Origin of the sequence: Hymenobacter piscis, assembly GCF_018760735.1 — a bacterium.
GTDB classification, from domain to species: Bacteria; Bacteroidota; Bacteroidia; order Cytophagales; family Hymenobacteraceae; genus Hymenobacter; species Hymenobacter piscis.
This window is the reverse complement of the sequence record NZ_JAHHZN010000001.1, coordinates 287,579-344,579: the sequence shown is the minus strand read 5'-3', so window position 1 is coordinate 344,579 and position 57,001 is coordinate 287,579. Positions and strand designations below refer to the sequence as shown.

At 60.7% G+C, this 57,001-nt stretch carries 46 protein-coding genes and 1 tRNA gene; 30 read left to right on the top strand and 17 right to left on the bottom strand.

Translation table 11 applies throughout. The features are described 5' to 3' along the window. Positions 1-143: 143 nt before the first annotated feature. Entirely contained in the window at positions 144-1,193 is a 1,050-nt protein-coding gene (locus tag KLP40_RS01465; protein WP_215591750.1) for a methyltransferase domain-containing protein, read from the top strand. Positions 1,194-1,383: 190 nt separating this feature from the next. Here KLP40_RS01465 and KLP40_RS01460 read toward each other — a convergent pair whose 3' ends face one another. The 3 genes from KLP40_RS01460 to KLP40_RS01450 all read right to left on the bottom strand — a co-directional run bounded on the left by KLP40_RS01460 (position 1,384) and on the right by KLP40_RS01450 (position 6,070). Then, positions 1,384-4,374, bottom strand: coding sequence for a glycosyltransferase family 117 protein (locus tag KLP40_RS01460; RefSeq protein ID WP_215591749.1), 2,991 nt, complete (start codon positions 4,372-4,374; stop codon positions 1,384-1,386). Positions 4,375-4,626: 252 nt separating this feature from the next. Continuing rightward, the gene (locus KLP40_RS01455; protein ID WP_215591748.1) at positions 4,627-5,094 is read right to left on the bottom strand and encodes a T9SS type A sorting domain-containing protein; all 468 of its coding nucleotides are present in this window, start codon (positions 5,092-5,094) and stop codon (positions 4,627-4,629) included. A gap of 214 nt (positions 5,095-5,308) precedes the next feature. Continuing rightward, positions 5,309-6,070 (bottom strand): biotin--[acetyl-CoA-carboxylase] ligase, encoded by a 762-nt coding sequence (locus KLP40_RS01450; RefSeq protein ID WP_317196730.1) that lies wholly within the window; start codon positions 6,068-6,070, stop codon positions 5,309-5,311. A gap of 42 nt (positions 6,071-6,112) precedes the next feature. On the opposite strand from KLP40_RS01450, the gene rsfS reads away from it, so the two are divergent. The 6 genes from rsfS to KLP40_RS01420 all read left to right on the top strand — a co-directional run bounded on the left by rsfS (position 6,113) and on the right by KLP40_RS01420 (position 14,155). Then, a complete protein-coding gene (gene rsfS / locus KLP40_RS01445; RefSeq protein WP_215591746.1) occupies positions 6,113-6,508 on the top strand; it encodes a ribosome silencing factor in 396 nt (131 codons plus the stop codon). Positions 6,509-6,607: 99 nt separating this feature from the next. Then, on the top strand, positions 6,608-8,731 hold the full coding sequence (gene ftsH, locus KLP40_RS01440; RefSeq protein WP_215591745.1) for an ATP-dependent zinc metalloprotease FtsH: 2,124 nt from the start codon (positions 6,608-6,610) through the stop codon (positions 8,729-8,731). Positions 8,732-8,915: 184 nt separating this feature from the next. After that, positions 8,916-9,578, top strand: a complete 663-nt coding sequence (locus tag KLP40_RS01435; RefSeq protein WP_215591744.1) for a LutC/YkgG family protein — start codon at positions 8,916-8,918, stop codon at positions 9,576-9,578. Continuing rightward, positions 9,553-10,356, top strand: coding sequence for a UDP-2,3-diacylglucosamine diphosphatase (locus tag KLP40_RS01430; RefSeq protein ID WP_215591742.1), 804 nt, complete (start codon positions 9,553-9,555; stop codon positions 10,354-10,356). The genes KLP40_RS01435 and KLP40_RS01430 overlap by 26 nt, the downstream gene beginning before the upstream one ends. A 28-nt stretch (positions 10,357-10,384) precedes the next feature. After that, positions 10,385-11,263 carry a hypothetical protein gene (locus KLP40_RS01425; RefSeq protein ID WP_215591740.1) on the top strand — a complete coding sequence of 293 codons (879 nt, stop codon included), beginning with the start codon at positions 10,385-10,387 and terminating at the stop codon, positions 11,261-11,263. Between the two features lie 249 nt (positions 11,264-11,512). Beyond that, entirely contained in the window at positions 11,513-14,155 is a 2,643-nt protein-coding gene (locus tag KLP40_RS01420; protein ID WP_215591739.1) for a S8 family serine peptidase, read from the top strand. 171 nt (positions 14,156-14,326) lie between these two features. On the opposite strand, the gene KLP40_RS01415 is transcribed toward KLP40_RS01420, so the two are convergent. Continuing rightward, positions 14,327-15,130 (bottom strand): M57 family metalloprotease, encoded by an 804-nt coding sequence (locus tag KLP40_RS01415; protein ID WP_215591738.1) that lies wholly within the window; start codon positions 15,128-15,130, stop codon positions 14,327-14,329. 368 nt (positions 15,131-15,498) lie between these two features. Between KLP40_RS01415 and KLP40_RS01410 the strand changes: the two genes are divergently transcribed. Both KLP40_RS01410 and KLP40_RS01405 read left to right on the top strand, forming a co-directional pair. Next, positions 15,499-17,097: a PSP1 domain-containing protein gene (locus KLP40_RS01410; protein WP_317196729.1), complete on the top strand. Its 1,599-nt coding sequence runs from the start codon at positions 15,499-15,501 to the stop codon at positions 17,095-17,097. Positions 17,098-17,130: 33 nt separating this feature from the next. Continuing rightward, complete coding sequence (locus KLP40_RS01405; RefSeq protein ID WP_215591737.1) at positions 17,131-17,628, top strand: gliding motility lipoprotein GldH; 498 nt, start codon at positions 17,131-17,133, stop codon at positions 17,626-17,628. A 73-nt stretch (positions 17,629-17,701) separates the two neighbouring features. On the opposite strand, the gene KLP40_RS01400 is transcribed toward KLP40_RS01405, so the two are convergent. Beyond that, positions 17,702-17,893 carry a cold-shock protein gene (locus KLP40_RS01400; protein ID WP_215591736.1) on the bottom strand — a complete coding sequence of 64 codons (192 nt, stop codon included), beginning with the start codon at positions 17,891-17,893 and terminating at the stop codon, positions 17,702-17,704. Between the two features lie 138 nt (positions 17,894-18,031). On the opposite strand from KLP40_RS01400, the gene KLP40_RS01395 reads away from it, so the two are divergent. Further along, positions 18,032-18,910: a hypothetical protein gene (locus KLP40_RS01395; protein WP_215591735.1), complete on the top strand. Its 879-nt coding sequence runs from the start codon at positions 18,032-18,034 to the stop codon at positions 18,908-18,910. Between the two features lie 160 nt (positions 18,911-19,070). On the opposite strand, the gene KLP40_RS01390 is transcribed toward KLP40_RS01395, so the two are convergent. Continuing rightward, positions 19,071-19,943 carry a hypothetical protein gene (locus tag KLP40_RS01390; protein ID WP_215591734.1) on the bottom strand — a complete coding sequence of 291 codons (873 nt, stop codon included), beginning with the start codon at positions 19,941-19,943 and terminating at the stop codon, positions 19,071-19,073. A 158-nt stretch (positions 19,944-20,101) separates the two neighbouring features. Between KLP40_RS01390 and KLP40_RS01385 the strand changes: the two genes are divergently transcribed. Continuing rightward, positions 20,102-20,899 carry a phosphatase PAP2 family protein gene (locus KLP40_RS01385; RefSeq protein ID WP_215591733.1) on the top strand — a complete coding sequence of 266 codons (798 nt, stop codon included), beginning with the start codon at positions 20,102-20,104 and terminating at the stop codon, positions 20,897-20,899. Positions 20,900-21,066: 167 nt separating this feature from the next. Here KLP40_RS01385 and KLP40_RS01380 read toward each other — a convergent pair whose 3' ends face one another. Both KLP40_RS01380 and KLP40_RS01375 read right to left on the bottom strand, forming a co-directional pair. Further along, complete coding sequence (locus tag KLP40_RS01380) at positions 21,067-22,104, bottom strand: ComEA family DNA-binding protein (RefSeq protein ID WP_215591732.1); 1,038 nt, start codon at positions 22,102-22,104, stop codon at positions 21,067-21,069. Positions 22,105-22,378: 274 nt separating this feature from the next. Beyond that, positions 22,379-23,356, bottom strand: a complete 978-nt coding sequence (locus KLP40_RS01375; protein ID WP_215591731.1) for a hypothetical protein — start codon at positions 23,354-23,356, stop codon at positions 22,379-22,381. A 127-nt stretch (positions 23,357-23,483) separates the two neighbouring features. Here KLP40_RS01375 and KLP40_RS01370 point away from each other — a divergent pair, with 127 nt between their 5' ends. The 3 genes from KLP40_RS01370 to KLP40_RS01360 all read left to right on the top strand — a co-directional run bounded on the left by KLP40_RS01370 (position 23,484) and on the right by KLP40_RS01360 (position 31,100). Beyond that, complete coding sequence (locus tag KLP40_RS01370; RefSeq protein ID WP_215591729.1) at positions 23,484-24,071, top strand: DinB family protein; 588 nt, start codon at positions 23,484-23,486, stop codon at positions 24,069-24,071. Between the two features lie 220 nt (positions 24,072-24,291). Further along, a complete protein-coding gene (locus tag KLP40_RS01365; protein WP_215591728.1) occupies positions 24,292-30,600 on the top strand; it encodes an alpha-2-macroglobulin family protein in 6,309 nt (2,102 codons plus the stop codon). Positions 30,601-30,749: 149 nt separating this feature from the next. Beyond that, positions 30,750-31,100, top strand: coding sequence for a hypothetical protein (locus tag KLP40_RS01360; protein ID WP_215591727.1), 351 nt, complete (start codon positions 30,750-30,752; stop codon positions 31,098-31,100). Between the two features lie 82 nt (positions 31,101-31,182). Here the strand turns inward: KLP40_RS01360 and KLP40_RS01355 are convergent, their stop codons facing one another. From KLP40_RS01355 to KLP40_RS01345, 3 genes are all read right to left on the bottom strand, one after another. Continuing rightward, complete coding sequence (locus KLP40_RS01355) at positions 31,183-31,920, bottom strand: hypothetical protein (RefSeq protein WP_215591726.1); 738 nt, start codon at positions 31,918-31,920, stop codon at positions 31,183-31,185. 247 nt (positions 31,921-32,167) lie between these two features. After that, positions 32,168-32,494, bottom strand: a complete 327-nt coding sequence (locus KLP40_RS01350; protein ID WP_215591725.1) for a 2Fe-2S iron-sulfur cluster-binding protein — start codon at positions 32,492-32,494, stop codon at positions 32,168-32,170. 102 nt (positions 32,495-32,596) lie between these two features. Continuing rightward, entirely contained in the window at positions 32,597-33,613 is a 1,017-nt protein-coding gene (locus tag KLP40_RS01345) for an NAD(P)/FAD-dependent oxidoreductase (protein WP_215591724.1), read from the bottom strand. Between the two features lie 413 nt (positions 33,614-34,026). On the opposite strand from KLP40_RS01345, the gene KLP40_RS01340 reads away from it, so the two are divergent. From KLP40_RS01340 to KLP40_RS01330, 3 genes are all read left to right on the top strand, one after another. Further along, a complete protein-coding gene (locus KLP40_RS01340; protein ID WP_215591723.1) occupies positions 34,027-35,232 on the top strand; it encodes a site-specific integrase in 1,206 nt (401 codons plus the stop codon). Then, positions 35,232-36,149, top strand: a complete 918-nt coding sequence (locus KLP40_RS01335) for a hypothetical protein (RefSeq protein ID WP_215591721.1) — start codon at positions 35,232-35,234, stop codon at positions 36,147-36,149. Before KLP40_RS01340 ends, KLP40_RS01335 begins: the two co-directional genes overlap by 1 nt. A 222-nt stretch (positions 36,150-36,371) precedes the next feature. Then, complete coding sequence (locus tag KLP40_RS01330; RefSeq protein WP_215591719.1) at positions 36,372-36,659, top strand: helix-turn-helix domain-containing protein; 288 nt, start codon at positions 36,372-36,374, stop codon at positions 36,657-36,659. Between the two features lie 115 nt (positions 36,660-36,774). Here the strand turns inward: KLP40_RS01330 and KLP40_RS01325 are convergent, their stop codons facing one another. Then, entirely contained in the window at positions 36,775-37,020 is a 246-nt protein-coding gene (locus tag KLP40_RS01325) for a helix-turn-helix domain-containing protein (protein ID WP_215591717.1), read from the bottom strand. Between the two features lie 239 nt (positions 37,021-37,259). Between KLP40_RS01325 and KLP40_RS01320 the strand changes: the two genes are divergently transcribed. The 7 genes from KLP40_RS01320 (at position 37,260) to KLP40_RS01290 (ending at position 47,186) form a co-directional block, all read left to right on the top strand. Then, positions 37,260-37,745 (top strand): hypothetical protein, encoded by a 486-nt coding sequence (locus KLP40_RS01320; RefSeq protein WP_215591715.1) that lies wholly within the window; start codon positions 37,260-37,262, stop codon positions 37,743-37,745. 110 nt (positions 37,746-37,855) lie between these two features. After that, the gene (locus KLP40_RS01315) at positions 37,856-38,383 is read left to right on the top strand and encodes a hypothetical protein (protein ID WP_215591713.1); all 528 of its coding nucleotides are present in this window, start codon (positions 37,856-37,858) and stop codon (positions 38,381-38,383) included. A 388-nt stretch (positions 38,384-38,771) separates the two neighbouring features. Beyond that, positions 38,772-39,287 carry a GIY-YIG nuclease family protein gene (locus KLP40_RS01310; protein WP_215591712.1) on the top strand — a complete coding sequence of 172 codons (516 nt, stop codon included), beginning with the start codon at positions 38,772-38,774 and terminating at the stop codon, positions 39,285-39,287. A gap of 3 nt (positions 39,288-39,290) precedes the next feature. Continuing rightward, positions 39,291-40,772 (top strand): type I restriction-modification system subunit M, encoded by a 1,482-nt coding sequence (locus tag KLP40_RS01305; protein ID WP_215591711.1) that lies wholly within the window; start codon positions 39,291-39,293, stop codon positions 40,770-40,772. Positions 40,773-40,777: 5 nt separating this feature from the next. Next, positions 40,778-41,971 (top strand): restriction endonuclease subunit S, encoded by a 1,194-nt coding sequence (locus KLP40_RS01300; protein ID WP_215591710.1) that lies wholly within the window; start codon positions 40,778-40,780, stop codon positions 41,969-41,971. Then, positions 41,971-45,303, top strand: coding sequence for a DEAD/DEAH box helicase family protein (locus tag KLP40_RS01295; RefSeq protein WP_215591709.1), 3,333 nt, complete (start codon positions 41,971-41,973; stop codon positions 45,301-45,303). The genes KLP40_RS01300 and KLP40_RS01295 overlap by 1 nt, the downstream gene beginning before the upstream one ends. 374 nt (positions 45,304-45,677) lie before the next feature. Next, the gene (locus KLP40_RS01290) at positions 45,678-47,186 is read left to right on the top strand and encodes a hypothetical protein (RefSeq protein WP_215591707.1); all 1,509 of its coding nucleotides are present in this window, start codon (positions 45,678-45,680) and stop codon (positions 47,184-47,186) included. 355 nt (positions 47,187-47,541) lie between these two features. Here the strand turns inward: KLP40_RS01290 and KLP40_RS21620 are convergent, their stop codons facing one another. Both KLP40_RS21620 and KLP40_RS01280 read right to left on the bottom strand, forming a co-directional pair. Next, the gene (locus KLP40_RS21620; protein ID WP_394369960.1) at positions 47,542-47,868 is read right to left on the bottom strand and encodes an ImmA/IrrE family metallo-endopeptidase; all 327 of its coding nucleotides are present in this window, start codon (positions 47,866-47,868) and stop codon (positions 47,542-47,544) included. A gap of 238 nt (positions 47,869-48,106) precedes the next feature. Further along, on the bottom strand, positions 48,107-48,520 hold the full coding sequence (locus tag KLP40_RS01280) for a helix-turn-helix domain-containing protein (protein ID WP_215591705.1): 414 nt from the start codon (positions 48,518-48,520) through the stop codon (positions 48,107-48,109). 226 nt (positions 48,521-48,746) lie between these two features. Here KLP40_RS01280 and KLP40_RS01275 point away from each other — a divergent pair, with 226 nt between their 5' ends. The 3 genes from KLP40_RS01275 (at position 48,747) to KLP40_RS21615 (ending at position 51,546) form a co-directional block, all read left to right on the top strand. Next, positions 48,747-49,184: a YegP family protein gene (locus KLP40_RS01275; RefSeq protein WP_215591704.1), complete on the top strand. Its 438-nt coding sequence runs from the start codon at positions 48,747-48,749 to the stop codon at positions 49,182-49,184. Between the two features lie 143 nt (positions 49,185-49,327). Continuing rightward, the gene (locus KLP40_RS01270; RefSeq protein WP_215591703.1) at positions 49,328-51,070 is read left to right on the top strand and encodes a ThiF family adenylyltransferase; all 1,743 of its coding nucleotides are present in this window, start codon (positions 49,328-49,330) and stop codon (positions 51,068-51,070) included. Then, positions 51,067-51,546: a Mov34/MPN/PAD-1 family protein gene (locus KLP40_RS21615; RefSeq protein WP_215591701.1), complete on the top strand. Its 480-nt coding sequence runs from the start codon at positions 51,067-51,069 to the stop codon at positions 51,544-51,546. The genes KLP40_RS01270 and KLP40_RS21615 overlap by 4 nt, the downstream gene beginning before the upstream one ends. 143 nt (positions 51,547-51,689) lie before the next feature. Here KLP40_RS21615 and KLP40_RS01260 read toward each other — a convergent pair. Together KLP40_RS01260 and KLP40_RS01255 are read right to left on the bottom strand one after the other, a co-directional pair. Next, positions 51,690-51,763 (bottom strand) — tRNA-Arg (locus KLP40_RS01260). Between the two features lie 147 nt (positions 51,764-51,910). Further along, the gene (locus KLP40_RS01255) at positions 51,911-52,621 is read right to left on the bottom strand and encodes a TVP38/TMEM64 family protein (protein WP_215591699.1); all 711 of its coding nucleotides are present in this window, start codon (positions 52,619-52,621) and stop codon (positions 51,911-51,913) included. A 165-nt stretch (positions 52,622-52,786) separates the two neighbouring features. Here KLP40_RS01255 and KLP40_RS01250 point away from each other — a divergent pair, with 165 nt between their 5' ends. Together KLP40_RS01250 and KLP40_RS01245 are read left to right on the top strand one after the other, a co-directional pair. Next, positions 52,787-53,926: a cystathionine gamma-synthase gene (locus tag KLP40_RS01250; RefSeq protein ID WP_215591697.1), complete on the top strand. Its 1,140-nt coding sequence runs from the start codon at positions 52,787-52,789 to the stop codon at positions 53,924-53,926. Continuing rightward, positions 53,926-54,441, top strand: a complete 516-nt coding sequence (locus KLP40_RS01245) for a hypothetical protein (RefSeq protein WP_215591696.1) — start codon at positions 53,926-53,928, stop codon at positions 54,439-54,441. The genes KLP40_RS01250 and KLP40_RS01245 overlap by 1 nt, the downstream gene beginning before the upstream one ends. A gap of 240 nt (positions 54,442-54,681) precedes the next feature. On the opposite strand, the gene KLP40_RS01240 is transcribed toward KLP40_RS01245, so the two are convergent. Then, positions 54,682-55,692, bottom strand: a complete 1,011-nt coding sequence (locus tag KLP40_RS01240; RefSeq protein WP_317196728.1) for an OmpA/MotB family protein — start codon at positions 55,690-55,692, stop codon at positions 54,682-54,684. 224 nt (positions 55,693-55,916) lie between these two features. Between KLP40_RS01240 and accD the strand changes: the two genes are divergently transcribed. Beyond that, positions 55,917-56,807, top strand: a complete 891-nt coding sequence (accD, locus tag KLP40_RS01235) for an acetyl-CoA carboxylase, carboxyltransferase subunit beta (RefSeq protein WP_215591695.1) — start codon at positions 55,917-55,919, stop codon at positions 56,805-56,807. The last annotated feature ends 194 nt before the right edge of the window (positions 56,808-57,001 follow it).

The window sequence follows — 57,001 nt, the reverse complement described above, 5'->3', positions numbered from 1 at the left end:
CTTGAAACTCCAACGCAGGTTGTCGGGGTGGTTCGGCGGCCGAATTATGTACGTGGGCGCCACATCCGGGCCCTCCGGTCAAATGCGTACTTTGGCCGGAGGAAGCTACTCAAAAGCTTCCATTACCACCGCATAACCACCCCATGGAACAACTCACCCAACAACAGGTCCGGCAGTACTACGGCCAGCAGCTCCAGACCCAGCAGGACTTACAAACCAACGCCTGCTGCACCGATGATATTCCGGCCGAACACAAGCGCATTCTGGCCCAGCTCGAGCCCGAGGTGCTGGAGAAGTACTACGGCTGCGGCGTGGCCGTGCCCCCGGCCGTGGAAGGCTGCACCGTGCTCGACCTGGGCTCGGGCAGCGGCCGCGACGTGTATCTGCTCTCCAAACTGGTGGGCGAGCACGGCCGCGTGATTGGCGTCGATATGACCGAGGAGCAGCTCGCAGTGGCCCGCCGCCACATTGGGGCTCACACCGAGCGGTTCGGCTACGCCGCGCCCAATGTGGAATTCCGCCACGGCTACATCGAGGATCTGCGCACTGCCGGTCTGGAAGACAACAGCGTGGACATCGTGGTGAGCAACTGCGTCATCAACCTCAGCACCGATAAGGAAGCCACTTACCGCGAGATTTTCCGGGTCCTCAAGCCCGGCGGCGAGCTGCACATTGCCGACGTCTTCGCCGACCGCCGCATCCCCGAAAGCCTGCGCCAGGATCCGGTGCTCTACGGCGAGTGCCTGAGCGGGGCGTTGTACACGGAGGATTTCCGCCGCCTGCTCCACCAGATCGGGGTGCGCGACTACCGCCTCACGGCCAGCCGCCGCCTCACCATCGGCAACCCCGAAATTGAGGAAAAGGTGGGCAACATCCGGTTCTATTCGCTCACGGTCCGGGCCTTCAAGCTTGAGCTGGAAGACCGGTGCGAGGACCACGGCCAGGTGGCCACCTACCTGGGCACCCTGCCCGGCCAGCCCCACGCCTTCGTGCTCGACGACCACCACCGCTTCGAAACCGGCCGGCCCATGCTCGTGTGCGGCAACACCGCTGCCATGGTCTCCGATACCCGCTACGGCGCCCACTTCCGCGTAACCGGCGACCAAACCCAGCACTTCGGCCTCTTCGACTGCGGCCCCGCCCCGGCCGCCACCGGCAGCGCCGATGATGCTGCCCCCGGCTGCGGCTGCTAAACACCTCACCCCCGGCCCCCTCTCCGAGCTGTTAGCTGTTAGCCTCCGTTCAAAAAGCTATCAGCCATCAGCCAACTCTTCAGGCTCCCCCTCTCCCCGAGGAGAGGGGGCCGGGGGGGGAGGTGACCTCAGCAACAAAAAGGCCGACCCCGTTTCCGGAGTCGGCCTGCTTGCTTACCGCTGGCGGCGGTTACCGCTGGTAATATTGGTTGAGCAGCTTGATGGCCCGCTCGGCCCGGGCTTGGTCGCCGATGGCCTCGGCGGCGCGGCCGATGCTGTTCAGGCTCAGCAGGTAGGTCTGGAACTCCTGGTCGAACAGGGGCTGGTTGTGGGTGCTGTAGTAGGCCAGGCCCCGCTCGGCGCGGCCGGTCATGGTGTCCATGATTTCGTTGGCCCGCTTGGTGTCGCCCACCGCTACCAGGGCCGGAATGAACTGGGGCACGTAGTAATCGTAGGGGATGGCCTTGTCGGGCATTACCTCAAAGGCTTTGTCGAGCACCTGCTTGGCCCGGACCTTGTCGCCGTTGGCCAGCAGGGCATCGGCCAGGCGCGAGAATTTGTCGCGGTAGTTGGCCGGGAAGCGCAGGTTGTTCTCGTCGTAGAAGATGCCAGGGTTGTCGAGGCCGCGGTAGGCGAAGGTCTTCATGAGCTTCTCATACATCAGGTCCTCGGCCACGTAGCCTTCGTCGCCGCCGCCCTTGGGGTCGTAGTTGGGGTCCTTGGCGGGCAGGATGCGGTAGGCCATGCCTTCGAGCTGGAAATAGGGCTGCAGGCCCATGAAGTCGCGCGAGTCCACGGTGCTGGAGAAGTACACCGGCCGCTGCCAGTTGTTGGTCGCCAGAATATCGAGAATCACAAGGCTCTTTTTCTCGATGGCACTCTTGCTCACCTGCCACTCCATGCGCGGCACGAGCTGGGCGCGGCGGCTGGCCGGTACGATGCCCATTTTCTCCACGGCCACCGTATCAACGGGCAAATAGAAGCTGCGCGAGGGGAAGGAGAGCATGGTGCGGCCGTCGCCGTAGCCCACCTGCAGCAGGGGGCTGTTCTGCTCCACCAGCTGCATGAACTGGCGCACGTCCACTTCCTTCACGGCCGGATTTTCGGCGTAGGGCAGGTAGTCGTTGGTGCCCTGCTTGTAGTTGCTGTTTTCCATCGAGATGGGCAGCGGCGCCGATTTGTAGGAGTCGCGCTTCATCTGGTCGATGTACCAGTCGGTGTTCAGGTAGCTGAGTACGGCCACGCGCACGTCGGTGCGGATGCCTTCCACTTCCTGGGCGTACCAGAGCGGGAAGGTGTCATTGTCGCCGTTGGTAAACAGGATGGCATTCGGAGCGCAGGAGTTGAGCAGGTTCTTGGCCGAATCCACGGAGAGGTAGCGGCCCGACCGGTCGTGGTCGTTCCAGCCCTGGGCCACCATGATGCCCGGCACCACCAGGCCCAGCAGCGTCACCACGCCGGCCCGCACGGTATCGGCCTTCAGCACGGATTGCAGCATTTCGGCCAGGGCCAGCACGCCCAGCCCGATCCAGATGGCGAAGGCAAACGTGGCCCCCGCGAAGGTGTAGTCCCGCTCCCGGGGCTCGATGGGCGGCTGGTTGAGGTAAATCACGATGGCCAGACCCGTGAACAGGAACAGCAGGGCCACAATGAAGGCGTTGCGCCCGTCGCGGCGGATGTGGAAGAACAGGCCCAGCAGGCCCAGGATCAGGGGCAGGGCGAAGAAGGCGTTGCGGGCCGGGCTGTCGGCCACCCGCTCGGGCAGACCGTTGCCGTCGGCGCTGCCCCACAGAATGCCGGACTGCTGCAAATCACCTTCGCGGCCCACGTAGTTCCACATGAAGTAGCGCCAGAACATGTGGCCCATCTGGTACTTGAACAGGAACTCCAGGTTCTGGCCCATGGTGGGCTTCACGTCCTTGCTGATGCCGGCCACCCACTTCTGGTAGTTGTACACGTGCAGCGGATCGGAGCTGTAAATGCGGGGCAGCAGCATTTTGTCCTCGGGGCGGTACTCGAGCACCGGGCGGTACTCGGCCACCACGTATTTGTCGCCCTGGCGCACGTAACGCGGAGCGCCGTCGGTCTGGGCCACGGGCTGGGCGTTGAGCTGGGGGCCGTAGAGCAGGGGCCGGTCGCCGTACTGCTCCCGCTTGAGGTAGCTCACGAAGGAGAGCACGTCCTCGGGGTTGTTTTCGTTGATGGTGGGATGGTAGGAGCTGCGGATGGGCACAATCAGGTAGGAAGAATACCCGATCAGGATGAACACGAAGCTCAGCATCACGGTATTCAGCAACCGGCTCCGGCGCTTAAACGACTGCTGGAAGCCCAGCCAGATCAGCCCCACGAACAGCACCAGGAAAATCACGATGCCCCAGTTGAAGGGCAGCCCCACGGTATTGACGAAGAACACCTCGAAGGCGCCGGCCAGGGTGGGCAGGCCGGGAATGATGCCGGCCAGAATCAGGCCCACAATCAGGGCACTGACTACCAGCGTGATCAGGCCGCCCATCGTCGTCGGGTTCTGGGTGCGGCGGTAGTAGTAAATGAAGCCCAGGGCCGGAATAGCCAGCAGGTTGAGCAAGTGCACCCCGATGCTCAGACCGATAACGTAGGCCAGCAGCACCAGCCACCGGTCCGAATCGGGCTCGTCGGCGCGGTTTTCCCACTTCAGCATCAGCCACACCACCGCCGCCGTGCACAACGACGACATGGCGTACACCTCGGCTTCCACGGCGTTGAACCAGAACGAATCGGAGAAGGCGTAGGCCAGGGAGCCCACGGCGCCGGCGCCCAGAATCAGCAGCGTCTGCCCGAAGGTGGGCTCCAGCTGCCGATCGTCGTGCATACCGGGGCGGCGCAGCACCAGCTTCTTGGCCAGCATGGTGATAATCCAGAACAGGAACAGCACCGTGAACGAGGAGCTCAGCGCCGACAGCGTGTTCACCAGCACCGATACCTTGGTCACGTCCCCGAAGCTGAGCAGCGAGAACAGGCGGCCCAGCAGCAGGAAGGTGGGGGCGCCGGGGGGGTGGGGCACCAGCAGCTTGTAGGAGCAGGCAATGAATTCGCCGCAGTCCCAGAACGAGGCCGTGGGCTCTATCGTGAGTAAAAACACAACGGTGGCCAGGGCAAATACCAGCCAGCCGACCAGGTTATTCAGGCTTTTGTAACTCCGCATAAAGTAGGGTAGGGGAAAGGACCAGCGGGTGCCGGTCCGCCGCTAAGCAACGGGGAAAAGGTTCAGAGAGAAAGTCAGCGAAAGTCCAAAAGTAGCCAATAAGTAGCGAGGTCCGCACGCGAAATCAACCAACGGCCCGCTGCACCTCAACCAACCCGGAGAATCGGCCCCCGGCCGGCCCCAACGCAAAAGCCTCCGCCGGAAGGGCAGAGGCTTTAGCGTAAGCATTCGGGAGTGCGCGGAGCGGGCGGGTCAGTTCTGGAGCAGCAGCCGTTTGGTCGATACCACCCGGTCGTTCTGGAGCAGGCTGTAGAAGTACATGCCGGAAGGCAGGTCGGAGAGGTTCAGGTTCATACCCCGGTCGGAGGTGTCGGGCCGCAGGGCCACCGTGCGCACTTCCCGCCCGATGATGTTGCTCAGGCGCAGCTTGTAGTCGTAGCCGGCAGTGAGCGAGGCCACCGAAATAGTAACCAGCCCGTGCGAGGGGTTGGGCGAAATCAGGAAAGCGGGCGTTACGGGGCGGGCAGCGGCGGCCGGCGCGGTCTGCGTCAGAGCCACGGGCGTCATGCGCGGGGCCGTGAGCGGCCGTCCGGTGTTGCGGGTAGCGGCCGTCGCGTGGTAGAGGCCGCCTTTGGCCTTGAGCGTGTAAGTAGCCGCCAGCAGCGGCAGCTGCCACAAGAGCAGAAATAAGAGCGAGAGGGAGCGAAGCGTAAGTTTCATGGCATGCTGCAGAGCGTAGTCGGAGAGGAAATAAAGCCCGCGGGGCTATCGGATAAATGACAACTACCATGCCTTGTTGCCAAGCAGCGTCAGGCAGACAGATACCGGGTCAGACGCGGAGGTTGCCCACGGGTTTAGAGATAGAGACGGTAAAGTACACTAAATAGTTGGCAGTGAATATACTAAAATGATAAAATTGTCGATGGGGTGTGCTTTACACGTAGCGGATTTCCTTTAGATCGAAGTACCGTACCTGACCGGCGGTAGCCACAGCCAGCCGGCCGGCTTCATCCACGCCCGTAATCCGGCCGCGCAGGGGCTGCCCGCCGGCCTCGTAGGCGTGTTCTTCCCCGAAGCGGTACAGCACGCTCAGATACGCGGCCCGCAGCTCCTGCACCCGGCCCGCCCGCAGCTGCAGGTAGCGGCGCTCCAGGGCCTCCAGCAGCCGGGCCGCCAGTGGACCCAGCTGGTAGGCCCGGCCCGTCAGGCCGCCCAAGGAAGTGGCCGTAGGTACTCCGAATTCCTGCTGGTTCACGTTCAGCCCGATGCCCACGACGCTGTGCTGAATCTTTGCGCCGCTCAGGGTGTTCTCAATCAGGATGCCGCCCAGCTTCTGCGCGCCGTAGAAAATGTCGTTCGGCCACTTCACCCGCAGGGCCGGCGCGGAACCCAGCAGGGCCGTGAGCCAGTCGTGCACGGCCAGCGCCACGGCCTGGCTGAGCAGAAACTGGTCGGCGGCGGGCAGAAATGCCGGCCGCCAGACCACCGACAGCGTCAGGTTTTCGCCCGGGGCGGCCTCCCACTGGTTGCCGCGCTGGCCCCGGCCGGCGGTCTGTTTGTCGGTTATGACGCAGCAGCCATCCGTGGCCCGGTTTTGGCCAACCAATAGCTGCGCTTCGGTGTTCGTTGAAGCGCATTCGGGCAGCCAGACAAGCTGTTGGCCCGTGAAGAGCGTTTGGGGGGATAATGCCTCCACGTGTTTTTCGTACTTTGTGACGTTCAAACCTAACAATACCCTATGAAAAGTACCTTGATTCGGCAGGATTCGGACAAGTTGGCAGATGTAGTAGTGCGCGGCATGCAGGAGAAGAAGGCCTCCGATATCGTGGTACTCAATCTGAAAGACCTCAAAAATGCCGTAGCCGATTATTTCATCATCTGCTCGGCTTCGTCGGATACGCAAATTGATGCTATTGCGCGCTCCGTAGAGGAGGAAGTGGAAAAACTCACCGGCCAGAATCCCTGGCAGACCGAGGGCCGCATGAACCGCGAGTGGGTGCTGCTCGATTACGTGGACGTCGTCGTACACGTGTTTCTGCGTGACCGGCGCCAGTTCTACGCGCTGGAAGATTTGTGGGGCGATGCCCAGATTACCTACGTGGAAGAAGACGAAACTTCGACGGCCGTAAAGTAAACGGCGGCCGGTGGCGTCTTCCTGAAGACTGGCGGGCACGCTAACAAACGCCTGCCTGGCGTGTTCCGCCTTTGTTTTTTGTTCTAGCAACTTCAATTCATGTCTGATACGACGCCCAAAAAGAAAAAACCCATGCTGCCCAGTCCGGCTCCCCGGCCGGGCATGCAGCTCTGGGTCCTGACGGGACTCATCGTCCTGATTCTGGGAATGGTGTACATCAACCAGAGCAAGCCCATGGTCGAAATCAAGCAACTCGAGTTTGAGCAGATGCTCAAGGCCGGGGATGTGGCCGAGGTGGCCCTGGTGAACGACCGGCAGGTGGAAGTAACGCTCAAGCGCGAAGCTCTTGCCAAGCCCGAGTACAGCAAGCGGCTCGCCCCGCGCGGTCCGCTGGCCACGGCTCCGGCCGGGGGAGCCCCCCAGTTCGGCTTCCGGGTGGTGGATGGCAAAGTCTTCAAGGAAGACCTCGACAAGCTCCAGCTCACGCTGCCCGCCGACCGTCAGGTTGGCCTCAAGGTTACGGAGGAGCACGGCTACGGCGACTTCATCGGCACCTGGGGCTTTATGATTCTGCTCTTTGTGGGCTTCTGGTTCCTGATGCGCCGCATGAGCGGCGCTGGTGGGCCCGGTGGCCAGATTTTCAGCATCGGCAAGAGCCGGGCCGCCCTGTTTGAGGGGGGCGACAAGGTGAAAATCACGTTCAAGGACGTGGCCGGGCTGGAAGAGGCCAAGGAGGAAGTGCAGGAGATTGTGGAGTTTCTCAAGAACCCCAGCAAATTCACCATCCTCGGCGGTAAAATTCCGAAAGGGGCCCTGCTGGTAGGTCCTCCCGGTACGGGCAAAACCCTGCTGGCCAAGGCAGTAGCCGGGGAGGCCGACGTGCCCTTCTTCTCCCTCTCGGGCTCCGATTTCGTGGAAATGTTCGTGGGGGTGGGCGCGGCCCGGGTGCGCGACCTGTTCAAGCAGGCCAAGGCCAAGGCGCCCTGCATCATCTTTATCGATGAAATTGACGCCATCGGCCGCAGCCGCAGCCGGGGCAACACGCCCGGCGGTAACGACGAGCGAGAAAACACGCTCAACTCCCTGCTGGTGGAAATGGACGGTTTCGGTACTGATTCCGGCGTCATTATCCTGGCCGCTACCAACCGCCCCGATACGCTCGACTCGGCCCTGCTGCGCCCCGGCCGCTTCGACCGGCAGGTGAGCATCGACAAGCCCGACATCAACGGCCGCACCGAGATCTTCAACGTGCACCTCAAGCCTCTGACCCTGGGCCCCGACGTGGAAGCCAAAAAACTGGCCGCCATGACGCCTGGCTTTGCCGGCGCCGAAATTGCCAACGTCTGCAACGAAGCCGCCCTCATTGCCGCCCGCCGCGACAAGAAGATGGTGACCATGCAGGACTTCACCGATGCCGTAGACCGCGTGATCGGGGGCCTGGAGAAGAAAAACAAAATCATCAGCCCCGGCGAGAAGAAGATTGTGGCCTACCACGAAGCGGGCCACGCCGTGGCCGGCTGGTTCCTCGAGCACGCCGACCCGTTGGTGAAGGTGAGCATTGTGCCCCGCGGCGTGGCTGCGCTCGGCTACGCGCAGTACCTGCCCCGGGAGCAGTTCCTCTACAACACCGAGCAGCTCATGGACGAAATGTGCATGACCCTAGGGGGCCGCGCCGCCGAGGAGCTGGTGTTCGGTAAGATTTCGACCGGCGCCCTCTCCGACCTGGAGCGCATCACGAAGGTGGCCTACAGCATCGTGACCATGTACGGCATGAACGACAAGCTCGGCAACGTATCGTTCTACGATTCCAAGGGCCAGAACGAGTACGGCTTCACCAAGCCCTATTCGGAGGCTACCTCGCAGATGATTGACGAGGAAGTCCGCACCATCATCTCCCAGGCCTATACCCGCACCAAGGAGTTGCTCACCGAGCGTCGGCACGAGCTGGAAGTTATTGCCAAGGAGCTGCTGGAAAAGGAAGTGCTGCTTCAGGACGACCTGCAGCGCCTCGTGGGGCCGCGCCCCTACGATACCCAGACCAGCTACCAGGCCCACATGGCTGGCACCGACCGCTCGGAAACCCTGAGCGAGCGGAAGCAGGAGCACCCCGGCCTGCCCCTCGGCAACGACCTGCCCGATCTGAACCTGCCCGGGGTGGATCAGGGTACGGACCCGGCGGGTTCTCCGTCGGAACCCAGCGGCTCGGCCGTAACGCCCCTGTAATTACCGCACGTATGCCTCCGAAAGCCTGCTGTACATTGCTACAGCAGGCTTTCTGTTTTTCCGGTTGGGCCCGTGCTGTCTGCGGCAGCATCAGCGCATCAATACCTCCTGCGCGCCGGCAGCCAGGGGGGAGCTTGGGAAATCCGGTTTTCAGGATACGCGAAACCGCTTACCTTTACAGCCTATGTCGGATACCTCCCGCGATATTGTACTGCGCCGGATTCGGGAAGCTCTGCGCCAGCCTGCGCCCCAGCCGGCGCGGCCCGATTTCACGGCCCCGCTCCACCCCCGGCCCGCCGAAGGGGAGGACCTGGCGGTGGCCTTTGCCCAGAGCTTCGTGCGCGTGGGGGGCGTGTTTTACTACTGCGAGTCGGAGGAGCATTTCTACGACCAGTTGTTTGCCTACAAAAAGGAGAAGCAGCTGGAACACCTGTACGTGTGGGAGCCGGAGCTGAAAAAGCTGCTCCACGCCGGCAGTGTAGCCTTCCAGGGAGATGAAGCCGACTTTCAGCAGCACGCTGAGGCCGGCCTGACCACCTGCGAGGCGCTGGTGGCGCGTACCGGCAGCGTGCTGGTATCGGCCGCTACCGGTAGCGGGCGGCGCCTCACCATCTACCCCGACCAGCACCTGGTGCTGGCCCGCACTTCCCAGGTAGTGGCCGACATCGGGGATGCGCTCCGGCTCGTGCAGCACCGCTACGGCCCCGACAAACTGCCTTCCATGATTTCCCTGACCACGGGGCCCAGCCGCACGGCCGATATTGAGAAGACGCTGGTGCTCGGTGCCCACGGCCCGCGCAGCCTCGTGCTGTTTTTACTGGATGACGCGCCCGCCGCAACTGCCTGACCTTTCGCTGCCGGCCGGCCAGAAGGTGTATTTCGCCTCCGACTTTCACCTCGGCGCCCCCGATGCCGCCCGCTCCCGGGAGCGGGAGCGGCGCATTGTGCGCTGGCTCGATGAAGCGGCCCGGGATGCCGCGGCCATTTATCTGCTGGGCGACATCTTCGATTTCTGGTTCGAGTACCGCCACGCCATCCCCCGGGGTTTCGTGCGCCTGCAGGGCAAGCTGGCCGAGCTGACCGACGCGGGCATTCCGGTAACTTTCTTCACCGGCAACCACGACATGTGGATGTTCGATTACTTCACCCAGGAGCTGAACATTCCCATCCTGCGCCACCCGGTGAGCCAGCGCATCGGCGGCCACCAGTTCCACATCGGCCACGGCGACGGGCTGGGGCCCGGCGACCATACCTACAAGGTGCTCAAGCGGGTATTTGCCGCGCCCCTGGCCCAGTGGCTGTTCGCCCGCCTGCATCCCAACTTTGGTATCGGGCTGGCCAACTACTGGAGCCGCCACAGCCGCCTGCAAAACGGCGCGGCCGATGCCGAGTATTTCGGCGACGACGAGTGGCTGCTGACTTACTGCCGCGAGGTGGAGCAGCAGTTTCCGCACGCGTATTACGTGTTCGGGCACCGCCATTTGCCCCTGGATGTGGCCGTAGCGCCCGGTAGCCGCTACGTGAACCTGGGCGAATGGGTCAATTATTGCACCTACGGCGTGTATGATGGTAACACGCTGGCTTTGCTGGAATATGAGACAGGGAGAGAATACGTGGCCCGTTAAACGGGCCGCCGCCGGCTGCCGCGGGCTGTTGCCGGTTGTGTTGGCCCTGGCCTTTTCGCCCCTGACATCGGCCCAGACTACGGCCCCGCCGGCCGGCTCGGTGGCCCCGGCCGGGCAGGCGGCACCGGTGCTGAACCTGCCGCCGGATACAACCGCCCGGGCCGGCTGGCAGCTGGTGCGCACCATCCGGCTCGACCAGCCCGGGGCGGCGTCCCTGGACCGGCGGGGCAACCTCTACCTGACCGACCGCCAGAACAACCTGCGCCAGTTCGGGCCCGATGGGCAGGCGCTCAACACCTACTCGCCCCCGCTGCCGGGCCACGTGATGCAGGTGGAGGCCTGGAATACGGCCAAGGTGCTGGTGTTCTACGATGACCGCCAGCAGGTGCTGGTCCTCGACCGGTTCCTGTCGCCCATCAGCGAGCTGGCCCTGGCTACCTACCTCGACGGCCAGGCCCGGGTGGTTACGCTGGCCCCCGACGACCGGTACTGGCTGCTCAACGAATCGGATCTGACCCTGCGGCAGTTCGACGTGACCCAGAAACGCTTTACCATAACCACTCCGCTGGACCTGCTCATCGGCCGCTCCCGGCCCGACTTCCGGTTCCTGCGCGAATACCAGAACAACCTTTACCTCGTGGACCGCCTCGGGGGCGTGTACGTGTTCGATAACCTGGGCAATTACCGCAAAAAACTGCCCCTGCCGGGCCTGACCTACGTTGGCTTCCGGGGCGACGAGCTCTACTACCTGGCCGCCGATGGCCTGCGCTTCTTCGACCTGTACAAGCTCACCGAGCGGCAGGTTGCCCTGCCGACCGCCGGGGTACAGCAGGTGCTGGTCGGTGACGAGTACATCTACCTGCTCCTGACGACCGGCGTGCAGGTATATAAAATGCCGGGTAAATAAGCGCGGCCCGCGTTCCAACGGTTTTTTTGCAGGCAGCTACCGTCCGGAACCAGCTCCCAGGGCTGACGGTAAAGGGCCGGGCTGTGCCGGAGATGTAGAAGGTTGCCGCCCTGCGCGCCGCGCCCTGGCCCTGGTCCCGTAATAAGCGGGACGCCGGCGCCATGCCGGGTGGTTTGTGGTTATATTTGGAGGCAACCGCTCCGGTTGCAGCTGCTCTCTGCTACCGCCTCCACAACCACTGTTCTGCTTATGTCTGCTACCGTATTCCGCCGTGCCGGGTGCCTGTTCCTGTTGCTGGGATTCGGGGGCGCGGCTACGCCGCGCGCTACCGCCCAAACTGCTGCCCCGAAACCAGCTCCGGTTAAGTCGGTTAGTCGTCTGGCTCCGGGGTTGCGGCCGGCTGCCGCCGGCTGGCTGCGCGTGCGCGTGCGCGATGAAGCAGCCTTCCGACAGTGGCTGGCGCGCACCTGGCCCCGGGCCCTGAGTCAGGCCGAACCCCATCACGCCGCATTATGGCGGGTGCGGGGGGTGGCCCCCGCCGAGCTGGCCGCCTGTCCGTGGGTGAGCTTTGTGGAAGCGGCCGACCGGCTCGCCCGTCCGGAGCGGGAGCTGGGCGGCACCGATTTCGGGGCGAATTCGGTTACGGCCGTGCAGGCGCGCTACCCCGGCCTCACCGGGGCGGGCCTCACGGTGTCCATCAAGGAGGCTCCCCTGGACCTGACTGACATCGACTTCAAGGGCCGGTTGCTGAATCCTGACCCCCAGGCGCCGCTGCTCAACACCCACGCCACCACCATGGCCACTATCGTTGCCGGCGGCGGTAACTCGGCTCCCAAGGGCCGCGGCGTGGCCTGGCAGGCGCGCATTGCCCAGTCCAGCTACGATAACCTGCTGCCCGACGATGGGGTCCAGCTGGCCGGCCAGGGTGTATCGGTGCAGAACCACTCCTACGGCGTAGACGTGGAGAGTTTCTACGGCCTCGAAGCCCAGGCCTACGACCAGCAGGGGCAGCAGTACCCGAGTCTGGTGCACGTCTTCTCTTCCGGCAACTCCGGCGACCAGCCGGCCGCCCCGGGACCCTACGCCGGCCTCGGCCAGGTAGCTAACCTGACCGGGGAATTCAAGAACTCGAAAAACAGCCTGAGCGTGGGCGCTACCGATGCGTTGGGCCAGGTAAGTGCGCGCAGCTCCCGCGGCCCCGCCGCCGACGGCCGGGTGAAGCCGGAACTGGTGGCCTTCGGCGACGGGGGCACGTCGGATGCGGCCGCCCTGGTATCGGGCATCAGCCTGCTGGTGCAGCAGGCCCACCAGCGGCAGTACGGCCGTCTGCCCCCGGCGGCCCTGGTGCGGGCGGCCCTGCTGAACACGGCCGACGACACCGGCGCGCCCCAGGTTGATTTTGTGGCCGGCTACGGCCAGGCTGACGCCCTGGGTGCGGTTCAGACCATGCTCGACAACCGGTTTGTGGAGGCAGCGGCCACTCAGGGGCAGGAACAGGTGTTCCGCCTGACGGTGCCCGCCGGTACTCACCGCCTCAAACTCACCCTGGCCTGGACCGACCCGGCGGGCGCGGCCAACGCGGCCCCCGCCCTCGTCAACGACCTCGACCTGAGCCTGCACCACCTCGCCTCCGGCCAGCACTGGCTGCCCTGGACGCTCAATCCCTACCCGCACCCGGATTCTCTGGCCCAACCCGCGCGCCGTCGCCCCAACCACCTCGATAATGCCGAGCAGATTACGCTGGATGCCCCCGTGGCCGGCACCTACGAGCTGCGGGTGCGCGGCTACCGGGTGCCCCAGGGGCCACAGGCCTTCAGCGTGGCGTACGAGTTCGAAACGGGCCTGTGCTGGATTTCGCCCACCTCCACCCACGCCCTCGGGGCCGGCACCACGGAGCGGCTGCGGTGGCAGTGGGCCGGTCCTGCCACCCCGGCCCGGCTGGAATATCAGCCCCTGGGCCAGACTGCCTGGCTGGAACTCAGTCCTGCCCTCGACCTGAGCACTCAGTCCTTCGCCTGGACCACTCCCGCCGCTACCCAGCCCGGTCGGCTGCGGCTGGTGGCCGGCCCCGCAACGGCCGTGTCGGATACCTTTTTCGTGGCCCGGCCCCCGCGGCTGGTGGTGGCCTTCGCCTGCGAGCAGGAAGCCCTGCTGACCTGGTCGCGCACCCCCGGCGCCACGGCCTATCAGGTGTACGTGCTGGGGGATACCCACCTGGTTCCGTTGCGGCAGGTACCCGATACAACGCTGCTCCTTGCCGGCCCGGAGCTGGCCAACCGCTATGTTGCCGTGGCGCCGGTTGTGCAGGGCCGGATAGGGGAGCGGGGCCCGACGGAGGACCTGCAGCAGGCCGGCAACGGGTGCTACGTGCGCTCCTTCCTGCCCCGCCAGCTGGTAACCGACACGGTGCGCTTCGACCTGGAGCTGGGCTCCACCTTCCGCCTGCAAACCGTAACCCTGCAGCGTCGACGGTCCGACGGCAGCTTCCAGGACATCGAGACCCTGAATCCGGGCCCGGCCACGACGCTGGTGCTGACCGATGCCGCCCCGCTGACCGGCTACGCCCAGTACCGCGCGCGGCTTACCCTTGGGGGAGGCAACGAAGTGTACAGCCAGCCGGAGCGGGTTTTCCGGGTGATGGAAGCTGCGGCCGTGCTGGTGTATCCGGTGCCGGTGGCAGTGGGCGAGCCCCTGCGCATTGTGCTGCCACCCGAGCAGGCCGCCGACGTGTGGGTATATGACCTGGCCGGCCGCCTGCAGCAGGCAGTAGCGGCCGAACAAGGAGTCATTCCCCGCATTCCCACCGATGGGCTGCGGCCCGGCACGTATCTGCTGCGCATCCGGCTGCGGGGCGGGGCTACCATCACCCGGCGCATCACGGTAGTGCAGTAGCCGGCTCAGCGGCGGAAGCCCCGGGCGGGCTGCTTGCTCCCAACTGACTCCCAACTGGTCCGTTCAGAACGTGCTTTCCAGGCGCTTTGAAGCGGCGTAAAATAAAAACAGGGGCCCCGACTCAACTGAGTCGGGGCCCCTGTTTCGGGAAGTGCACTGGGCGCAGAGCGGTTAGTACACGTAGTTGAGGGCCGTGCGGTCGTTCGTGTTGAAGGGGCGGTTAGCACCCGAGCCGATGCAGGCCAGCATCCACGAGTTCGGATCAGGGCTGGAAGGCGTGCCGGGGATAAGGATGGCGCCCACGGTGCTGGCACCTTCGTTTACGGCCGAGCCGCCGCAGCTATACTGCCGGCTCATGTAGTCGGTGTGGCGGAAGCCGATGCAGTGGCCTACTTCGTGGGCCAGAATGGTGGCAATGTAGGTAGAGGCGTTGGCCGTGCCGATAGCGCCTACGTTGATGCGGACAGAGTTAAAGGGGTTGCCACCGGAAGGGAAGCCGGCCGAAGCCAGGTAGCTGGAACCGGCCGGAGCCGCGCTCAGAACAATGTTACCACCCGACGTTACGCGCGTGAAACGTACGCGCAGGTTCTCGGCGTTGAAGCGGCGAATCAGCTCGTTGGTAGCCGTTACATAAGCCGACGGCAGGTTGCTGGCCACCCGGATGGTGATGGTGCGGGGCAGGCCCGTTACCAGGTTGGTGGTGCGGTACTGCTCGTCCTGGCCTACGCGCAGCATCTGGTTATCGGGCTTGCTGGCCAGCATTTCTTCGTTGAGCAGAATGTCACCTTCTACCAGCACGCCGCCGTCTACTTTCTGGGCGCCGGTGGCCGTGAAGCCCAGGGCTTTGATCTGGGAAATGGTGGCTTCCGACAGCTGATCTTTAACTTCGATGGCGGCCTTCTCCTGGCAGGAAGACAGGGCCAGTGTAGCCGAGGCCAGCAAAGCAAGCGGGGCAAAGCGTTGGAGTACTCTCATAGTATTTGGTTGTGGTTTGGTGAAAGAACGAGGTAAACTTAGGTTTTTATTGATGATATTTCAAAACAATGGAGTTAAAATTGATAAAATTATATACGCTGACCTCCTTGCTTCCTGATGCTGACCCAACCTGCCAGCACGTTGCCTCCGGTCAGGCTGCGGGTTTGCGCCTTCCGGAGTTGGCATGGCGTGCTGATTATACGGAATTTACCCGGGCTATAAGTTGAGCGTCAGGAGTTTGACTGGGCTGCTGCCCGATGGCACCGGCCGGGAATCGGCTGCCCCGGCTATTTCTTTATCTTTGTCGATAACCGATTTCATGCCGCCGCTCTTTTCCCGGCCGCTTTACCCTATAGATCTTACAAGCCGTGGCTTGCTCAACCTGCTCCTCCTCCGGCGGGGGATGCTCCACTACTTCTGCTTCGGGCTGTGGCTCGAAGGGCAGTTGTAGCAGTGGCTGTACCCGCCTCAATGTATTCGACTGGCTCCAGGACCTGGATATGCCCAGCGACTTTAAAGAATTCGACCTGGTGGAAGTCCGCTTCAAGGGCGGCCGCAAGGATTTCTTCCGCAACCAGAGCCGCCTGCCCCTCATTACCGGCGACGCCGTGGTGGTGGAAGCCGCCGGCAACGGCTGGCACCTGGGCCACGTCTCGCTCAAGGGCGAGCTGGTGCGCCTGCAGATGAAAAAGAAAAAGGTGCCCCTCGACTCCAAGGACATCCGCCCCATTCTGCGGGTGGCCACCGACCAGGATGCCGAGCGCTGGCAGGCCGTACGCGACCTGGAAACTGGCACCATGTTCCGGGCCCGGGCCGTGGTGGAAGAGTTGCGCCTGAAAATGAAGCTCTCCGACGTAGAGTACCAGGCCGACCGTACCCGCGCCACGTTCTTCTACTCCGCCGACGACCGGGTCGATTTCCGGGACCTGATCAAGCGCCTGGCCGATGAGTTCCGGGTGCGGGTGGAGATGCGCCAGATTTCCCTGCGCCACGAAGCCGGCCGCCTCGGCGGCATCGGCTCGTGCGGGCGGGAGCTGTGCTGCTCCACCTGGCTTTCCGATTTCAAAAGCGTGAGCACCACCGCCGCCCGCTACCAGAACCTGAGCCTGAACCCGGCCAAGCTCTCGGGCCAGTGCGGCCGCCTCAAGTGCTGCCTCAACTACGAGCTCGATACCTACCTCGACGCCCTCAAGGACATTCCGCAGGTGCAGCGCCCCCTGCTCACGGAAAAGGGCGAGTACGTGCTCCAGAAAACCGACATCTTCAAGCGCAAAATGTGGTTTGCCGTGCGCGGCGACAACAACTGGGTGGTAGTGCCCGCCGAGCGGGTGCGCGAGGTGCTGGAGCTGAACAAGCGCGGCGAAAAGCCCGAAACGTTGCTGGTGCCCGTGCGCGAGGAGGAAAAGGAGCCCGAAGTAACGGCCATTGTGGAAGGCTCCCTGGAGCGCCTCGATGACAAAATCAAAGCCTCCAAACGCCCCAAGCGCACCAAGAAGAAGCGCCCCGACGAGCTTCCGGCAGCGGCGCCCGCGCCCGTCCGGCCGAGCCGCTCGGCCCCGGCCCGTAGCAGTGCCTCCGCGCCGGATGCCCCCGGAGCAACCCCGGAGGGCGAAGCCGCAGCCAGCCCCGCCGACGGGGCCGAGGAGCGTGCCCGCCCCCGCGGGGCCGCCGCCCGGCCCCTGAACCGGCGCGGCCGGGGGCGCAACGGAGAAAGCCGCAGCGAAGGTCGCGGCGAAGGCCGGCGGGCGGGCAGCCGGGCGCCTGAGGCGGGCAGTGCCCCGGCGCCGGATGCGGCCCGGCCCCCGCGGGAAGGCGGACGCCCGCCCCGTAACGCGGGCGATACGCCGGGTGGTGCCAGCCGGACGGGCGCAGAGGGCGGCGGGGAAGGCCGTCGGAGCCGCTCGGGGCGCCGTGGTAGCGGCCGCCCCGGCCGGGGCGGTAGTGGAGCAGAAGGTGCCGCTTCTTAATTGCTGTTACTGATGATCATGCTGACGACCACTATGCGTAAGCTCCTGGGCCCGCTGCCGGTGCTGGCCCTGCTGGCCCTGGCTGCCTGCGACCCCGCCGAGGTATATGAAAAAAACGCCGACCTGGCCTCGCCCGCCGGCGACCCCTACGTGTGGGCAGTACAGGAAAAACCGGCCTTCGAGTTTGAAATTCCGGATACTACCCAGCGCTACGACGTGTACCTGAACGTGCGCAACGCCGCCGATTACGGGTACTACAACCTTTACGTGCGCGCCACCCTCACCGGCCCCGACGGCCGCGTGGTGTCGCGGAAGCTGCACGAAATGACGCTCATGGACCCCCAAACCGGAGAGCCCCGCGGCGACGGTAGCGGCGACATTTTCGACCACCGCTTCCTGGCCCTGCCCAACCAGGCATTTGCTCAGACGGGCCCGTACAAGCTGGTGCTGGAGCAGTACATGCGTCAGGATCAGCTGCGCGGTATTATGGCCGTGGGCGTGCGGGTGGCCCGGCACACGGCCACGAAGTAACGACGCGTCGGTTTTCTGCACGCAAAAGGCCCGCCGGATTCCCGGCGGGCCTTTTGCGTGGGTGTCGGCTGAATTAAATGCGCTCCACTTTTACGGCGTTCTGGCCTTTCTTGCCATCGATGACGTCGAAGGAAACCCGGTCGTTTTCGCGGATTTCGTGAATCAGGCCGGTCTGGTGGACGAAAATTTCCTGGCCGTTTTCGTCCTGAACGATAAATCCGTAGCCCTTGGATTCATTGAAAAACTTCACTTTACCGGTTTTCATAGCGGGGGTAAGCGGTTGGGGGGTGAAAGAATGGCGGTAAATCTACATGGTTTTCCAGACTGACAAAACCCCTCGTTGCCGGAACGTGCCTGCGGCCCCTGCGTATGAAAGGCATCTTCCATCCCAATTGCCGCCACCATGACCGACGCCCAGACCCCCGATTCGACCCCCGATAACACCGCCAACCAGGTGCCCGCCGCCCTCCAGACCCCCGACAACACGGCCGCCGGCCAGCCCGTAGCCCACGACCGCAACCACGAGCAGAACGAAGTAGCGGGAGCCAGCCGGGGCGAATTCGGCCGCCAGTCGGACCAGGGCGTAACCCAGGGCGGCTACGGCAACGAGCTGAGCCGGGGCACCAGCACCTACGCCGGCGCCCCCGTGCAGCCCGCCGCTACCAGCGGCTACGAAGGGGAGCGCGCCCAAACGCCCGCCGGACTGCCCTCAACTGAAAACGGCAGCTTCGGCACGGAAGCGGTGGGCGCGGGCCTGCCGGCCGGCTCGGCCGTGGGGGCTGATTTTGCCAACGATAACGCCGCGCCCCAGGGCCCGGGCTCCGGCTACGCCGATAACTACGGTACGTCTTCCCTGGGCGGCCAGTCCAACTCCAACGTCCGCCCCGACGCCGCAGAGCGCAACCAGCGCGAAGACTACACGCCCAACCACCCGGAGGCGGGCCCGGAGGGGCTGCGCACCGGTGCCCAGCCCACCAACGCCGCCTACGGAGCCGGGGAAGCGGAGGCCACGCCCCCCGTCGGGGAGCCCAGCGGCTACGAAGCCGCCGGCTCTCCCGATGCCCAGGGAGATGCCCAGGATGGTTTCGGCTCCCAAGGGGGTTCGTACAACGACGAGTACGACGATGCCGAGCCCAACCAGGCGGCCGGCTCGCCCGCCCGCGGCGACTACAGTAAGCAGGACGCGGCGGCCAACTACGGCCAGGCCTCCGACGAGCGCACCAACAACCCCGATTCGCCCGACTACGGGGCTACGCCCGGCCGGCCCGGTTCACCCGCCTAGGCCCCGGCTTCAGACCACCATAAGCCGCCCCACCCCGATCTGGCTTCGACCGGCTCGGGGTGGGGCGTTTTTGGTTAGCGAAGACCCAAGCCTGGAAGTGCATTTCCACGCTGCGGTCGGCACGACGGAGGTGGCTGATTCCGGGTGCCCGCCACGCGGGTTACGGGGCTGCCTCGGGGCCGGTGGTGCGGCGGCGGGCCTCGAAGAGCTTGCCGTTTTCATTGCTGAAAATGAACTCCTCGTTATTGATGTACACCAGGGCCTCCGCCTGCCCGGCTTTGGGCAGGCGGAGGCGGCTTTTCAAACCGTCGAAGAGGCGGCGGTCGGGCAGGCGCTCAAACTGGTAGGCGCAGTCTTCGCCCAGCAGCGCCACCCGCCGGCCATCGGGACTGATGTCGGCGGCCGTCACCCAGGTGGGCAGCTGGAGGCTGTCGGCGAGGCGGGCCACGTAGCGGCCGGGGCGGGCGGGCAGCACGTACTGCTTCACATACTGGTTGTTGCCCCGGTTTTTGGTGTAGAGGTACAGGCTGTCCTGGAAGTAATAGAAGGCCTCGCAGTCGAAGTTGCGGCGGGATTTACGCGGCGGAAACGCGCGCTGGTCGGGGTAGGAAAACCGGATGGTGTCTACCTGCTGCAGGCTGGGGCCGCTGAGGCGGTAAATGCGCAGGTTGCGGCGTTTGTTCTTGTTGTTGCCGAAGTCGCCCACGTAGAGGCGTTGCTCGTCGTCCTGGGCCAGGTCTTCCCAATCGATGTTCTGGAGCGGTTCCAGGTCCAGGGATTCGAGCAAATCGCCCTGGCGCGTCACGCGGTAGAGGCGGGCCGTATTGCCCCCGTCGGCGTGAGTCCACAGGTCGCCGGCCGGGCCGGTGGTTTCCAGGCCCGAGCTTTCCTGGGCCCGCTTGTTGAGCTGGCCGATGGCTTGCACCTTATAATCGGGGTCGGCGGTAGCAAAGCTGCCCCGGCGGTTGTCCGGGGTACAGGCGGCAAATACAGGCAGCAGCAAGAGCAGGGAACGGGAAAGCAAAGCAGGCATGCGGGCACGGGGGGGGAAAGAAGAAACAGGTGGTCGGGCTTCGGCCGGCATACGCCGAACCAGGAACCATGACCATCGAACGCCCCGAAGATACCGGCCGTTTCGGTAGGGCCGCTGTCCGAAAGGCACTACCTTACTACCAACCAATTGCGCGCGCCATGAAGCTTTCCGTTTTTTTGCTTTCGGGCTGGCTGCTGCCCGCCGCTCTGTTGTCGGGCCGTGGCGGAGCCGCGCAGGTCCTGCCGCCCGCCGATTCGGTGAGCCGGCCGGCGGCGAAGCCCTCCTGGCTACGGCGTCCGGCAGTGTGGCGCACTGCTATTCCCGTTACGCTGGTGGCGCTGGGCTACGTCAGCCGGAACGAAAACGTGATGGACGAGCTCAAGGAGCAGGTGCACGAAGAAACCCGGGAGCATTTCCCGCACTTTGCCACTTCCCTCGACAATTATACCCGCCACGCCCCGGCTCTGCTGGCTTACGGCCTTTACGCCGGGGGGCTGCGGGGCGAGCGGGGCGTGGTGCCGTTCAGCCTCTGCTACGGCCTCGCGCACGTCCTGAACACAGGGGCAGTAAGCCAGCTCAAGCGCATCAGCGCCACCCGCCGCCCCGACGTGGCGGCCGATTTCAGCTCCTTCCCCTCGGCCCACACCGCCGAAGCCTTCATGACGGCCACCCTGCTGCACGAGCAGTTCGGAAAGGGGCACCCCTGGCTATCGGTGGCCGGTTACAGCGTGGCGACGGCCACCGGAGCCATGCGCATGCTCAACAACCGGCACTGGATTACTGATGTGGTGGCCGGGGCCAGCGTAGGCTTTCTCTCCGCCGAAGTGGTCTGGCGCCTCTATCCCGCCGCTGCCCGCTTACTCCCGACCCGTTTCAGCCAGAAACTGCTGCTGCTGCCCACCTACACGCCCGGTCCTGGCGGGGCCGCCGTGGGGGCCGTGCTGATGGTGCGGTGAGGTGGTGAAATGGTGAGGTGGTGAAATGGTGAAATGGTGAAATGGTGAGGTGGTGAGTTTGATGTTCGGTTAGCCCTTATTGCGCCACTTGCGCGGACAGGTCCGTCCAAACATCAAACTCACCATTTCACCATTTCACCATTTCACCACCTCACCATTTCACCACCTCACCGCACTACCACGTAGGGGAGCATTTTAGTGAAGGCGGCCTCGTCGAGGATGCGGATTTTGCGCAGGTCGGCGGGTTGCTGGAAAGGGCCGTGCTGCTGGCGGTAGGCTACCAGCACCCGGGCCAGGCGCTTACCCACGTACGGATGGGCCTGCAGCACCTCGAAGGAAGCCGCATTCACATCGAGCAGGGCGGGAGTGAAGCCGGGGGCCACGAAGGTGTACTTGCGCAGGCTGTCCAGCAGGTCGGGCGCATCGCGGAGGGCGTAGATTTCGGCCAGCTGGTCTGCCTGCCGGAAGCCGCCCAGGCGCTGCCGGTACTCCACCACCCGCCGCGCGTAGCCCCGCCCAATCCCCCGGATCTGCATCAGCTGGGTGGTATCGGCCGCGTTCAGGTCGAAAGCCGCCAGGTGGGTGGGTTTGCGCGCGAAACCGGGCTTGCTTTCGAAAGGCGGGCGCTCCGGATACCGGCCGTTGCCGTTTTTGGCGAAGTGGCGCGGCTCCCGGGGCGGGAGCCGGTCGGGGAGCTGAAGGTAGGGCGCGAGGCGGGCGTAGGTGGTATCGGAGAGGCCGTAGGCTTTGCGCAGCTGCTCCTTAGCCCGAAAACCGCCCACGGCAGTGCGGTACTTCACCAGGCGCTCGGCCAGCCAGGCCGGCAAGCCGCGGGCCTGCCAGTCGCGGGCCGTGAGGGTATTGGGGTCGAAGGGGGCGAGCGGGACCTGGGGGACCCGCTCGCGGGCGGCGTAGGCGCGGCGGGGGTAGCGGCTGGCAAAGGCGGGCCGGGCGGTGCGGCGGGCGGCCAGCTCGGCGGCCCAGGCATCGAGGCGGCGCTGGTCGGGGGCGGGGTCGTAGGCGGGCAGGGCGGGGCGCAGCAGCACGGGCAGCACCAGCCAGAGCCCCAGCAGCAGCAGCAACACCACGAAGCCGGAGGTTTCACGGCGCGAGAACCCGAAGTAGCGCCGCACCGCCCGCCGGACCCGGGCCGAAAAGCGGCGGGCGGGCGCCGGTAAAGCCGGTTTCGGGCGGGAAGCGGGCATAGCGGATAAGATAAGGGGCTGAATAGACCTGCTTAGTTTAGTGGGAAATCAGCACAAAATCAACCGGCTACCAGAAAATTCGTGTGGGTAGTAAAAGGGCGTGAATTTGGATCGTCAGCTTAAAAAGGAGAACGTCATTCCGAGCTTGCCGAGGAATCTCGCGGGCTGACGTTGGATTAGCACTGCAACATCAGCCCGCGAGATTCCTCGGCAAGCTCGGAATGACGTACCAAACTGACAACTGACAACTGACAACTGACAACCGGCAACTGTGTTACTTGCGGATCTTCACGTCCACCTCGTAGCGGTAGCGGGGCGGGCCGCCCAGGGGAATGGCGAAGAAGGGCAGGGCCACGTCGTACTGGTCCGTGACGTAGAACACCAGGTCGTTGGGGGCTTTGGAAAGGGTAGTAAGCTGCAGGTCCAGGGAGAGGCCGTGCTCTTTGTCGGTGATGGGGTGGGTACTGCTGGCCCACACGTTGTTGCCGCTCACGACGGCCGGATGGCCGTTTTTCGAGACGCTGAAAATCTTCAGGCCCACGTCACCGTCCACGTCGAAGTTACTCTGCTTGATGCTCACCACCCGGTCGTTGACGAAGGGGTAGAGGTGGGTTTTGCGGCCGGGCGTGGCCGAGAGCCGGAAGGCGTACTCGTAGGTGAAGGCGTTGCCGCCCTCCACGGGTATGTTTTCGGTGGGGGAGGTGCTCAGGAAGTAGCGGTAGAGGTTGCCGTCGTCGCCGCTCTTGCCCTGCACCACCATTTTAAACACGCGGCCCGCAAAATCGGGCACCAGCTCGCCTTCCAGCGGGTTCAGCGGCCCGAAGGTGTACCACTGGTTGTCGTAGGTTTTTTCGCTGCCGAATTTCACCTGTTTGAGCAGGGTGCCGGCCCGGTACTGGCCCCGGGGGGTGGTAGCGCGGGCATCGGGGGCGGAGTGGGTGCCCGCGCCGCCGTAGAGGCTGAACTCGGTGGTGGTATTCCAGCCGCCTTTCGGTTCGTCGTGGCGGCCGCCGCAGTCGGGGTCGAAGACGCGGATGTACACCGGCTGGCGGTTTTCCTGCGGGATGAGGAAGAAAAACGTCTGGGTGAAGTCGTCGTCGCCCCAGCTCTTATCGGCCTGGGCCCCGAACGTGACCAGAAAGGCAATGTTTTCGCCGGGGTTGGGTGCGGCCTGAGCCCGGGCCCGGTGGTAGGGCACGAGCAACAGCAGCAGAAAAACCGGGCGCAGCCGGCGCGAAAAAGACAAGAACATGTTCCGAAAGTACCGCTCGGCGCGGAATTTCCACGAATCGGGCCCCGAATTAAGGTGTGGCGTTGCCGAATCGGGCGGGGGCCCGTATCATTACAACTGATTCTGCTGACCCCGTTCGATCTTCGCTATGGCTACCACCCCCCACCGTACCACCGATTTCCTTGATGCGCTGGCCGCCGACGTGGAGCGGGCGCGTGAAACCGTTCACCGCCGCTTCCGCCCCCTCACCGACGACCAGCTCAACCGCGGACCCGGCCCCGGCAAGTGGAGCGTGGGCCAGTGCCTGGAGCATCTCAACATCGTGGGGGGGCTTTACCTGCCGGTGATAGGGCGCAAAATCAAGGCGGCCCAGCAGCGCGGCACTTCGCCCGCGGAAGAAGTGAAACACGGCTATTTCGGGCGGAAAATGACCGAGGCCATGCGCGTTCCGGCCGCCGAAAAGCCCCTGCAGGCCCCCCAGCAGTACGCGCCCAGCGGCTCGCGGCTGCCGCGCACGGTGGTGGAAGTGTTCAGCCGCCAGCTCGATGAGCTGAGCAGCCTGCTCAGCCAGGCCCGCCGCGTGAATATGAACGCCATCCGCATTCCCAACCCCCTGATTCCGCTGCTGCTGCCCCCGCTGCCCGATGCCTTTGAGCTGCTGGTAGAGCACATGAAACGCCACCTCCAGCAGGCCGAGCGGGTGCTGGACGGTCTCGGCGTGTCGGGCAGTGAATAAGGGAAGTGGGGAAGGAGTGAGGTGGGGAAGGAGGGTAGAAAATAGCTGTCATTCTTCGCACTGCTCCGGATGACGAACAGGCGCTCAAACGACCCCGCCGGACCCAGGTTCGGCGGGGCTTTTTTGTCTTTTCAGAATGATTTCCGGGTCAGCGTGTGGAATCCGGCGCGGCGCGGCATCAGGTTTTTACCAACTTGCCTCGCTCATTCGTTCTGCTGCTATGCGCCCTTTCCTGTTAAGCCTGTTTGCCCTGCTCATGCTCCTGACCCCCGGTTCGTCGCAGAATACGCCTGCCGCGGGTGGCCCCGGCGGCCCGAACGCGGCCACCTGGAAGAAAATCGACCAGCTGCTGGCCAAGGACCAGACGGCTTCGGCCGGGAAGCTGCTCGAGCCCCTCTACCAGCAGGCCCGCCGCCGGCCCGAGGCCGCGCCCGAGTACGTGCGCACGTTGCTTTATAAGCTGCGCCTGCTGGAAAATAAAGAGGAAGAGGCCGACTACCAGGCCATTGCGCTGCTGGAAAAGGACCTGCAAACGGCCCGGTTTCCGGCCCGGCCGGTGCTGCACAGCCTTCTGGCCCAGCTCTACGCCCGCTACTACCAGCAGCACCGCTACCAGCTCTACGACCGCACCCGCACTAAGCCCGATACCGCCGACCAGAGCCGCCAGGACCTGCGGACCTGGGACGCCACCCGCCTCGGGGCCGCCGTGGTCCGCCACTACCGGGCCTCCACCCAGGATGAGCCCCGCCGCCAGCAGCAGCTCAAACTCGCGGACCTGGGCTACCTCACCCGCGGCGCCGACGCCGAGGGCCGCCAGCGCCGCCCCACGCTCTTCGATTTGCTGGCCTTCCGGGCCGTGGAGGGCCTCAGCAACGATGAGCTATACATCACCCGCCCCGCCGAGCAGTTCCGCCTCACCGATGCCGCCTTGTTCGCTCCGGCCGCCGAATTTGCCCGCCTGAAGCTGGCCGCCCCGGATGCCGACTCGCTCAACGGCCAGTTCCACGCCCTGCGGGTACTTCAGCAGCTGCTGGCCTTCCGCCTGACCGACAAAGCCAACCCCACGGCCCGGGCCGACGCCGATTTTCAGCGCCTGGAGTTCGTGAATCAGCACGCCGCGCTGGAAAACAAGGCCGCGCTCTACCGCGCCGCCCTGGCCCGGGCCGCCGAAACCTACCAGGCCCTGCCCATGGCCGCCGAATTCCGGGCGGCCGAGGCGGCGACCTGGCAGGAAGAGGACCCGGCCAAGGCCCACGCCCTGGCCCTGGCCGTGGAAAAGCAGTTTCCCAAAACCCGGGGTGCCCAGCAGGCCGCCGCCCTGCGCCGCCAGCTGGAGCGCGTGGACCTGAGCTTCACCACCGAAGACGTGCTGCTGCCGAACCAGCCCTGGCTGCTGAAGCTGACCGTGCGCAACGCCCCACGCCTTTACGCCACCGCCTACCGCCTCCGCAGCGCCCAGGTGCTGCGGCAGCTGGAACGGCCCGAGCTGTACGAGAACAAAACCTGGCAGCAGCGCTACGCCCGCGCCCTGGCCGCCACCCCCGCCGCCGCCTGGACCCTGGACGTGCCCGGCCCCCAAGATTTCCGGAGCCACACCGTGCAGCAGGCCGGTCCGGCCCTGCCGCTGGGCCAGTACCTCATCGTGCTGAGCACCGCGCCCGATAACCCCACCAAAGAGCAGCCCGGCACCGTCACGGTTACCAGCCAGGTGCAGGTGAGCGCGCTGAGCTACGTGCGCCGCAGCGCCCCCGCTGCCGACGGCCCCGAGCTGCTGGTGCTCCACCGCCAGACCGGCGCGCCCCTGGCCGGCGTGCGGGTGCTACCGTTTTTCCAGTTCTACGACCAGTCCAAACGCGAGTACCAACGGCGGCGCGGCGAAGTCCGGACCACCAGCGCCGAGGGGCAGGCCCAGATTCCCGTGAAGCTGGTGGGCGAAAACACCCAGCTGGAAGCCGCCCTATTCACTCAGGCCCCGGACTCATTGCTGATGACGGAGAACATGGGCTACTATAGCTCCCGCCGCAGCCAATTGGAGGAGGATGATGAATTCGAAAGCCGCACCTTCCTGTACACCGACCGGGCTATCTACCGCCCCGGGCAAACGGTGTACTTCAAGGGAATTGTTGCAGCCCAGCGGAAAGGCAAGACAAAGGTGCTGGCCAATTTCAAGGAAACCGTGGAGCTCCACGATGTCAATGGTCAGGTCGTGCAACGGGCCGAATTCCAGACCAATACGTTTGGCTCTTTCCACGGCTCTTTTGTGTTGCCAATCGGTTTGCTGAACGGCCAGATGACGTTGGTTGCGGATGAGTCGGATAACGGCGGGCAAATCGATTTCGCCGTCGAAGACTACAAGCGGCCGACGTTCCAGGTGACGTTTGCGCCGGTGACGGGTACGCCCGTGCTGGGGCAGCGCGTGACGGTGCGCGGCACGGCCACCGCCTACGCCGGCCAGCCCGTGGATGGGGCCGCCGTGAACTACCGGGTGGTGCGGCGCACATTCTGGCCCTACTTCGGGCGCGGCTTCTACGGGGGCGGCGCGCCGGAGCAGGAAATTGCCGCCGGCACGGCCCGCACCGATTCGGCGGGCGGTTTCGCCGTCACGTTCGTGGCCCAGGCGGGCGAAACCGCCGCGGGCGGTAAGCGCGGGCCCGGGCTCCCCGGCTACGTGTTCGAGGTAACGGCCGACGTGACCGACGCGGCCGGCGAAACCCGCACCGGGGAGCAGCGCGTCAGCCTCGGCACAGAGGCCCTGACGTTGCGCCTGGACGTGCCCGAGCAACTCAACCGCACCGAATTGCCCGAGTTGCGCCTGCTTAGTACCAACGCCACCGGCGAGGCCCTGCCCGCGCAGGGGCAGCTGCGCCTCTACCGCCTCACGCCGCCCGCCCGGGCCTTCCGTCCTCGCCTCTGGGAGCGGCCCGAGCGCGAGGCCCTGAGCGCGGAGGAGTTCCGCCGCCGCTTCCCGCTCGATGCCTACGGGCCCGAGGACCACGACAGCACCTGGGCCCGTACGCTGGTGCTCACCCAGGCCTTCGATACCGATAAAACGCCGCTGCTGCCCGAGCTTACTGCCCAGCTGGCCCGCCAGGAGCCCGGCCGCTACCTGCTCGAAGCCACGGCCGCCGCGGTAACCGCCGGCCCGCCCGCCCCGCGCGCCGAGCAGCTGTTCACCCTCTTCGACCCCGCCGCCACCCGCCTGCCCGTGCCCATCCCGGACTGGTTCGTGGCCCTGCAGGACAGCATCCGGCCGGGCCAGACCGCCCGCTTCCTGGTGGGCAGCTCCGTCGAAGGAGCCCGTGTGCTGGTGCAAGCCGAGGCCAAAGGCGAAACCCTGCGCGCCGAGTGGCTCACGCTGGCCGCCGGCGAGCAGCGCGTGGTGGAAGTACCCGTGCCCGCCGCCCTCGGCGAAACCCAGCTCTACGTGCACTTCACCCAGGTGCGCGACAACCGCCTCTACCTCCACACGGCCGCCGTGCAGGTAGCCACGCCGCCCGCGCCGCTGGTGCTCAGCATTGACACCTTCCGCGACAAGCTCCAGCCCGGCCAAAAGGAAACCTGGCGCGTTACCATCCACCAGACCGACGGCAAGCCCGCCGACGCCGAGCTACTGGCCACGCTCTACGACAAGTCGCTGGACGTTTTCCGCCCCCACGGTTTCGCGCCGTTGGAATTTCCCCAGCCCTATTCGCCTGCCACGCTGGCCTGGCAGGGTCGGTTCGGGGTGGAAGAGGGCGCAGAATTGTTTAACGCGCAGCCCTACATTCAGGGACCCGGCGAAGTGGCGTATCCGCACCTCAATATGTGGGGCTACGGCGGCTACGATGAAATTCCGGACCAGCAGGAGTTGCGAGGCCGAGTAGTAGCAACCCAAACTGTTAGGGGTAATACCGATAACGCGGCGGATTTGGCCGGGTTAGAATCGGCCGGAGTGCCTGGGGCTACAGCTACGATGGCCGTGCGCTCCGCCAAGTTTGCGGCTCCGGTTATTAAACGAGATGAGGAGATTCGTACCGGTGCTGCCGGTGCGCCCACCCAACCCGCCTCCCAGCCCAACCTGAGCAACGTGCAGGCCCGTACCGACTTCCGGGAAACGGCCTTCTGGCTGCCCGCGCTGCGTACCAACGCCCAGGGCGAAACCGTGCTCGAATTCCAGATGCCCGAGGCCGTGACGCGCTGGCAGCTGCTGACCCTGGCCCACGACCACCAGCTTCGCACCGGCCTGCTCCAGCGGGAGCTCGTGACCCAGAAGAAGCTGCAAATCACGGCCAACGCCCCGCGCTTCTTCCGCGAGGGCGACCAGCTTACCTTCCAGGCCAAGCTCAGCAACCTCACCGCCGACGCCCTGGCTGGCACCGCCCAGCTCTTCCTGCTCGACGCCCGCACCCAGCAGCCCCTCGAAGCCCAACTGCTGAAAAGCCCCGCCCAGCTTCCCTTCGACCTCAAAGGCAACCAGAGCCAGGCCTTGAGCTGGAACCTCACCCTCCCCGAAACCGCCGAGGGCCAGCTGCCCCTGGAGGCCATTACCTACAAAGTGGTAGCCAGGGGGGAGTTGTCAGTTGTCAGTGAGCAGTTGTCAGGCAAAGAAAAGCGCCAGCGCCGCCGCCAGAACAAACCGACAACTGACAACCAACAACTGACAACCATCGAAGACGGCGAGCAGAACACGCTGCCGGTGCTGCCCAACCGCTTGCTCATCACCGAAAGCCTGCCGCTGCCCGTGGTGGGGCCGGCGACCCGGGAGTTTGAGCTGCGGAAGCTCACCAGCACCACCTCCAGCACCCGGCGCAACTACTCGCTCACGCTGGAAATGACGCCCAACCCGGCCTGGTACGCCGTGCAGGCGCTGCCCTACCTGATGGAGTACCCCTACGAGTGCGCGGAGCAGACCTTCTCGCGCCTCTACGCCAACCTGCTGGCGGCCAAAATCCTGCGCAGCAGTCCGGCCCTGAAAACCACCCTGGCCGAGTGGCAGCGCGCTGCCCAGGCTGGCGACAAGGCTGCCCTCACCAGCAAGCTGGAGCAAAACCAGGAGCTGAAAGCCCTGCTGCTCCAGGAAACGCCCTGGGTGCGCGACGCCCAGAACGAAACCGAGCGGATGCGCCGCCTGGCCGAGCTCTTCGACGAACCCCGCCTCCAGGCCGAAACGGCCCGCGCCCTGGCCAAGCTCCGCCAGCTGCAGCTGCCCGACGGCGCCTTCCCCTGGTTTGAGCGCATGCCCGCCGACCGCTACATCACCCAGCTCATCGTGGCCGGCTTCGGCAAGCTGCACAAGCTGGGCGCCTTCGATGCCCTGCAGGACGAGCAGGCCCGCCCGCTGCTGCAAAGCGCCCTGGCCTACCTCGACGGCGAATTGCAGCAGGACTACGCCCGCCTGCGCAAGCAGACCAAGGTTGACCTGAAAGCCGACCACCTCACCGACCTCCAGGTGCAGGCCCAGTACGCCCGCAGCTTCTGGCCTTCCGTGGCCGTGGCCCAGGCGGCCCGGGCGGCTTACGGCTACTACCAGCAGCAGGGCGCCACCTACTGGCCCGGCCGCACCCGCTACCTCCAGGCCCAGCTCGCGCTGGCCCTGCACCGCGCCCAAACGCCCGCCCCCGCCGCCCAAATCCTGACGGCCCTGCGCGAAAACGCCCTGCACCACGAGGAGCTGGGTATGTACTGGAAAGATGTGCGCCCCGGCTACTACTGGCGCGAGGCCCCCACCGAAACCCAGGCCACCCTCATCGAGGCCTTCGACGAAGTAGCCAACGACCAGCGCGCCGTGGACGAGATGAAGCTCTGGCTGCTCAAGCAGAAGCAGGTGCAGAGCTGGCCCAGCACCCGCGCCACCGCCGACGCCTGCTACGCCCTGCTGCTGCGCGGCTCCGACTGGCTCAAACCCGCCGCCGAGCCCCTGGTGGTCACGGTAGGGGGGCAGCCCGCCCAGCCCACCCGCCAGCAGGCCGGCACCGGCTACTACAAAATCAGCTGGCCCGCCGCCGACATCAAGCCCGCTCAGGGCCGCGTGACGGTGCGCAAGCCCGATGCCGGCGTGGCCTGGGGTGCCCTCTACTGGCAGTATTTCGAGCAGCTCGATAAGATTACGCCCGCCGCCACCGGTCTGAGTCTGGAACGCCAGCTTTACCGCGAGCAGCGCACCGCCGCCGGCCCCGTGCTCGAGCCCCTCACGCCCGCCAGCCCTCTGCGGGTGGGCGACGTGCTGGTAGTGCGCTTGGTGCTGCGCGCCGACCGCGACCTGGAATACGTGCACCTCAAGGACCAGCGCGCCGCCGGCCTGGAGCTCATCGGGCAGACCAGCGGCTACCGCTACCAGAACGGGCTGGGCTATTACGAGAACCCCCGCGACGCGGCCACCAACTTTTTCATTGGCTTTTTCCCCAAGGGCACCCACACCTTCGAGTACCGGCTGCGGGCGGCGCAGGCGGGCAATTTCAGCGGCGGCCTCTCGCAGCTCCAGTGCCTCTACGCCCCCGAGTTCACGACCCACTCGGCCGGTACGCGGGTGCGTATTGCGGAGCAGAAATAGGATTCGGCGTTGATGGGCGATGGGTATATTTTCGGCGAATACGGCCAGATAGGCTGCATTGCGGGTATCTGCCCGGAACTGGAGTTGAGACTTGGAAGCGGAAATAGTATCTTTGCCACTCGTTTACCAGCCAGAAAGCACTAAAATCGATGCGTAAACTCGTAATACTAGTATCCGTGCTGCTGCTGGGCAGCGCCTCTGCCCACGCCCAGGACGAAGCCAAAACGTCGGCTACTATCACGCCCACCAGCCTGCCCGGCGAGGAAGAACTCTCGGCCCAGGAGCGCGCCGAGCGGGATTTTCTAATGCCCACCCGCCGCAAGCGTGCCGCCGCCCTGGAGGCCGTGGAAGAAGCCGCCCGCAAGGCCGAAGCCGAAGCCGCCGCCCAGACGGCTACCGCTTCTACCGAAGAAAACCCGACCAAGGCTCCGGAAGCGGCCGCAGTGCCCGCCGAAACCCGTAAGACGGTGGTCAAGCGCAAAGCATCCGGCCGTCGGTAGGTCGGCCCAACGTGTACCAACAAAAAGCGCCGCCCGGAATGGGGCGGCGCTTTTTTTGTACGGTAAAGTGGGTGGTATAATGTTACTCCTCCACTGGCTCGAAATACACCGGCGGTGCCTCCGGTTCGGCGGATAGCGCCGGTAATCGGCCGTAGCGGGGCGTATGGGTGGTGACTTTACCCGCCGGGTTAACAAGTTGCCAGCCGTAGCCCAATTGAAGGGTAGCGTAGGAGCCGCGGTTGCGCAACACGAAGCCGCCCGATTGGACCTGACCGTGGTCGTCGAGGTAGAGCAACTGCTGGGAGCGGGATTCCACTAGGGTGCGCAGCCCCCGGTTGTAGCCCAGGCTAAGCAGGAGGCTGTGGCGCGTATCTAGGGTACACTGCAACCGAGCCTCACCCCCGAGCAGCACCGTGGCACGATGACGCTGCCGGGTCGTCCACTCCGCTATTGGCTGGCTGAAGGTGGGCTGCGTCTGCTGGGGCGAAAACCAGGAACCTATGTAGTCGCTGCGGTAGGGGCGGGCCAGCCAGGCGTACGCCCCCGTCAGGGCTGCATCTAGCTGCATGCGGGGGCTGATCTGCCACAGATTGAGGCGGCGTACGGTCACTCCGGTGTGGAGCACCGCCCGGGCCCCAACCCCGGATGACCCGCTGCTATTCGGAATTCGGTACCGCACACCCGGCTGCAAATCGGCCACCTCCTGCGCTATTTCAAGCGCCCAGTGCGGGCTGACCGGATACGAGAACCGCAACCCGGCTGCTAATGCCAAACCATGTTCGGGCCGGAAGCTGCGGGGCGTGGCGGCGTAACGTTGCATGGTCGCTTGGGAAAGAGCCACGCCGGTACTCAGACTTAGCAGGGGCCCTTGCTGGGCGGTGCCTACTTGTGGGAGCATCACCCATAAGGTGCTGCCTGTCAGAAGGCATCGATAAGAGAGCATAAAGTGCTGGAATGACCTAACCATAAAGACCTGTAACGGGGACTTTGCGTATTCCGTGTGCCGGCCGATAAAAACAAAAAGCCGGCCCCACAGGGCCGGCTTCGGGTAAGTAGCCCAGGGCGTGCTATGCGTCCTGGGGCAGGAGGCGCACTACCAGCCCATCCAGACGCGGGGTCAGGCGGATCTGGCAGGAAAGGCGGCTGCCCTGGGTCATCACGGGCAGGCTTTCGAGCATGGCCAGCTCGTCGTCGGAGGGTTCGGGCAGCTCGGGGCCGGCCAGCACTTCTACGTGGCAGGTGCCGCACAGGGCCATGCCGCCGCAGGTAGCCTGAATGTCGTAGCCATCGGCCTTCATGATTTCCATCAGGCTCAGCCCCATATCGGTGGGGGCGGTAATCTCGTGGCGGTGGCCCGGAGCCTCCTCCACGTACACGCGTACTTCGTCGGTCATGATTTTTGAGAAGTTAGGAGACAGGAGTTAGGAGCTGGAAAAAAAAACAGCTTTACAGTGAATTGAACGCCATTCTATCTTCTAGCTCCTGACTTCTAGCTCCTACAAAGTGGGCACCCCGTTGACGGTGGTGTATTTGAGGGTGTACTTCTTGTCGGGGAACATGTACTTGAACGCGCCCTGGCACATGAGGGCGGCCTCGTGGAAGCCGCAGAGAATGAGCTTGAGCTTGCCGGGGTAGGTGTTGATGTCGCCGATGGCGTAGATGCCGGGCTCGGAGGTGGAGTAGTCCACGGTGTTCACCTTCACGGCGTCAGACTCCAGCTCCAGGCCCCAGTCGCCGATCGGGCCGAGCTTGGGGGTGAGGCCGAAGAGCGGAATAAACGAGTCGACGGCCACCTGCTCGGCGTCGCCGCCGTTGGCCGTGATGGTTACCGCGTTCAGGCGGCCGTTGCCGTGCACGTGGGTCACGTTGCTGCTCAGCACCAGTTTTACCCGGCCGGCCTCGTGGAGCTTCTGCACCTTCTCGGCCGAGTCGGCGGCCCCGCGGAAGCTGGTACCGCGGTGCACCAGGGTCACTTCCTTGGCCACGTCGGCCAGGAAAATAGTCCAGTCCAGGGCCGAGTCGCCGCCGCCGGCAATGACGAGGCGCTGGTCGCGGAACGTTTCGGGGTCGCGCACCATGTAGTACACGCCCTTGCCGCCCTCAAAGGTGGTCAGGTCCTCGATGGCGGGCTTGCGGGGCTCAAACGAGCCCAGGCCGCCGGCAATGGCAATGGCCTTGCAGTGGATTTCGGTGCCGTCGATGGTATTCACAATGAACGAACCATCCTCCAGCTTGCGGTAGCCTTCCACCCGCTCGCCCAGCGTGAAGGTGGGGTGGAAGGGCTCAATCTGCCGCATCAGGTTGCTCACCAGGTCGCCGGCCAGCACTTCCGGGAAGCCCGGGATGTCGTAGATGGGCTTCTTGGGGTAGATTTCCGAGAGCTGACCGCCCACCTGGGGCAGGGCATCCACCACGTGGCAACGCAGCTTCAGCAATCCGGCTTCAAACACAGCAAACAGCCCCACCGGGCCGGCCCCGATAATGCAGATATCGGTGGAAATAGAATTGGTCATGTACGAACAGCGAAAAACGAAACATCCCGGCCCACGGGGGCCGCACGCGTAACAACCCAAACGGTCAAATCGTTGGCTCAGCAGCCCACAAAGACGACGAACGGGCGCTACGCGGCCGCAAAGATAGGCAGCCCGCCGCCAGCCATTGGCATGTGCCGCCGCGGGGGCCGCAGGAGCAACAAAAAAGGCTCTCAGCGGAGTGCTGAGAGCCTTTCGTGGTCGTGTAAGGACTCCGGCATTTACACTCTATTCCTTTGTGATTCCTTGTATTTACACGTAAAGCGCGTTTCTAGAGCATGTGGCTTGGTAGGTGAGAGTAAGTATTTGTACGAAAATGACACCGATGTTTTACCTGATGTTTTACCTCGTGCATGTTTTGAGTATTTTTGAGCTGCAACCATCATACCTAGGGCATGGCAAGTGTAAAGGTAATCCTCAAGGAAGAGAAGATAAACAAGGCTGGTGAAGCTCCCGTGTACCTGCGAATTATCAAGGACAGGAAGTCGAAATACATCTCCATCGGACTTCGTGTGAAGCCGCAGGATTGGAACAGCGACCTGTGTAAGGTTAAGAAGTCACACCCGAATATGGGGCGCACAAATGCGTTCATTGCCACGAAAGTTGCTGAGGCAGAGGGAGTCGCTCTCGATTTGCAGCGAGAGTCGAAGTTTGTGTCTCCAGTGCAGATCAAGAAGGTCATCATGGGGCAATCGACGGGGAGTTTTTTAAAGTACTTCGCTCAGTACCTTACTGCTCTAGAGAAGCAAGGAAAGATCAGCACCATGAGTAAGGCAACAGCCGTTTACTCCAAGCTCAAATCGTTCCTTGGAACGAGTGACCTTCTCTTTGATGAAGTTACAGTCAACTTCCTGAATCAGTACGAAGCGCATCTGCGGGATGAGTTGGGTAACTCTGTGAATACCATCTACTCCAATATCAAGATATTCAGAAAACTCTTCAATGACGCCATGGGGGAAGACTTAGTGTCGTACGAGCGTAACCCGTTTCGGAAATGGAAGATTAAGCAGGAGAAGACGAACAAATCATTTCTCACAGAGGAAGAGTTGGAGTTGATCGTTCAGCTTCCCCTCAAGGAGGGCAGCAAGCTGTGGCATCACCGCAACCTGTTCGTTTTTGCGACCTACGCAGGAGGATTACGTATCTCCGATCTACTCCAACTCAAATGGGGAAACTTCTCAGGTACCCATATCCGCTTAGCAATGCATAAGACAGGTGACCCAGTGTCGATCTTTTTGCCAAACAAGGCGCTGGAGATTCTGCAGTACTACCGACAAGGTGAACAAAAGAAGTCGACGTACATCTTTCCCTTCTTCAATTCGGACACTGATTACTCCGATCCTCGTGTATTGTACAAGGCAATTTCATCAGCCACCGCTTACGCAAACAAAAATCTGAAGACTATCATCAGCCGAACGGGTATTGAGACACCTGTCAGCTTTCATAGTTCTCGTCATACGTTTGCCACTAGGGCGTTGAACAAGAACGCGTCCATGGAACAGGTGTCGAAACTGATGGGACACTCTTCTATCCGTACGACTCAGATCTACGCCAAGATTATCAACAAGAAGCTTGACGAAGCAATGGAACTCTTCAACTGATGCCTACGAAGAAACCGAAGTCAGCCCTCAAATACTTCGCCCGCCTCATCGAGCTAGGCGGCCTTTCGGAAAGGCATACCACTTTTCACGAGGAATATGTGAGAATGGCCGAAGTCGATCCGAGAACACAGTACGATCCGGACAAGGGTACTGTAACCTACGAGGTTGAACATTTTATGACTTTTGGCGCTCCTGCCAAAATTGAGTCACGCGACCTGGGTCGGGAAGTATGTGCAGAAGTTCAGCGCAAGACGGTGAAAAGTAAGGAGCGCATATATGAACGATTAACTGCCGGACTGAAGTCGGAGCGCGAGTGGTCGTACAAGCAGATGATGCGCGATTTGGAGAAGTGGAAGACTATTGTCGCTCGTGAACCACTATATGCCAAATACCCGTGTGTTGCTGCTGCACTGCTTGAACTGAGCGAGTACGCGCTTTCTTACAATCCACTGCAACCTGAAACAGACGCTACGCCTGTGTCTGCATCTAAGATAGGGCATGTAGTCGGCTTCCATTACGTGTGTCGGGAGTCAGGACTCAAGGCGGATAGAGTAGTACCCTTAACAAAACACTGTTTGGGTAACCTGTTCAGCGAGCTTCGCGACAAACTGCAGCTCATCGCGCCGGAAACAAGCTTAGATGACTTTCGAACCCTCTTTTCGGGTAAGGTGGTGCTCCTGCCTGTCAGATGGATTGGTACTAACAACCAACTCCACCACTTCATCAAATCCATCGAGTCCAAGCTCGTTTCTCCTGGTACTAAGCGTCTCGCACGAAAGTGGGAAATAACAGCCGGGTGTTTCGTATCCCGGAAGGGGGAGCCTTTTACGAGCAACAGTCTGATGTGTACAGGGTATGGCAATCAAGTGGTGAAGAGGCAGCACGATATCGAGCATGCTGCGAAGCTCCTGCGGTAAGTAAGCGAGTGTCTACAAAACCTGTAGAAATATCTACAGGTTTACGTGTGTCGTGTTTACTAGAATAAATGTGTTTTTGATGCATGATCGTGTATTAGTTGAGTCTTCTTCTACAGATTGATGCCCTGTTGTCTACTTGTAGGATTTTCAGAGCTTTTGTAGAAGTTAGATAGGTGGTTTCTTTGCAATACCGATCTTCACCACCTAAACCACAACCACCCCATGGAAGTAGTAATGCTCCAAACAGAAGCTTTCGACCAGTTCCGTCGAGACACATTCAAATTCTTCCATCAGCTACTAACTGAAGAGCGCCAGAAGTCCACCGTCGAATGGCTCGACAATAAGGAAGCCGCCGCTTTGCTTAAGGTCTGTTCCCGCACAATGCAGAATTGGCGTGACGAAGGCTTACTCGGATTCAGCCAAGTCGGTAGTAAAATATACTACAGCCGCGAGGATATCGACCGCATGCTACAAAAGCACCGCCGCGAGCCGTTCAAAGCCTTGGCGTAGATGTGAAACCAATAGAGCCGCCGCTCCCTACTCATGATTATCATGACGAGGAGCGGCGGCTCTATTTTAAGGTTGTTGGTAACTTCTGCAGTTGCACGGCGGGTCGCCAGCGCCCTCACACCTCCTTATCGGAGTGAGTTATGGCAGGGTCGTCCACTAAATCCCGCACTTCTAGCTCAAGCGCACGACTAAGGGAAATGAGTAAATCCAGCGTGGGCGCAAGTTGAGTCAGTTCGATACGCTTGATGGTAGACTGCTCCACGTTGGCAATATCGGCCAGCTTCTGCTGAGAGTAACCCCGCTGCTTACGCAGGAAGCGTAAACGTTCAGCAAAAGCCTTGACACCTGCGGGGTTTTTCACACGGCAAGCTGCCGCAGACACCGAAAGATTTTAAGGGCGCATAGGCCCTTGAATGTGTTTTTGTGTGTTATCTTGCGTTTGTATCTCTCATGCTTGCACAGAAGTGGTGTAGTGCCTCCTTTAAGCTCAGGAGCCTATAATGTCTGCTGCCACGCCCTTTTTCACGGCGACGAGGCTGCGGTGAAAAAGGGCTCTGAGCAACATCGGGGTGAGCTCACAGAAGAACGTTACTCGTCGTCATGTCTACTCTTTCCCCAAATCACTCCTATTCAGGTTCATTGCCTTACAAACAGGTCATCAACGCTCATCAGCAGGCCCTGGCGTACGCCCGCCAACGCTTACAACCCCAATTTCCGAACATTACGGATGAGCAGTGGGAGAGTCTCTTCGTTCAATATCAGCCAACGCTCTGGGTCGAAAGCGACACACCGGGCGCTATGGTGGAGGAGCAGGCACTGGAGCGCTTCGCAAACTGGATACATCTCTCCCTCGACACCGACCTGGGCGAGGACGCGGTGCCATTATACAGTCATGACGCCTATTACCTAGCCCGTAATGATGTATGGTACACGCAGCAAGCAAAAAGGCTCCTTGCGTCTGATCCTAAACTCACGAGGCCCGAGTCGGTAGAGGGGATGCGTGCTTTGATCTACCGACTTGCGGCCGGTAACAGCATTGCTGAACGCATCTATAGCACGTATGAGAACTTAGTCGCGAAGAAGTGACACGTGTAATTTGTCAATTTTCTGCTGCTCAATGTTCCGGGCGCAACTCACTTAATCCTCCTTTTCAAGATTATAACAACCACCTGCGGAAAGTAGGTGGGTAGTGTCGTATGAAGTTCCTTGCTGCTCTTACCCTGCTTGTCGTGTTTACTGTGTTATCGACTCAAGCACAACAACTGCTGTACCCTGCGAAGTACCATGCATACAAGGTGGTGCTTAGCCGTGCTTCCTCCTCGGGTTCTGAATTTAAACCTGTGAAGACGTGGAGTCTGGATTTGCTGGTAAAGACCAGCCGAACAGGTGTCAGAATATACAATACAACCAACACTGGTTACTCACTTGCAGCAGTTGGTGCTCCCGCTTACCAGTTGACCAACTTGGGACAGATGCCTAGAAGCAACGATAATGGCATCGTTACCGAAACCTATATTTTCGCACGATACATCGGACAAATAGCGCCGCCGCTTAGGGATGCTCCTGATCCGGAGTCTCCTAGCAAGGTGACTTGGCGGTCGGCAGTGTCTGGAAATAAGTCGTTGAATATCTTCTGGTCGCCTAGCGCAGCAACTTCAGACGAGTTACGCTATGCAAAAGGACCTACCTACAGGCTCACCTTCTACTGCCGTCCGGTGGAGTAACCAGGGTTAAACTTCCCTTGTTTTTCTTCCACCGTGAGAGCGAGACAGTAGGGTACCTTCACAAGAGCCCCCCGCCTTCCAATTCCGCCGACCTCCCCCCCCCTCTTTGTCAGGGGAGCGGCCGAAACCATAGGCTGGGAGCTTTAAAAATGTGTGCTCCTCAGTATTCGTATCGAGGTGGAGACGCCATGAGTCTGACGGAAAGAAAGTTACGGTTGTCAGTTGCCACGCGGTAGCTGACGGGCTGCGAGCAGCGGTTTGCATTACCCGGAACAGGGTGCTAAACTCACAGCACGGAGCCATAACCAAGCGAGCAACCGGCGCTCCACCACTACCTATTCAGCCGAAGTAGGACGCATGCTCGTGCTTCCCGTTATCATATACCCCTATGTCTATCGACGGCTGCGGCCACTCCTTCGCTGACCTGGCTGCGACTATCCTGCCAGCTCACATGACCCGACTGAAGGAAGCCATGCAGCACCCGTGGCCTGCGTCCGTCTTCTCACAGCCTGGACAAGGGGTAGCAAAGACGGCGAGACATCTTGGATTAAAATCCGACTTTAGTGGGTGTTACGTACTGCTCGATCAGGGACAGCCTGTCTACGTGGGCATTTCCCGAAACGTACTTGTGCGGTTACGGCAGCATCTGACGCGGCAGGACCATTTCGCGGCCAGTCTGGCATTCGCTATGGCGAAAAAGGCGCACGGCGTTGCGGTAGGCACCAGGGGAATGCTGATGAGCAACATTGATTTCGGTAGCGCGTTCCAACAAGCCCAGGCGTACCTTCGCAGCCTTTCCGTCGCGACGGTAGAAATTGAGAACCCCTTAGAGTTGTACGTCTTCGAGGCGTACGCCGCCATGGAGCTGGGAACGGCCGAGTGGAACACTTTCCGCACACATTGAACCATGATTACCGGAGAACTGAGAAGCAAGATTGACAAGGTGTGGGAAGCCTTCTGGACGGGAGGCCTGTCCAACCCTATCACCGTCATCGAGCAAATGACCTACCTGCTCTTCATCCGCCGTCTGGATGATCTGCATACCCAGCGCGAGCAGAAAGCCGCGTTCCTCAAGAAGCCTATTGAGAATGCCGTCTACCTGCCGCTGGAAAACGAGTTGCGGTGGAGCTACTTCAAGAACACTGATCCGGAGGTCATGTACCGGCTGTTCACCCGTAACGGTGGGGTATTCGACTTCCTGAAGAATCTTGGAGCACGGGAAGGCACTTTCGCGGCCTATATGAAGGGTGCCACCTTCATGATTCCAACCCCGCGTTTGCTGGCCCAGGTAGTGGACATGCTGAGTGAAATCAACATGGACGACCGGGATACAAAGGGCGACGTGTACGAGTACCTGCTCAGCAAGATTGCCAGCGCCGGCCAGAACGGCCAGTTCCGCACTCCACGCCACATCATCAAGATGATTGTGGACATGGTGCGGCCCAGTCCCGAGGACATCATCTGTGACCCCTCAGCTGGTAGCTGTGGCTTTCTGGTGGCAGCGGGTGAGTACCTGCGGGAACATCACGCGGCTGAACTACTCAAGCCCAGCGTGCAAAAGCACTTCCAGGAACAGGCGCTCATGGGTACCGAGTTTGACCCGACCATGCTCCGCATCGGGGCTATGAACCTGATGCTGCACGGTATGGACAACCCCCACCTAGTGCAGGTGGATGCCCTGAGCGAAGACAACGCCGGTTTCACTGAGAAGGCGACCGTGGTGCTCGCCAACCCACCCTTTAAAGGCTCTTTAGACCGTGAAGCAGTTGATCCGAAGCTGCTCAACATCGTGGACAGTAAGAAGACGGAACTACTGTTTCTGGGACTGATCCTGAAAGGACTGCAGCTGGGCGGCCAGGCAGCCGTAATCGTGCCCGATGGCGTGGTGTTCGGTAACTCCAAGGCCCACCAGACCATCCGAAAAACCCTTATCGACAAGCACATGCTCACGGGCGTCGTGTCGATGCCTTCCGGTGTGTTCAAGCCCTATGCCGGGGTGAGCACGGCCATTCTGTTCTTCACCAAAACCGGCGTGGGCGGCACCGACAAGGTGTGGTTCTACGACATGCAAGCCGATGGGTACAGCTTGGACGACAAGCGCCAACCGGTTTCTCAGAACGATATTGCCGATGTAGTGGCCCGCTGGCACAATCTCGGCGCTGAAGCTGACCGCACGCGTACCGACAAGAGCTTCCTGGTGCCCGTAGCCGAGATTCGGGGCAATAACTACGACCTGAGCATCAACCGCTACAAGCAGACGGTGCACGAGCAGAAGCTGTTTGAAAGCCCCGAAACCATCATCGCTCAGATTGAGGCGCTAGATGAGGAACGGCGTGAACTGCTGGAAGATTTGAAGTCGGTGGTGTTGAGTGACTTCGTAAGCGCGTAATGCTGATGAATAATCTGCATCCGAAAGTACCTGTGGGCGAGTGTTTGGTGAAAGTCAGAACTTGTAACCCAGCCGTGACGCTGGCAGGTTCATACTTCGATTACTTGGACATTGCCTCTGTGGATAGGGACGCCAAGAAGGTGACAGCGGCGACCAAAACTGCTGCTGCTGAAGCACCATCACGGGCAAGGCAGATTGTGCATGCTGGTGATGTACTGGTATCTACTGTGCGACCAAATCTGAACGCTGTTGCCCGTGTCAGTGACGAGTTCCACGCGGCTATTGCCTCCACAGGTTTTTGTGTACTGAGGCCACGCTCCGACATGCTCGATAGCAGGTACTTGTTTCACTGGGCAAAATCGGAAGGATTTGTCAAGGACATGGTAGCACGAGCAACCGGAGCGAACTATCCGGCCGTGTCAGACAAAACCGTGAAGACCTCACTCATTCCACTCCCCCCTCTAGCAGAGCAGGAGCGGATTGCCGATACCCTCGACAAAGCCGATGCCCTACGCCGAAAGGACCAGAAGCTGCTGCAGAAGTACGATGAACTGGCCCAGAGTATCTTTAACGAGATGTTCGGCGACCCTAAGCACAACTTAAAGGGCTGGGACATCCTGCCGTTCGGAAATCTGATTCACGGCATTAAAGCTGGGACTAGCTTGGGTGGCGAAGATCGGGAGCTCCTGCCGGGTGAGTTTGGTGTGTTGAAGATCAGTGCTGTCACTTCCGGCGTGTTCAAGCAGGAAGAGTACAAGGTTCCTGTTCAATCTGAAATCGTCAAGGAGAAAGTCACCGTCAAAAAAGATGACCTTCTCTTTTCTCGAGCCAACACGCGAGAACTAGTCGGAGCTGTCGCCATCGCAGAAGACTCCTACCCCAACTTGATGCTGCCCGATAAATTGTGGCGAATTGATCTGGACCCTGCTCAGCTTCGCAAGTACTACTGCAGAGCTATCCTCACGGACAAAAACATTCGTTACCACTTGACCAAGACGGCAACAGGTACCAGTGGCTCAATGCTGAATATTTCAATGGGCAAGCTGAAGGACCTAGAAATTCCAGTTCCTCCGATTGAGCTTCAGGAAGAGTTCGATGCACTGTCGAAAAGGATCTTGGTTCAGAAGCAGCTTCTGGAAAAATCTTCAGTGCAGTCAAGCTCACTGTTTACATCTTTACTGAGTTCTTATTTCTCGTGATGTCCAACTTCTCGTTTCTATCTGCTGAGTGGAGCACGTTAGCTCCGTCTCTCCTCCAATCTGAACAGCACATCTACACTGCTCCACCATATTCGGCGGTGTTGTGTCGGAAGGCGTTGGAGGAATGGGTGCGGTGGATGTACGAAAACGATGAGGATCTGGAGCTTCCTTACGACACCTCCCTCAACTCGCTGCTGCATCAGCCCGCCATGCGCGAGATGCTGGCTCCCAGTCTGTTTCGGCAGGTAAATCTGGTGCGGAAGCTGGGCAATGATGCGGCCCACGGTACCGTCACCATCAAGCCCGAGCAGGCCCTGCACGTTCTGCAACTCATGCACGGCTTTGCGGCTTGGGTGGTGAATATGTACAGCCCCGAGCGAATACCGGTACCGGCCTTCGCCGTGGATCTGGTTCCTCAGGATGCTCCGGCCGTCAAGTACAAGGAGAAGATCCAGGAGGTAGAAGCGGCGTTCCAGCAGAGCCAGGAGTTGAACCGCCAGCTGCAGGCTGAGCTGGACCGCGTGAAAGCGGCCAAGGAGTCGCACGCCAAGCTGCCGCCACCCGCCGACCCCAACGAGGCTATCACCCGCAAGCTCTACATCGACCTGCTGCTGGCCGAGGTAGGGTGGGACCCCGAGGGGCCGAACGTGGCCGAGTACAAGGTGACGGGCATGCCCACCGGCAACGGGCTCAACAATGGCCCTGGTCGGGTAGACTACGTGCTCTGGGGCGACGATGGCAAGCCCCTGGCCCTGGTCGAGGCAAAGCGCACTAGCAAGGACCCCAAGGTGGGTCAGCACCAGTCCAAGCTCTATGCCGACTGCCTGGAGCAGATGCACGGTCAGCGCCCGGTGCTGTTCTACACCAATGGCTTCGAAACGTGGCTCTGGGACGACGTTCAGTACCCGCCCCGACGTGTACACGGTTTCTACAAAAAGGAGGAGCTAGAGCGCCTTATTCAGCGTCGTACGACCCGTCAGCCCCTGTCGAAGGCCCCCGTTGATCCAGCCATTGCCGACCGGTCCTACCAGATAGAAGCCATCCGTAGCGTCGGCAAGGTGCTAGAAGGGCAGGGGAGGGAGGCGCTGCTCGTCATGGCTACAGGCACCGGCAAAACCCGCACCGCCGCTGCCCTCATCGACGTGATGAGCAAAGCCGGCTGGGTGAAACGCGTGCTGTTCCTGGCCGACCGCAATGCGCTGATTTACCAGGCCAAGAACGCCTTCACCAAGAGTCTGCCGAATCTGCCAACTGTAGACCTTACGCGGGAGAAGCAGCATGCGCAAGCGCGGGTCGTGTTCAGCACGTACCAGACGATGATCCATCAGATTGATCAGAGCTACGACAACAAGCAGCGCACGTTCGGCCCCGGCCACTTCGACCTGATCATCTTCGACGAGATTCACCGCTCCGTCTACAACCGCTACAAAGCCATCTTCGAGTACTTCGACGGCTACCGCGTGGGGCTTACCGCCACGCCCAAGAGCGAGGGTGACCGGGACACTTACCACCTGTTCGGTCTGGAGCCAGGAGTGCCCACTTTCGCCTACGAACTGGAGGAAGCAGTGACGGACGAGTATCTGGTACCACCGTTGAGCGTATCGGTACCCCTGAAGTTCCACCGCCAAGGCATCCGTTACGCCGAGCTTTCCCCGGCCGAGAAGCTACAGTACGAGGAGAAGTTCGCCGACCCTATCACGGGAGAGTTCCCCGACGAGGTAGACAGCGAGGCCCTGAACACATGGTTGTTCAACGAGGGTACCGTGAACCAGGTACTGGCTTACCTGATGCAGCATGGTATCAAGGTGGCCGGAGGTGACCGAATCGGCAAAACCATCATTTTCGCCCGCAGTCACAACCACGCCAAGTTCATCGAGGAGCGGTTCAATGCCCAGTATCCGCAGTACAAGGGCGAGTACTGCAAAGTCATCGACAACTACGAAACGTACGCCCACGACCTGCTCAAGAAGTTCTCTGAGAAGGACGGCGCGCCTCACATTGCCGTTTCCGTGGATATGCTCGACACGGGCATTGACGTGCCGGAAGTGGTGAACCTGGTTTTCTACAAGCCCGTGCGGTCCAGTGCCAAGTTCTGGCAGATGATCGGGCGTGGTACCCGCCTGTGCCCCGGCCTGCTCGGTGACGACCAGGACAAAGAGAACTTCCTGATCTTCGACTTCTGCGAGAACTTCGAGTTCTTCGACCAGAAACCCCAGGGTAACGAGTCCAAGCAGGGTAAATCACTCACCCAGCGCCTGTTTGAGCAGCGCCTCAAGCTGATCTTCCACCTACAGAAGCAGCCGGAACCGGAGTTTCAGCAATACGCACAGGAACTTCGTGAGCATCTGCACAAGCAGGTGGTACAGCTGGAAGATGAGAGCTTCCTGGTCCGTCAGCACTGGCGGGAAGTAGAGAAGTACCGCGACGTACACTGTTTTAGCGCGCTCAACGAGCTGGACGTAAAGGAATTGATTGACCACATCGGTCCTATCGTATTCGAGGTGGAGCAGGACGAGCTTGCCAAACGCTTCGATCAGCTCTGCTACTCGATGGAACTGGACCTGCTGACCAAGGGCTCTGTAGCGGCTCATCTGATGCAGGAAGCCCGCTCCTTGGCCGATTCCCTCTCCAAGCGAGCCTCTATTCCCACGGTAGGGGAGAAGATGCCTCTCATCAAGCAGGTGCAGGGCACTGCTTACTGGACGGATACGACGCTGGCAAAACTGGAGCACCTGCGCCAGGAGCTCCGTAGTCTGATGCGCTTCATCCAGTCGGAGAAGCGTCCTCCCATCTACACCAGCTTGGACGATGAGGTATTGGCCGTGGCTGAACCCAAGGCACTCGTCATCAAAGGAGTTAACCTGGACGCTTACCGCAAGCGCGTCACGCAGTACCTGCTGGAGCGCAAGACCCACCTCACCATTCACAAAATCCGCACGAATCAGCCCATCGGGCAGCCCGAACTGCTGGACTTGGAGAACATGCTCTTCGACCAGGGCGAGGTCGGCACCCGTGAGCAGTTCGAGAAGGCGTACGGTAATCAGCCGTTGGGTAAATTTGTGCGCTCCATCGTCGGGTTGGAAACTAGTGCAGTGAGGGAGGCGTTCAGCTCCTTCATCAACAACCCCTCGATGAACGTGCAGCAGATACGTTTTCTCGACCTGATTGTGCAGTATCTGGGTAGCAACGGCTATCTGGAGACCGACAAGTTGTTTGAAGCACCCTTCACTGAGTTGTCTACTAACGGTCTGCTTGGGGTATTCAACGAGAACCAGGCGAGTGAGGTCGTATTGCTGCTTGAGCGTGTAAACCGATATGCGGAGGCCGTGTAGTTGAGTTGCCAGAACATGGAGCTCTTTAACGCGGCCGGTTCGCTCAACCTGTCGCAATGGCCAATAAACAGAGTAGCAAAGACCTAAGAAAGCTCAGGGATCAACTTGACCTCTTTCTGGATGAATCTGTTCGGAAGAAAGTCGAGGTTGTACTGCCGGCGTCACTGAAGAGGTCGTTTCTCCGAGAGCATACTCCTGCGGGAGTCAAGGAGTCACGATGGGTGAGCTTCGTTTACTATGTTGTGAGCAGAGTATTAAGTGCGACTCGTGATCAGCGATTCAAGCGCGCGAAACCAGCCGTAAGTAAGTCTAGAAAGTGGGTATCGCTTCCCATCAGTGTCTTACACGAGGTGGGACAGAACCAGTATGGTTTGATGCGGGATACGCTCCTGAAGCTCAATATACTGGAGTGGGACGGCACCTATATCGTGGACAAATCCACGTACGGCTACCGGTTAGGAGAGCTTTACCGCAATCAACCACTCAAGGTCCGTACTATTAAAGATGACTTCGTAAAAAGCGTCATTGTCAAAAACCGACTGCAGGAGGCGGAGAAACAGAAGGTACGTATTCGTCGCATTGCGCATGTAGCCCAATGGTGGTTGCATCATGAGCATATCGAACTCGACAAAGAGGAGGCGAAAGACTACCTCGACCTGTACAGGGCCATTATGCAGCGGCGTTTGCCGAAGCGTCTGGATAGAAAAGTCAAGAGTGAGAAGGTGAAAGCCGAGCTTCGTGACAGTTTTGAAGCCAAGTACTGGTACGCCATGCACCAAGTGGAGCGATGGGGAAAACGTCCGAATCTGACTGTCGATGGAGCTGGAGGTCGATTTTACAACCCACTTGTATCACTGCTCAGCCCTCTTCGGAACTTTGTGACCTACAAGGGGCAATCCCTGATCAGTTTTGATCTTAAGAACAGTCAACCTCTTCACCTCCTGCTCCTACTCAAGAAGGACTTCTGGTCGGAGACGTCGAGAATCAGTTGGTCTCTGAAGAAACTAGATCCAGTGCTCTGGGATCATGTGACCAAGCAAGAAACTGATACAGGTACAAGTGACAAGTCGTCGTCATCAACATCTCCCTCCATAGAGTTTAAAAAACGACGTCAAAAGTCTCGTTACCAAGGGGTTGAAAATACCCACTTTGCACAACTCGTTTTGAGAGGTAAACTTTACGAGTTTAACTCGGAGAAATTTAGGGGTAAGTTCTTCGACAAGAATGGGAAAGACCGTTTCGAAACGCGTGAGCTTGCGAAGAAGGAGATGTTGACGCTCATGTATTTCGACAACAGCAACCCAAAGTCGGCTTCCCAAGAACCCTTCCAATACTTCAAGCAGTTGTTTCCGGATGTTGCTGAGGTGATTGAACTGCTGAAAAGTAGAGCTCATCGAGACTTTCCCGTGTTACTACAGAAGATCGAAGCTAAAATCATGTTGGAAGACGTGTGCCGCGAGATTTACGACCAGTATCCGACGGCTTGGTTCACCACCGTGCACGACTCGATAGTGACTACTGAGGAATATGCATCGGAAGTAGAAGCCATTATCCTGTCTACATACCGAAGGATTCTGGGGGGTGAACCTCAGCTAGAGCGTGCGCCACTAAATCCTATCAAAGCGTTCAGCAAACTGTCTCGCTACGTAGACTCGAAAATAAACGAGAAACTAGGGGCAGAGGCAGAAGAAGAGGGTGGTGGATCTCGGCTTACAATCGACGAGATCAAGCGTAGGTTACTGCTTAAACAAGCAATGTCGGCAACGCCAGATGAGACTCACTACCCCGACTTGGGTATCGTCGGAGTTGATATGTCCGATATGGTGAATTTGAAGCATAAACCTAACCCGTTTGCTCCACTGCCACGCAAGTTGAAGAAGTGAGGGACTCAGAAAAGGGAATCTCGAAATGGCGTGTGCGCGAGTATGATCAGTTTCTCTCATGGACTATTAAAGGGAGTGTGACACTCAGCAGCAAATCCACTCGCCGATGATCTATAGATAGCTAACTCCGTCGAAGAAGGAGGGTGTGTATATGAAATTGTTGGTTGTACGAGGCGTACACGCTTCGTGTAAAGCCATGTAATGCATCTCGTACATGAGATTCTCAGACCTAGACTATCTGGTAATTATACGTGGAATACACAGTCTAAGACCTGCTTTCTACCTCAATTCTGCTCGACATGATGAGGCATCGGAATTGCGGTAAGCCAATGCCTCACCTCCTGATAAGCGTTCACTATGCGCGGTGATAACTCAGTCGACGGGCAATACCACACATTCGCCAGCGGTAGGTAACCATTTCCACACTGGCTGTATACCGTGCAGCAATTTGCTCGATAGAGTAACCTCTACGGGCATACCACATAAGACCAGCGTCTGGTACCTGTAACACACTCCCAAGCCAACTTGCCTCCTCTTCATACTGAGCATCATGGTCACGCAGACCAATATCTGATGTTAACTGTAGGTCGTCGCCAGGGTGTTGGCAAAGAACATGCGCCATCTCGTGCATGATATCGCTTTCCTGTCGCTCTGGAGAATGTTGGTCGTTATACAGAATCATAGTATGACCTCTCACAACGGCTACTAATGCCGAGAAATTGAGAGCAGGGTCACTTACACGAAGCAGGCGCTCGCGAACTAGATCAGTATCGGCGAACTCGTCAGACAGGTGAGGTAAAAGACTCAGTAGTGAAGCATTGCCTGTGACGCTTACCCCATACAAACCAGCCAAGTGTCGAGCTGGACATGCTTGTGTAGCGTTTAGTCCTAAACGGCGGCGGATAACCAGCGACTGCTGCTCAGCACGGGTCTTGAACCCCGGAGGGAGTAGTGTGCGCTTCATTCGGTAATAAGTTGCGTCGGGCCGCAGCATATGCCACTTCAATCATGGTAATTAACGCCTCGCGCGTTTGAGAATTCAATAATTTGTCAGCCCGCAAGTGTACAACAATATCTTCTTTACTCAGTGAAGACTCGCGTACGTCTGCGGCTGCGCTGGGTGTGGTAGCAAAATGCGCAGGACTCACACCAAGCCAGTGACATAGAGTCATGTATGTGTCAATGTCCGGTAAACTCCCGCGCTCAATGCGAGAGAGTGTAGACGAGCTGACATTGTCTAATTGCGCGGCGGCTGCCCGCACCGTCAACTTGTGCGCTTCGCGCCGACGTTGTATGGCATCGGCAAGGGCGGTGATGTTGATTTGGTGTGACATTGTGAGGGCAAAGAAAGAGAAACTAAACTGTAAAATCCAGTCATAATGACATGGATACGTCTGTCAAAGGTAGTGAGTTTTGTGTCATGTGTAAGACAATGTTGTGTGTTGCACATGAAACAGTGTCATTAAAGGGACAGTGGCACGTTCATTGTGAGCGTGTAGATACCGTTACGAGTTGGCCAACCTGCACGGTTTTTCTTCACATCACCCTCTTTCCTACATCATGAAGGGATTTAACTACTACCAAGACCGCAGCAACGAATGGCGTTGGCGGCTACTCGACGGCAACAACAAAATCGTAGCTGATTCAGCCGAAGGTTATCGAGACAAAGCAGACTGTTCCAAAGGTGCATCTCTATTCCAAACACTGGGACCGACTGCTCCGGAACGTAAAGCTGAAAAAAATGACACTAAGGGACAAGGTCCTGAGTGGGAATACTACGAAGACAACGACCAACAGTGGCGTTGGCGCTTTCAGGCTGGTAATAACAAGGTGATTGCTGACAGCGCCGAGGGTTATGTGAGCGAGTACAACGTCAAACGTGCAATCGCCAATGTCAAAGACCTGCTGCAGGAACTTAGTAAGGCCGGCGGGGGCAGCGGTGGTGGATATACACCTCCGGCTGTTGGTGGTAGCTCTGGTCCTGGCCGTTTCGCCTAATCTAGGTCTCTCTGATGGCGAATGAATTAGACCATATCGCCCTCGTCCAGGGCCGCACGTTGGTAGACGCTCTACCTGGCGTAACGGTCCTGGGCGAGTGGCGTAGGCTGGCCAGTACTGATACTTGGTTACTGCGCATTGGCTTGGAATTACGTAACGCGACGCCCACGCCGGATGTGCCCACTCATACTGAATGGGAGTTAGTCGTGAATTTTGCTGCTGATCCGTGGGGAAGGACGCAACTGTATCCGGTGGATGGAGAGAAGGGGATAACTGCCACGTTTCCTCATCAGATGTTCAATGGAGGATTGCATCCGTTTTTACCCTGCCGTAATGGTCACCTCTGCACGGCGTCGAGCTTTCAGTTACTGTCCACTAACCGGAACGCATTGCCGGAGGAACCCGACACAACCCTGCCACGCTTGTTATGGCACGTGGAACGAGCCCAGCAGTGGCTTACACTAGCGGCACAAGATGCACTAGTGCAGTGTGGTGATCCATACGAGTTGCCGGATTTTACTGTAGGTGTTGCGGACTCTGAAGCTGTTCTAGTTTATCACGAGGATGAATCCTCATTGTCCATGTGGCAATCGCAGTCCCAGAATAGTGGCATCGCCAAGCTCACTCGGTGGAAAAATGGTATGCACCTGCTGCGTTCCTTCCTCGATACGCAAGGTCGCCAACTATTGTATGCTCCTAGTTGGGGTACTGAAATCGATCAACAGGTTGCGGGCATGACAGCTTTTTGGTTACGTCTGCCGGAATTGCCTGTGATTCATAAGTGGCAGGTACCCACTACAGTTGACGAGTTGAGGGAAGCTTTTACCAAGCAAGGCATTGTGCTCGATGACCTATTGATGCCACTGTGGAAGCATGTACCCGAATCGGGGGAAACACTGCTTCTAATTGGTGCTCCTATACCTTCTCATGTTGGAGGTCCTATTCAACGTTATCACTGGCAAGCGTTACACTTGCTACCTGCGTTGGGAAAAGGAGGAAGGCTAAAGCCAAAGCTTCGTGCCGTATTGGCTCAGCGGCATTTACAAGTTTCTCACCCTCTGCGTTGGCTGTCTCGAGCAGAAAACTGGCATCCGAATGAGTTGCAAAGTAGAGGACGATTAGCGACTTCATTGCGAGATGCACGCGTTCTTTTACTAGGCGCAGGCGCAGTTGGGGGAGCACTGGCAGAGCAACTTGTGCGCATGGGGCTGCAGCATTTGACCATCGTAGACGGAGACATCTTAGAGGCCGGTAATCTGGTCCGTCACAATCTGAGCATGGTAGAGTTGTTACAACCTAAGGCGCAGGCTTTGGCCAAGGGACTCAACCAGAGCACTCCGTCTGCCCGAGTAACAGGTTTGGTAGTGAAGGCACCTGCAAATGAAGATGATGCGTTTGCCCGAGCCGTAAAGGAGGCAACACTGATTATCGATGCTACTGCTGATGATACACTGTTGAAGTCAATGCCGCTGACTGGCACCAGTAGCACGGCCATTTTCGCTAGTTGCTCAGTGAGTTTGCATGCAGAGCACCTGTTTTTCTACGCTGACCGTGCGGATCAATTTGAATGGCAGCAGTTTTCCACTTGGTTCATGCCCTACCGGCAGGAGCAAGACCAGCAAGCTCGACAGCTGGATCTGCCGCGTGGCGTGGGGTGCTGGCATCCACTCACTCCAGCGCGTCTTAATCGGGTTGTCGGCTTAGTCGGCATAGCTGTGGAGTTACTAGAGCAAATGTGTGGGGCACACTATACTTTCCCAGTTGCACAGCGAGTCGCATGGCCTGGACTTCCGGTAATGCAAAGCTTTACGACAGGTCACGTTCCTGAGGAATCATTGTGCGAAGCCTCACTAACTGCATTTGCCACAATGGATCCATCAATATGATCCTGTGTTCTTCTACAGGAAAACTTTGTCTGCAGCTGCGCCCAGGAGCTGTAGCGGCGATTCATGCTGAGATACAGCAAAAACATCCTGTTGAAACGGGTGGAGTATTGTTGGGGTATTACGACAGTAGATATCATGTAGCCACAGTTGTGGTGGCAACAACCCCACCTACGGACTCTCAGCATGGACGTACCCACTTTGTTAGAGGGATGCACGGTTTGTCGGAAATATTGATCGATGCTCGCAAGCAGACGCCCCCAATTTTCTACTTAGGTGAGTGGCACACACACCCAGGTGCTAGTCCCACAGCCAGTTCGATTGATGTGCGTCAGATGGCAATGTTCGCTCGGCAACACACATTCGGATCTCGATCACCTCTACTGCTTATCGTCGGGGGCTCTCCACCTGACCAACTTCAGTGGAGAGCTACTCTACACCGTCGGTGGAAGTGGCCAGTGTCACTTGAGTCGTTGTGAATTCGCACTCCAAGGAGTAAGCATGTTTAAGAACCAGCGTAAACTGGTGGCGTAAAAACAGCGGGTTGTTTTACCTATGTTTTACCTGAAAACAAAAACACCCTGTAAGCGGCTGGCCTACAGGGTGTTTCGGAGTTGCTGTGTGGTCGTGTAAGGAGTCGAACCTTAAACCTTCTGATTCGTAGTCAGATGCTCTATCCAATTGAGCTACACAACCGTTTTTTACCGCTGACCGGAAGCGTTTTTCCGTTTTGGTTGTGCAAAGATAGCAGGGAAAAACCGGGGCGTGCAAGCCAAGGGCTAAAAAAACGGCCCGTAAAGGCCGGATCTGGCCGCAAGGTGCTGAAATACAGCCCGAATTTTTTTAATCTTTTTGCGCGTCCTGCTGCAGGACGCGCCGCATGGCCCGGGTAAAGAGGAAGTAAAGCCCGAACAGCGACACGGCCATCAGCACCACCACCAGCACCTTGCCGGTCGTGCCGGTGTCGGGGTCCTGGATGAGCCGGAGCACGTCCTGGGCCTTGGTGCCGAGCCAGTAGAAAAACAGGGTGCGCGGCAGCATGCCCACCACCGAAGCCGTCAGAAACTGCCGCTGCGGCACGCCTACCACCGTCAGGATAAAGGTGATGAGGGCGAAGGGCAGCACCGGCGAGAGGCGGGTGAGCAGCACCAGCCGCCAACTGTCGAGGCGCAGCTCGCTCATCACGGCGTGGGCCTTCGGAAAGCGCTCCAGCAGCCGGATGAGCTTGCCCTTGTCCAGGGACCGGGCCAAGAGGTAACCCCCGTAGGCGGCCAGCATGTAGGTCAGCAGCATGCCCGGGAAGCCCCGCCAGCCGAAGAAAAAGGCCGTTACCAGCACCACCACGGTCGTGTGAGTAAGTGAAAAAGTCATGGTGATGGCCACGACCACGAAGTAAAGCAGCATCTGGCCCAGGCTGGGATTGGTCAGCCAGGCCTGGTGCTCGTGCAGAGTCCAGGTCAGCACACTGTCGCCGACCAGGGGCAGCAGCGTGAGCACGAGCAGGGAAACGAGGGTGGAAGTATTCTGCTGGAACAGCTCTTTCAGAAACGACATAGCGGGCAGGCAAACGGGCCAAACGGATGGGGCCGGGCCGAAGGTAAGAACGTAAGTACGGCCCGAACGGCTGGCCGGCCGCCGGCTTTGGCCAAAAACCACTCGGCCAAAGCCTCGTACCTTTGGCTTGTAACTGATCTGCCACTCGCTTTCCTTGCCTCCCGTATGAAATTCGGAACCAAAGCCATCCACGCCGGCGTGCACCCCGACCCCGCCACCGGGGCCATCATGACGCCCATCTACCAGACGTCGACCTACGTGCAGACCTCGCCCGGTCAGAACAAGGGTTTCGAATATTCGCGCACCCACAACCCCACCCGCAGCCAGCTCCAGGACGCGCTGGCCGCCCTTGATAACGGCCGGCACGGCCTGGCCTTCGCCTCCGGGATGGCCGCCATCGACTGCATCGTGAAGCTGCTCCAGCCCGGCGACGAAGTCATCTGCACCAACGACCTGTACGGCGGCTCCTACCGCCTCTTCACGAAGGTGTACGCTCCCTACGGCATCAACTTTCACTTCGTGCCCATGCACGACATGACGGCTGTGGAGGCCGCCGTGACCGAGCGCACCAAGCTGATTTGGGTAGAGACGCCCACCAACCCGCTGCTGAACGTGATTGACATTGCCGCCGCCTCGGCCGTAGCCAAGAAAGCCGGCGCTTGGCTGGTGGTCGATAACACCTTCGCCACGCCCTACCTGCAAACGCCCCTTGAACTGGGCGCCGACATGGTGATGTACTCGCTCACCAAATACATGGGCGGCCACTCCGATACCGTAATGGGTGCCGTGGTGGTAAACGATGATGAACTGCACGAGCGTCTGGCCTTCTACCAGAACTCCTGCGGCGGCACGCCCGGTCCCCAGGATTGCTTCCTGGTGCTGCGCGGCCTCAAAACCCTGCACGTGCGCATGCAGCGCCACTGCGAAAACGGCCGCAAAGTAGCCGAGTACCTCGAAAGCCACCCCAAAGTGGAGAAGGTGTACTGGCCCGGGCTGCCCCACCATCCCAACCACGCCATTGCGGCCGAGCAGATGAACGATTTCGGCGGCATGCTGTCCTTCGTGCTCAAGGGGGATAAGCAGGAAGATGCCATTGCGGTGCTCGAAAAGTTCGAGCTCTTCACCCTGGCCGAAAGCTTGGGCGGCGTGGAAAGCCTCTCGGGCCACCCCGCCACCATGACCCACGCCAGCATCCCGGCCGAGCAGCGCCGCAAGTCCGGCCTTTCCGACTCGCTGATCCGCCTGAGCGTGGGCATCGAGGACATCGAGGACCTCATTGCCGATTTAAAGCAGGCCATCGGGTAATGCGGCTGACTGGGATAAGCTTCCTGCTGGCACTGCTCCTGACTGTCTGTACGGCCGCGGCCCAACAGCCGGAAGCTGCCCCGGCGCCTTTTGCGCGAGCCAACGTGGTGCTGGTGCAGACGACGGCTCCGTCGGATTCGGTGCTGCAAATTCTGCGGCACTATCTGACGGAGCGGGGCTTTCTGCTCGATAGCGTCGATGCCGGGCGAGGCCTGCTGACCACCACCGTGGCCGTACCTGCGCGCACGATGGCCCAGCAAATAAAAATTAGAGTTTGCCGGCTGTCAGCCGTGTGGCGTCTCACCGCGCTCTACACTATAGAAGGCCCCTTGAACAGTGCTACCGGCTTTCCGGCTCAATACGCAGGGCTAGAAGGGGCTCCGAATAAAACAGCGTTCCGGCTGCTGGAAGATGTTGCTCGGGCCGTACCGCGTGGCTCGCTCCGCTATAGCCGGTCCAAAGTCCGGTTCGGCGCGCTGACCAAACTGGAAGATGCCCTAAAGATGCCTTGGTAAAAAGCAGGTTTTCAGCGTAAAAAGCCGTTCGCTCAATCAAGAGCGGACGGCTTTTTTTACGGCTATTGCGGAAAAAACCCGTTAGCCCCGGGCTTCTCCGTGGCCAAGGCTTCTTTTACCTAATGAGACATATGCAAGGAGTAGTCTGGTAATCTTCAGTTGGCTGGCTACCAAGACGCTGATAGGTTTCTCAATACTGCCTGCGTGTGTCTCAATAGTTGGAAGCATTGGACCGGTCTCTTATTTCCCGTCCGCGGCCGAGTTGGTGTCCAGGATTTTGAACAGCTCGTTGAGCTTGGGCGTGAGGATGATTTCGGTGCGGCGGTTAAGGGCCTTGTTTTCGGGGGAGGAGTTGGGGGCCACGGGCACGTACTGGGAGCGGCCCGAGGCCGTAACGCGCTCCGGAGCCACGCCGCCGCTGGTGAGCAGGCGGGCAATTTCAGTGGCGCGCAGCACGCTCAGGTCCCAGTTGTCCTGCATGGCGCCGGCGGGCCGGCTGAAGGGTACGTTGTCGGTGTGGCCTTCCACCACCACGTTTACCTCGGGCTGCTGCTGGAGCACGGTGGCCAGCTGTTTAAGCGCATCCTGGCCCTTGGGGTCCACGCGGGTGGAGCCGGATTTGAACAGCAGCTGCTCCGAGAGCGAGACGTACACCTTGCCGTTGCGCATCTCCACTTGCAGATCGGTGCCCTTGAAGCCGCGCAGGGCGTTGCTTACGCTGGCCTTGAGCGCGTCCACGGCCCGGTCCTTTTCGGCCAGGGCCTTCTGCAACTCGCCCAGCTTGGCCTCCCGGGCCGTCAGGTCCTGGTTGAGGCGGTCAATATCGGCCCGGCTCTTTTTGAGGCTGGTGTCCAGCTCGCCCAGCTCGGCTTCGCGGCGGGCCAGGTCGCGGGCTACTTTGTTATAGTCGGTGGTTTTGTCGGCCATGGCCCGATCCGAGTTTTTCAGGAGCCGGTCGTAGCTGTCGGTGAGCTGGGTGTAGAGCTGCTGGGTGCGGGCCAGGTTGCGGCCGGTTTCAATGGAATCGTCGGTGAGGCGGCGGTTCTGCAGGCGCAGCTGGGCCAGCTCGTCGGAGGTCTTTTTAAGCTCCGTGGTGGCCTGGCGGTTCAGGCGCTCGGCCTCGTTCTTGGCCTGCTCGGTGGCCGACTGCCGGGCCCGCAGGTCGTCGTATTTCTTGGACGCCACGCAGCCGGGCAGGGCCGGGGCCGCCAGCAGCGCCAGCAGAGCGAGGGTGGAGGGAAAGTGTTTCACAGTAGGGAAGGATAATGCCGAAAAGCGCGGCCCGGAAACGGCCCGGGCCGGCAAGGTAAGACCCGCCGGCCGGATGTGCTACTGCCGGCCCGGGCATCAACAAATGCGGCGGCAACCACGGATTAGTTTCACACTTTTGTATTCCGCCTTAACTTGCACCTTGCAAACGGCCCCGCCGGCCCGGGTTGCGCCCCTTCCTTCCTCCGATTTTCACCGTCCACTATATGTCGTCCTGGTTTAAGCGCAAAGAAAAAGGCATCGTCACCCCGACGGAGCAGAAGAAGGAAACCCCCGATGGCCTCTGGTACAAGTGCCCCGAGTGCAAAACCGTGGCCACCATGGTGGAGCACAAGCGCCTGCTCTCCACCTGCGCCAACTGCTGCTACCACGACCGCATCAACGCGGCCGACTACTTCGATTTCCTCTTCGATAACCACCACTACGAGGAGCTCGACGCGGACATGCACTCCGCCGACCCCCTGCATTTCGTGGACACCAAAGCCTACCCGCAGCGCGTGGCCGCCACCGAGAAAAGCACCGGCCTGCGCGATGCCGTGCGCACCGCCCACGGCCAGCTCAACGGCCTGGGGCTGGTGGTAGCGGCCATGGATTTCAAGTTCATCGGGGGCTCGATGGGCTCGGTAGTGGGGGAGAAGATTGCCCGCGCCATCGATTACGCCCGCCAGCACCGCCTGCCCTTCCTCATGATTTCCCGCTCCGGCGGGGCCCGCATGATGGAAGCCGGCTTCTCGCTGATGCAGATGGCCAAGACCTCGGCCAAGCTGGCCCTGCTCTCCGAGGCCGGTCTGCCCTACATTTCCCTGCTCACCGACCCCACCACGGGTGGCGTAACGGCCTCCTTCGCCATGCTCGGCGACTTCAACATTGCCGAGCCGGGCGCCCTCATCGGGTTTGCCGGGCCCCGCGTTATCAAGGAAACCATCGGCAAAGACCTGCCCAAGGGCTTCCAGAGCGCCGAGTTTGTGCTCGAGCACGGCTTCCTCGATTTCATTGTGGACCGCAAGGAACTCAAGCAGCGCTTATTTGACTTGCTGACCATGCTGCAGCCCGTGCCGGACAAGGTATCTGTGGCTGAGCCGGTTGCTGCCCGGTAAGCCGGGGAGAGTGAGGCAGTGCCTCGGCAATGGCCTTTTTTCGGCACCCTTTTTGAAAAGAAGCCCGTCGGACGCGTTTTCAACGCGTCTGGTGGGCTTTTTGCTGGCCTCCGGCGAAACTGCTGCATAATTGGGCCGGCCGGTATAGGTAGCCGGCTATATTTGCGGAACATTTTTCAAACAAATTCAGTAAG

What these genes read in the sequence shown, in the direction of transcription:
- KLP40_RS01305 (WP_215591711.1), top strand. Translation starts at nt 39,291, where the DNA reads ATGATTACCGGAGAACTGAGAAGCAAGATTGACAAGGTGTGGGAAGCC.
- KLP40_RS01360 (WP_215591727.1), top strand. Translation starts at nt 30,750, where the DNA reads ATGCGTAAACTCGTAATACTAGTATCCGTGCTGCTGCTGGGCAGCGCC.
- KLP40_RS01310 (WP_215591712.1), top strand. Translation starts at nt 38,772, where the DNA reads ATGTCTATCGACGGCTGCGGCCACTCCTTCGCTGACCTGGCTGCGACT.
- KLP40_RS01290 (WP_215591707.1), top strand. Translation starts at nt 45,678, where the DNA reads ATGCGGGATACGCTCCTGAAGCTCAATATACTGGAGTGGGACGGCACC.
- KLP40_RS01335 (WP_215591721.1), top strand. Translation starts at nt 35,232, where the DNA reads ATGCCTACGAAGAAACCGAAGTCAGCCCTCAAATACTTCGCCCGCCTC.
- KLP40_RS01275 (WP_215591704.1), top strand. Translation starts at nt 48,747, where the DNA reads ATGAAGGGATTTAACTACTACCAAGACCGCAGCAACGAATGGCGTTGG.
- KLP40_RS01455 (WP_215591748.1), bottom strand. Translation starts at nt 5,094, where the DNA reads ATGAAACTTACGCTTCGCTCCCTCTCGCTCTTATTTCTGCTCTTGTGG.
- KLP40_RS01430 (WP_215591742.1), top strand. Translation starts at nt 9,553, where the DNA reads ATGACGCGCCCGCCGCAACTGCCTGACCTTTCGCTGCCGGCCGGCCAG.
- KLP40_RS01295 (WP_215591709.1), top strand. Translation starts at nt 41,971, where the DNA reads ATGTCCAACTTCTCGTTTCTATCTGCTGAGTGGAGCACGTTAGCTCCG.
- KLP40_RS01350 (WP_215591725.1), bottom strand. Translation starts at nt 32,494, where the DNA reads ATGACCGACGAAGTACGCGTGTACGTGGAGGAGGCTCCGGGCCACCGC.
- KLP40_RS01435 (WP_215591744.1), top strand. Translation starts at nt 8,916, where the DNA reads ATGTCGGATACCTCCCGCGATATTGTACTGCGCCGGATTCGGGAAGCT.
- KLP40_RS01280 (WP_215591705.1), bottom strand. Translation starts at nt 48,520, where the DNA reads ATGTCACACCAAATCAACATCACCGCCCTTGCCGATGCCATACAACGT.
- KLP40_RS01345 (WP_215591724.1), bottom strand. Translation starts at nt 33,613, where the DNA reads ATGACCAATTCTATTTCCACCGATATCTGCATTATCGGGGCCGGCCCG.
- KLP40_RS01390 (WP_215591734.1), bottom strand. Translation starts at nt 19,943, where the DNA reads ATGCCTGCTTTGCTTTCCCGTTCCCTGCTCTTGCTGCTGCCTGTATTT.
- KLP40_RS01250 (WP_215591697.1), top strand. Translation starts at nt 52,787, where the DNA reads ATGAAATTCGGAACCAAAGCCATCCACGCCGGCGTGCACCCCGACCCC.
- KLP40_RS01320 (WP_215591715.1), top strand. Translation starts at nt 37,260, where the DNA reads ATGTCTACTCTTTCCCCAAATCACTCCTATTCAGGTTCATTGCCTTAC.
- KLP40_RS01370 (WP_215591729.1), top strand. Translation starts at nt 23,484, where the DNA reads ATGGCTACCACCCCCCACCGTACCACCGATTTCCTTGATGCGCTGGCC.
- KLP40_RS21615 (WP_215591701.1), top strand. Translation starts at nt 51,067, where the DNA reads ATGATCCTGTGTTCTTCTACAGGAAAACTTTGTCTGCAGCTGCGCCCA.
- rsfS (WP_215591746.1), top strand. Translation starts at nt 6,113, where the DNA reads ATGAAAAGTACCTTGATTCGGCAGGATTCGGACAAGTTGGCAGATGTA.
- KLP40_RS01375 (WP_215591731.1), bottom strand. Translation starts at nt 23,356, where the DNA reads ATGTTCTTGTCTTTTTCGCGCCGGCTGCGCCCGGTTTTTCTGCTGCTG.
- ftsH (WP_215591745.1), top strand. Translation starts at nt 6,608, where the DNA reads ATGTCTGATACGACGCCCAAAAAGAAAAAACCCATGCTGCCCAGTCCG.
- KLP40_RS01465 (WP_215591750.1), top strand. Translation starts at nt 144, where the DNA reads ATGGAACAACTCACCCAACAACAGGTCCGGCAGTACTACGGCCAGCAG.
- accD (WP_215591695.1), top strand. Translation starts at nt 55,917, where the DNA reads ATGTCGTCCTGGTTTAAGCGCAAAGAAAAAGGCATCGTCACCCCGACG.
- KLP40_RS01415 (WP_215591738.1), bottom strand. Translation starts at nt 15,130, where the DNA reads ATGAGAGTACTCCAACGCTTTGCCCCGCTTGCTTTGCTGGCCTCGGCT.
- KLP40_RS01460 (WP_215591749.1), bottom strand. Translation starts at nt 4,374, where the DNA reads ATGCGGAGTTACAAAAGCCTGAATAACCTGGTCGGCTGGCTGGTATTT.
- KLP40_RS01315 (WP_215591713.1), top strand. Translation starts at nt 37,856, where the DNA reads ATGAAGTTCCTTGCTGCTCTTACCCTGCTTGTCGTGTTTACTGTGTTA.
- KLP40_RS01355 (WP_215591726.1), bottom strand. Translation starts at nt 31,920, where the DNA reads ATGCAACGTTACGCCGCCACGCCCCGCAGCTTCCGGCCCGAACATGGT.
- KLP40_RS01365 (WP_215591728.1), top strand. Translation starts at nt 24,292, where the DNA reads ATGCGCCCTTTCCTGTTAAGCCTGTTTGCCCTGCTCATGCTCCTGACC.
- KLP40_RS01340 (WP_215591723.1), top strand. Translation starts at nt 34,027, where the DNA reads ATGGCAAGTGTAAAGGTAATCCTCAAGGAAGAGAAGATAAACAAGGCT.
- KLP40_RS01385 (WP_215591733.1), top strand. Translation starts at nt 20,102, where the DNA reads ATGAAGCTTTCCGTTTTTTTGCTTTCGGGCTGGCTGCTGCCCGCCGCT.
- KLP40_RS01380 (WP_215591732.1), bottom strand. Translation starts at nt 22,104, where the DNA reads ATGCCCGCTTCCCGCCCGAAACCGGCTTTACCGGCGCCCGCCCGCCGC.
- KLP40_RS01330 (WP_215591719.1), top strand. Translation starts at nt 36,372, where the DNA reads ATGGAAGTAGTAATGCTCCAAACAGAAGCTTTCGACCAGTTCCGTCGA.
- KLP40_RS01395 (WP_215591735.1), top strand. Translation starts at nt 18,032, where the DNA reads ATGACCGACGCCCAGACCCCCGATTCGACCCCCGATAACACCGCCAAC.
- KLP40_RS01400 (WP_215591736.1), bottom strand. Translation starts at nt 17,893, where the DNA reads ATGAAAACCGGTAAAGTGAAGTTTTTCAATGAATCCAAGGGCTACGGA.
- KLP40_RS01300 (WP_215591710.1), top strand. Translation starts at nt 40,778, where the DNA reads ATGAATAATCTGCATCCGAAAGTACCTGTGGGCGAGTGTTTGGTGAAA.
- KLP40_RS01245 (WP_215591696.1), top strand. Translation starts at nt 53,926, where the DNA reads ATGCGGCTGACTGGGATAAGCTTCCTGCTGGCACTGCTCCTGACTGTC.
- KLP40_RS01405 (WP_215591737.1), top strand. Translation starts at nt 17,131, where the DNA reads ATGCGTAAGCTCCTGGGCCCGCTGCCGGTGCTGGCCCTGCTGGCCCTG.
- KLP40_RS01255 (WP_215591699.1), bottom strand. Translation starts at nt 52,621, where the DNA reads ATGTCGTTTCTGAAAGAGCTGTTCCAGCAGAATACTTCCACCCTCGTT.
- KLP40_RS01420 (WP_215591739.1), top strand. Translation starts at nt 11,513, where the DNA reads ATGTCTGCTACCGTATTCCGCCGTGCCGGGTGCCTGTTCCTGTTGCTG.
- KLP40_RS21620 (WP_394369960.1), bottom strand. Translation starts at nt 47,868, where the DNA reads ATGATTCTGTATAACGACCAACATTCTCCAGAGCGACAGGAAAGCGAT.